The 57671-nt window shown below is 53.6% G+C and carries 49 protein-coding genes, 1 pseudogene and 1 riboswitch (1 of these 51 running past the window's edge); of the genes and pseudogenes, 5 read left to right on the top strand and 45 right to left on the bottom strand.

All coding sequences use genetic code 11. The features are described 5' to 3' along the window. The 35 genes and pseudogenes from Q0K17_RS00570 to miaB all read right to left on the bottom strand — a co-directional run. A pseudogene (locus tag Q0K17_RS00570) lies at positions 1-392 on the bottom strand (UDP-N-acetylenolpyruvoylglucosamine reductase); the annotation flags it as partial. Between the two features lie 38 nt (positions 393-430). After that, on the bottom strand, positions 431-1387 hold the full coding sequence (locus tag Q0K17_RS00575; protein WP_294538537.1) for an ROK family protein: 957 nt from the start codon (positions 1385-1387) through the stop codon (positions 431-433). Further along, the gene (locus tag Q0K17_RS00580) at positions 1384-2133 is read right to left on the bottom strand and encodes a phosphatase (RefSeq protein WP_294538540.1); all 750 of its coding nucleotides are present in this window, start codon (positions 2131-2133) and stop codon (positions 1384-1386) included. Before Q0K17_RS00580 ends, Q0K17_RS00575 begins: the two co-directional genes overlap by 4 nt. Before the next feature lie 32 nt (positions 2134-2165). Then, complete coding sequence (gene hprK, locus Q0K17_RS00585) at positions 2166-3101, bottom strand: HPr(Ser) kinase/phosphatase (RefSeq protein ID WP_204647103.1); 936 nt, start codon at positions 3099-3101, stop codon at positions 2166-2168. A gap of 124 nt (positions 3102-3225) precedes the next feature. After that, positions 3226-4236, bottom strand: a complete 1011-nt coding sequence (locus tag Q0K17_RS00590; protein ID WP_294538546.1) for an acyltransferase family protein — start codon at positions 4234-4236, stop codon at positions 3226-3228. Then, positions 4233-5699 (bottom strand): rhamnan synthesis F family protein, encoded by a 1467-nt coding sequence (locus Q0K17_RS00595; protein WP_294538550.1) that lies wholly within the window; start codon positions 5697-5699, stop codon positions 4233-4235. Before Q0K17_RS00595 ends, Q0K17_RS00590 begins: the two co-directional genes overlap by 4 nt. Before the next feature lie 31 nt (positions 5700-5730). Beyond that, positions 5731-7677 carry a rhamnan synthesis F family protein gene (locus Q0K17_RS00600; protein WP_294538552.1) on the bottom strand — a complete coding sequence of 649 codons (1947 nt, stop codon included), beginning with the start codon at positions 7675-7677 and terminating at the stop codon, positions 5731-5733. 21 nt (positions 7678-7698) lie between these two features. Beyond that, positions 7699-8544: an NAD(P)-dependent oxidoreductase gene (locus Q0K17_RS00605; RefSeq protein ID WP_294538554.1), complete on the bottom strand. Its 846-nt coding sequence runs from the start codon at positions 8542-8544 to the stop codon at positions 7699-7701. Next, the gene (locus tag Q0K17_RS00610) at positions 8541-9575 is read right to left on the bottom strand and encodes a glycosyltransferase (RefSeq protein ID WP_294538557.1); all 1035 of its coding nucleotides are present in this window, start codon (positions 9573-9575) and stop codon (positions 8541-8543) included. Before Q0K17_RS00610 ends, Q0K17_RS00605 begins: the two co-directional genes overlap by 4 nt. Before the next feature lie 5 nt (positions 9576-9580). Further along, a complete protein-coding gene (locus Q0K17_RS00615; protein ID WP_294538559.1) occupies positions 9581-11413 on the bottom strand; it encodes an HAD family hydrolase in 1833 nt (610 codons plus the stop codon). An 18-nt stretch (positions 11414-11431) separates the two neighbouring features. Next, positions 11432-12385 (bottom strand): glycosyltransferase family 2 protein, encoded by a 954-nt coding sequence (locus tag Q0K17_RS00620; RefSeq protein WP_294538561.1) that lies wholly within the window; start codon positions 12383-12385, stop codon positions 11432-11434. Further along, complete coding sequence (locus Q0K17_RS00625; protein WP_294538564.1) at positions 12328-13092, bottom strand: DUF4422 domain-containing protein; 765 nt, start codon at positions 13090-13092, stop codon at positions 12328-12330. Before Q0K17_RS00625 ends, Q0K17_RS00620 begins: the two co-directional genes overlap by 58 nt. Before the next feature lie 162 nt (positions 13093-13254). Further along, entirely contained in the window at positions 13255-15153 is a 1899-nt protein-coding gene (locus Q0K17_RS00630) for an ABC-F family ATP-binding cassette domain-containing protein (protein WP_294538567.1), read from the bottom strand. Between the two features lie 100 nt (positions 15154-15253). Next, positions 15254-16003 carry a YjjG family noncanonical pyrimidine nucleotidase gene (locus Q0K17_RS00635; RefSeq protein ID WP_294538570.1) on the bottom strand — a complete coding sequence of 250 codons (750 nt, stop codon included), beginning with the start codon at positions 16001-16003 and terminating at the stop codon, positions 15254-15256. A 13-nt stretch (positions 16004-16016) separates the two neighbouring features. Beyond that, entirely contained in the window at positions 16017-16166 is a 150-nt protein-coding gene (locus Q0K17_RS00640) for a hypothetical protein (RefSeq protein WP_294538572.1), read from the bottom strand. A gap of 67 nt (positions 16167-16233) precedes the next feature. Next, on the bottom strand, positions 16234-17898 hold the full coding sequence (locus Q0K17_RS00645; protein WP_294538575.1) for an SGNH/GDSL hydrolase family protein: 1665 nt from the start codon (positions 17896-17898) through the stop codon (positions 16234-16236). Positions 17899-17939: 41 nt separating this feature from the next. Next, positions 17940-18587 carry an HAD hydrolase-like protein gene (locus Q0K17_RS00650; protein WP_294538578.1) on the bottom strand — a complete coding sequence of 216 codons (648 nt, stop codon included), beginning with the start codon at positions 18585-18587 and terminating at the stop codon, positions 17940-17942. 183 nt (positions 18588-18770) lie between these two features. Then, a complete protein-coding gene (locus Q0K17_RS00655) occupies positions 18771-19562 on the bottom strand; it encodes an ABC transporter ATP-binding protein (RefSeq protein WP_294538580.1) in 792 nt (263 codons plus the stop codon). After that, on the bottom strand, positions 19555-20457 hold the full coding sequence (locus Q0K17_RS00660) for an ABC transporter permease (protein WP_366776598.1): 903 nt from the start codon (positions 20455-20457) through the stop codon (positions 19555-19557). Before Q0K17_RS00660 ends, Q0K17_RS00655 begins: the two co-directional genes overlap by 8 nt. Before the next feature lie 138 nt (positions 20458-20595). Beyond that, positions 20596-21621 (bottom strand): ABC transporter substrate-binding protein, encoded by a 1026-nt coding sequence (locus Q0K17_RS00665; protein WP_294538584.1) that lies wholly within the window; start codon positions 21619-21621, stop codon positions 20596-20598. Between the two features lie 124 nt (positions 21622-21745). Continuing rightward, complete coding sequence (locus tag Q0K17_RS00670) at positions 21746-23038, bottom strand: cation:proton antiporter (RefSeq protein WP_366776592.1); 1293 nt, start codon at positions 23036-23038, stop codon at positions 21746-21748. Between the two features lie 57 nt (positions 23039-23095). Beyond that, a riboswitch (Fluoride riboswitch) is annotated at positions 23096-23167 on the bottom strand. A 13-nt stretch (positions 23168-23180) separates the two neighbouring features. Beyond that, entirely contained in the window at positions 23181-23651 is a 471-nt protein-coding gene (locus Q0K17_RS00675) for a PTS sugar transporter subunit IIA (RefSeq protein WP_294538586.1), read from the bottom strand. Between the two features lie 26 nt (positions 23652-23677). Beyond that, positions 23678-24508 (bottom strand): HAD family hydrolase, encoded by an 831-nt coding sequence (locus tag Q0K17_RS00680; protein ID WP_294538589.1) that lies wholly within the window; start codon positions 24506-24508, stop codon positions 23678-23680. After that, a complete protein-coding gene (locus Q0K17_RS00685; protein WP_294538679.1) occupies positions 24505-25431 on the bottom strand; it encodes an RluA family pseudouridine synthase in 927 nt (308 codons plus the stop codon). The genes Q0K17_RS00680 and Q0K17_RS00685 overlap by 4 nt, the downstream gene beginning before the upstream one ends. Further along, positions 25418-25972: a signal peptidase II gene (gene lspA, locus Q0K17_RS00690; protein ID WP_294538592.1), complete on the bottom strand. Its 555-nt coding sequence runs from the start codon at positions 25970-25972 to the stop codon at positions 25418-25420. Before lspA ends, Q0K17_RS00685 begins: the two co-directional genes overlap by 14 nt. A gap of 60 nt (positions 25973-26032) precedes the next feature. Beyond that, positions 26033-28810 carry an isoleucine--tRNA ligase gene (gene ileS, locus Q0K17_RS00695; protein ID WP_294538595.1) on the bottom strand — a complete coding sequence of 926 codons (2778 nt, stop codon included), beginning with the start codon at positions 28808-28810 and terminating at the stop codon, positions 26033-26035. Positions 28811-28895: 85 nt separating this feature from the next. Next, positions 28896-29840 (bottom strand): DivIVA domain-containing protein, encoded by a 945-nt coding sequence (locus Q0K17_RS00700; RefSeq protein WP_294538598.1) that lies wholly within the window; start codon positions 29838-29840, stop codon positions 28896-28898. Positions 29841-29888: 48 nt separating this feature from the next. Further along, positions 29889-30695: a YlmH/Sll1252 family protein gene (locus Q0K17_RS00705; RefSeq protein ID WP_294538600.1), complete on the bottom strand. Its 807-nt coding sequence runs from the start codon at positions 30693-30695 to the stop codon at positions 29889-29891. After that, positions 30679-31140, bottom strand: coding sequence for a cell division protein SepF (locus Q0K17_RS00710; protein ID WP_294538603.1), 462 nt, complete (start codon positions 31138-31140; stop codon positions 30679-30681). Before Q0K17_RS00710 ends, Q0K17_RS00705 begins: the two co-directional genes overlap by 17 nt. Positions 31141-31307: 167 nt before the next feature. Further along, on the bottom strand, positions 31308-32540 hold the full coding sequence (locus tag Q0K17_RS00715; RefSeq protein ID WP_294538605.1) for an HlyD family efflux transporter periplasmic adaptor subunit: 1233 nt from the start codon (positions 32538-32540) through the stop codon (positions 31308-31310). Positions 32541-32558: 18 nt separating this feature from the next. Beyond that, positions 32559-33509 (bottom strand): tRNA (adenosine(37)-N6)-dimethylallyltransferase MiaA, encoded by a 951-nt coding sequence (miaA, locus tag Q0K17_RS00720; protein WP_294538608.1) that lies wholly within the window; start codon positions 33507-33509, stop codon positions 32559-32561. Further along, on the bottom strand, positions 33502-35586 hold the full coding sequence (mutL, locus tag Q0K17_RS00725; RefSeq protein ID WP_294538611.1) for a DNA mismatch repair endonuclease MutL: 2085 nt from the start codon (positions 35584-35586) through the stop codon (positions 33502-33504). The genes miaA and mutL overlap by 8 nt, the downstream gene beginning before the upstream one ends. 38 nt (positions 35587-35624) lie before the next feature. Next, entirely contained in the window at positions 35625-38237 is a 2613-nt protein-coding gene (mutS, locus tag Q0K17_RS00730) for a DNA mismatch repair protein MutS (protein WP_294538614.1), read from the bottom strand. Positions 38238-38283: 46 nt separating this feature from the next. Continuing rightward, a complete protein-coding gene (locus Q0K17_RS00735; RefSeq protein ID WP_294538618.1) occupies positions 38284-38691 on the bottom strand; it encodes a YlbF family regulator in 408 nt (135 codons plus the stop codon). Between the two features lie 63 nt (positions 38692-38754). Continuing rightward, positions 38755-40143, bottom strand: a complete 1389-nt coding sequence (gene miaB, locus Q0K17_RS00740; RefSeq protein ID WP_294538620.1) for a tRNA (N6-isopentenyl adenosine(37)-C2)-methylthiotransferase MiaB — start codon at positions 40141-40143, stop codon at positions 38755-38757. 183 nt (positions 40144-40326) lie between these two features. Between miaB and Q0K17_RS00745 the strand changes: the two genes are divergently transcribed. Both Q0K17_RS00745 and Q0K17_RS00750 read left to right on the top strand, forming a co-directional pair. Continuing rightward, complete coding sequence (locus tag Q0K17_RS00745; protein WP_294538622.1) at positions 40327-41091, top strand: 4Fe-4S binding protein; 765 nt, start codon at positions 40327-40329, stop codon at positions 41089-41091. 94 nt (positions 41092-41185) lie between these two features. Continuing rightward, on the top strand, positions 41186-42100 hold the full coding sequence (locus Q0K17_RS00750; protein ID WP_294538624.1) for a MerR family transcriptional regulator: 915 nt from the start codon (positions 41186-41188) through the stop codon (positions 42098-42100). Between the two features lie 42 nt (positions 42101-42142). Here the strand turns inward: Q0K17_RS00750 and Q0K17_RS00755 are convergent, their stop codons facing one another. Together Q0K17_RS00755 and Q0K17_RS00760 are read right to left on the bottom strand one after the other, a co-directional pair. Continuing rightward, positions 42143-43246 (bottom strand): aldo/keto reductase, encoded by a 1104-nt coding sequence (locus Q0K17_RS00755; protein ID WP_294538627.1) that lies wholly within the window; start codon positions 43244-43246, stop codon positions 42143-42145. Between the two features lie 116 nt (positions 43247-43362). Continuing rightward, entirely contained in the window at positions 43363-44652 is a 1290-nt protein-coding gene (locus tag Q0K17_RS00760) for an L-serine ammonia-lyase, iron-sulfur-dependent, subunit alpha (RefSeq protein ID WP_294538629.1), read from the bottom strand. A 139-nt stretch (positions 44653-44791) separates the two neighbouring features. Between Q0K17_RS00760 and Q0K17_RS00765 the strand changes: the two genes are divergently transcribed. Further along, positions 44792-46114, top strand: a complete 1323-nt coding sequence (locus tag Q0K17_RS00765; protein WP_294538632.1) for a replication-associated recombination protein A — start codon at positions 44792-44794, stop codon at positions 46112-46114. A gap of 76 nt (positions 46115-46190) precedes the next feature. Here the strand turns inward: Q0K17_RS00765 and Q0K17_RS00770 are convergent, their stop codons facing one another. From Q0K17_RS00770 to coaBC, 5 genes are all read right to left on the bottom strand, one after another. Continuing rightward, complete coding sequence (locus tag Q0K17_RS00770; protein WP_294538636.1) at positions 46191-47270, bottom strand: DUF4340 domain-containing protein; 1080 nt, start codon at positions 47268-47270, stop codon at positions 46191-46193. 14 nt (positions 47271-47284) lie between these two features. Then, complete coding sequence (locus Q0K17_RS00775) at positions 47285-48781, bottom strand: GldG family protein (protein ID WP_294538639.1); 1497 nt, start codon at positions 48779-48781, stop codon at positions 47285-47287. Positions 48782-48800: 19 nt separating this feature from the next. Beyond that, a complete protein-coding gene (locus Q0K17_RS00780; RefSeq protein WP_294538642.1) occupies positions 48801-49664 on the bottom strand; it encodes an ABC transporter permease in 864 nt (287 codons plus the stop codon). 3 nt (positions 49665-49667) lie between these two features. After that, positions 49668-50765: an ABC transporter ATP-binding protein gene (locus Q0K17_RS00785; protein WP_366776597.1), complete on the bottom strand. Its 1098-nt coding sequence runs from the start codon at positions 50763-50765 to the stop codon at positions 49668-49670. Positions 50766-50963: 198 nt separating this feature from the next. After that, positions 50964-52160 carry a bifunctional phosphopantothenoylcysteine decarboxylase/phosphopantothenate--cysteine ligase CoaBC gene (gene coaBC, locus Q0K17_RS00790; protein WP_294538648.1) on the bottom strand — a complete coding sequence of 399 codons (1197 nt, stop codon included), beginning with the start codon at positions 52158-52160 and terminating at the stop codon, positions 50964-50966. A 125-nt stretch (positions 52161-52285) separates the two neighbouring features. Between coaBC and Q0K17_RS00795 the strand changes: the two genes are divergently transcribed. Beyond that, on the top strand, positions 52286-53053 hold the full coding sequence (locus Q0K17_RS00795; RefSeq protein ID WP_294538651.1) for a type III pantothenate kinase: 768 nt from the start codon (positions 52286-52288) through the stop codon (positions 53051-53053). Between the two features lie 66 nt (positions 53054-53119). Here Q0K17_RS00795 and Q0K17_RS00800 read toward each other — a convergent pair whose 3' ends face one another. The 3 genes from Q0K17_RS00800 to Q0K17_RS00810 are packed head-to-tail and all read right to left on the bottom strand — an operon-like array spanning position 53120 to position 55958. After that, on the bottom strand, positions 53120-53881 hold the full coding sequence (locus Q0K17_RS00800; protein ID WP_294538653.1) for an alpha/beta hydrolase-fold protein: 762 nt from the start codon (positions 53879-53881) through the stop codon (positions 53120-53122). A 57-nt stretch (positions 53882-53938) separates the two neighbouring features. Next, positions 53939-54799, bottom strand: coding sequence for a YdcF family protein (locus tag Q0K17_RS00805; RefSeq protein ID WP_294538656.1), 861 nt, complete (start codon positions 54797-54799; stop codon positions 53939-53941). Continuing rightward, on the bottom strand, positions 54780-55958 hold the full coding sequence (locus Q0K17_RS00810) for a phosphopentomutase (RefSeq protein WP_294538659.1): 1179 nt from the start codon (positions 55956-55958) through the stop codon (positions 54780-54782). Before Q0K17_RS00810 ends, Q0K17_RS00805 begins: the two co-directional genes overlap by 20 nt. Positions 55959-56188: 230 nt before the next feature. Between Q0K17_RS00810 and pyk the strand changes: the two genes are divergently transcribed. Then, positions 56189-57671, top strand: partial view of a pyruvate kinase gene (gene pyk, locus Q0K17_RS00815; protein ID WP_294538663.1) — the 5' portion only. It continues 263 nt past the right edge of the window; 1483 of the gene's 1746 nt are visible here — the first part of the coding sequence; the start codon lies at positions 56189-56191; the stop codon falls past the right edge of the window.

Here is a 57671-nt window from a genome sequence, read left to right on the forward strand (position 1 = left end):
AATTCCAGGCCGGTCAGGTCCAGATCCAGAGCACGGTTGCAGACTGAAACCAGCAGTGAACCGGCACTGGCGGTCAGGCGGGTACTTCCGTCAGACTGTTTTTCCGCAGTGGCCTGCGTTTTCAGATCAGTCAGGCAGATGACCGCACCTGCAAAACCCTCATCCGCAAACAAAGTGTTGGAGCCGTTTCCCAACAGATAGGTGCGCACACCGGTTTGCCGACAAAGCTCCAAGGTGCGGGTCAGTTCCACCACGGTGCGGGGCTTGCAGAAGACCGCAGCCGGACCGCCGATTTTGAAGGTGGTATGACGATTCAGCGGTTCATTGTAAATACAGGGCAGCGCCTGAGCGCCCATCGCATCCAGCAGATCGGCAATCGGCTTTTCAATCATGCTTGCCCTCCCCTTCTCAATTGTTATGCTCGATCCGGTCAGATCGAATCTGCCAATGCCGCAGCACCGATCACACCAGCATCGTTGCGCAGCACGCAAGCGGCAATGACCGGGTTACGGCCGGTGGTAATGTTATGGGTTTCCCGCTCCACATATTCGCGGACAGGCGCCAGCAGCACCTCACCTTGATTGGATACGCCGCCGCCAATACAGATAACTTCCGGCTGGAAGGTGTTGACCACGTTGGCAACACCGCAAGCAACATACTCCATCCAGGTTTCCACTACCTGCTTGCCGCAGGCGTCACCGGCCGCCATGGCGTCAAAAGCTGTTTTTGCATTGACGTGATCCAGGTCGCCGGCAATCTTCCACATGAGAGTATCGGGATTCTGCTTCATAGCTTCTTTGGTATCCTCGCTCAATGCGCGGGCCGAAGCATACCGCTCCCAACACCCACGCCGTCCACAGTTGCAAGGACGGCCGTCTTTGACAATAACAGTATGGCCCATCTCGCCGGCAGCAAAATTAAAACCACGGAGAATCTTGCCACCCAGGATGATGCCGCTTCCGATACCGGTGCCCAAAGTCACGATAACAGCATCCCGGTAACCCTTGGCGCCACCGGCCAGATATTCGCCGAAAGCGGCGGCATTGGCATCATTTTCTACATAGACCTTGCAGCCAAGCAATTGTTCCATGTCGGGACCGAGATTCCAGTCGTAATAGCCAAAGTTGGTGTTATATCCCACAAAGCCGGTGGTAAAATTCACGCTGCCCGGCGTACCGATACCTACGTAGGCTACCTGAGAAAAATCGATTTTGCCCTCTTTGGCCACGGCACGGCACAAATCTGCCAGCGCACGTTCCAGGTCGTCAGCCGGACGAGGCAGGCGGGTCGCCCAGGTAAGCTTGGCTACGATATGATAGGTTTCATCCACAAGTCCGGCGGTCATGGTAGTACCGCCAAGATCGATACCGATGGTGTACTGACTCATAGCAAAATGCCTCCTATTTCTTGCGCGCATCTCCGATGATGACGCTTCAATTCCGCAACCAGGTTTTCCACACTGGCATTTACGATCAGCTCTTCCGGAAAATCAATTTCCTCCACCAGCGCAAACAGGGCCGACATATTTTCCCGCAATTGCCGAACACTGTGCGCGTCGGTGTCCAAAGAAATCCGGCATCCATTTTTTAAGCAGGCTTTCAGCAGGGCGCGCATGTTGGGAATGCCGTCTTTTCTTACCTGAAAGGAGTTTCCGTTCAGTTCCACAACCTTATTGTTTCTGGCAAACGCCTTGGTCACCAGATCATAGTCATAACGGTAATGCTGCTGTTCCGAGTGTCCAATGCAGTCTACATAAGGATTTTCCGCTACCCCCAACCACAGACGATTGGCCTCTTTCTCGGTCAGCAATCCAGGGATACACGGGCTGTGGATCGAGGCAACCACCCAATCCTGAGTGGCCAGAATTCGGTCCGGCAGATCAAGTCCGCCTTTGGTATCCATAACATTGACTTCCACCCCGTATAACATGACCACGTTCCCGATCATGCGGGGCATGGTACTCCAGTTTCCAAAATGCCAGATATGGGGTGAATCAGGCATGGAAGGTGCGTGGTCGGTCAAAGCCATGGCACGATAACCCAGCTTTCCCGCCTCATCGGCCATTTCCAGCGCGGTATGAAAGGCATGGGTTGCACTAAGGGTGTGCGTATGAAGATCGGCAATTACTTGCATGCGGAATGGTTCCTCTTTCGTTTGAAAATGAATTAAAATCCTGTGATATCGTTTTGCAGGCCCAGGCTGTTCAACAGATCCTGTGCAGCATTGTAGCCCATTTCCTTCTGGCGGTTGTTGATGGCGGCCGTTTCCAGAATGACCGCCAGGTTCCGTCCAGGCATGACAGGGATCAGCATGCTGGGGACGTTAACCCCAAGAATATCATAACTGTCATGTTCCAGACCAGTGCGGTCGTAATTCTTGGTGCGCTCCCAGGGTTCCAGTTCCACCACCATTTCTACCTCAACACTGTTTTTGACAGCGCCGGCACCGAAAAGGCGGGCCACATTGATGATGCCAATTCCTCGCAGCTCGATGAAGTGACGAATATTCTCCGGCGCCATTCCCATGATTTTCCGGCTGGAAACCTTGCGCAATTCCACGGCATCGTCGGCAATCAGGCGATGCCCGCGTTTGACAAGCTCGATTGCAGTTTCGCTTTTACCTACCCCGGAATCGCCGAGAATCAAAATTCCCTCGCCGTAAACCTCCACCAGAACACCGTGACGGGTAATGCGCGGGGCCAATTCGGTGTTCAGAGTGGTGATCAGAGTAATCATCAGCACCGATGTCATCTCTTCGGAGAGAAGCAGCGGGACACCGTACTGCTTGGCAAACTCAAACATTTCAGGCGGTGGTGTCATGCCTCTGGATACGATTACGGCCGGAGGAACAAAGGAAAACAGTTTTTCCAGATGCGTGCGGCGGATAGCGGGATCCAGCTCTTCCAGGTACGAAAGCTCGGTCAGACCAATGATCTGGATTCGCGTATTGTCAAAATACTGGTAGTATCCAGCCAGCATAATGCCGGGACGATAGACTTCCGCAGAATAGACCTTGATCTCTTTCAGATCTTTGGGGGTGTAGGCGATTGCCAGATTGGATTCTTCTGCCAGCTTGGCCAGAGTTACAGAAAATTGCGCCACGGATGTTTCTCCCCTTTCAAAAAACGATATGCGGCAATGCCGGCGGCCTTGCCATATTTATTAATTATTATACCGTAAGCCCTAATCTTTGTACAGAGAAGACGTATCCAAATCCCTATAAAATTCAGCCATGCAAAAGCGAAGAAAATCCATGACGGACTTTTCCGTCCAGCCAGTACAGCGTGGCAGAGGCCAAAGCCGTAAACACCAGGTAAGCGCCAAAGAGCAATGCGGTATCCCGGCGGGAAAGGGCTCCCAGATCAAAACCTTCTACCAGACGCAGGATGATCACATGGTGTACCAGAAAGACAGCGTAGGAGTATTTTCCCAGCAATGCGCACAGGCGTTTTACGGGGCCAAAAGCTATTGCATCCGCCGCTATGACAAGCACAACAAATACAACGGCACCAAAAAGGGCACACACGATCTTGGTGTCCCACGCTCCGAGTAACGTCTGCAGTGCCAGCAATACGGCTGCCGCTGCAGCGAGAAGAATTTGCCGCCTGTGGGAAAGTCCCACGACCAGCATTCCAAAGAAAAATTCCGGCAAATGGATGGCCACCAACCGGGCATCCCATCCTGCCAGATGAATTGAGCTCCCGACGGCACAGGTCACAGCAAAAGTCAGCCATGGGTGTTTGCGGTACCCATACAGCAAAATCGGAAAAAGCAGATACAAAAAAAGGATGCTGCCCAGGAACCATTCACCAACACAGGCAAAATCCTGTCCCACCCAGCCTGCGGCGACCGCAAAGTTATCAAGGCCCAGCACCGTCAGGATCAAAGTGATTGTTCTGGCACCAGCGTAGTAACCTGGTCTGGCCACGAAACGGATGGAAAAGCAGATGACCCAAGCAAGCCAGAACATGGGATATACGGCCCGGAATCTCTTTTTATAAAAAGAAACGGTTTCAAAGTGTTCCGGCGCGGTATAACAAAGAGAAGCACCGGAGACGATGAAGAAAAGTGTGGAGCCGAAATCTCCCAGATAGATGCCAAAGGGCAGCGTGCTGGTAAACAGTTGATGGGGCAGAGTAAAATAGCCTGTAACCGAGGCATTGAAATGGATGATCAGAATACTGATCAGGGCCACAGCGCGGATCAGATCAAGGTAAAACAGGCGGGGCTTCTTCATTCGTCGGCCTCCTTGGGGTCCAGTATTGCATGCTTGATTCGGCGCACGAAAATTTTCCCGGCGCCGCCCGATGTCTGTACCTGCCAAAGCAAAGCGTGGTACACATCGGCACGGGCAGCCATTTGACTACTCATTTCGGCATCCGCACTGTAAAAACCATTTTTCTGTGCCAGAAGCGGCAAAAGCCAAAAGTCTTTATGGCTGCGCAGCGGCGGCAATCCTTTTGGAAAAGCAGATCCTCTCACCAACAGGATACCTCCGTTTGGAACAGGCAGCGGTTGATTTTCTTCCATAGGCAGCTGCAAATCCAGGTCGGCCATGGATCTTCTCAGGGCTGACAGATCATTTTTCCAAAGGCGGTATCGAGCACGGGCGTATTCGGGATACAGTGGCATGGCCGGTCCCAAAACTCCCAGCATGGGATGCTCTCCAAACAGATTCACGGCTGCGCAGAGCAGAGACCCGGACCAGCACAATTCTTGTTCATACAAGCGTAGTGTCGGTTGCTGAAACAGGCTCGTCGGCAGACAATAAATGGAATCAGCAGAAAGTTTTACTCCGTTTTGCAGCTCTTCGGGCGTCAGGATAACGGGTGGCTCACTTTTAGTCCCTTCTTGCAGCTGATAGTGCCAATGCAGATTTTGTGCCATTGCCGTCAATGGGTGGGCCGGAAGCAGGCTGGCAATCAGTTCATCCACGGGGAATGAAGTTTCCTGCTTCAGATACCGATACAAAGTGGAGGCAGCCTGACCATCGGTCCGCCGCAGTTCGTCGGCATACGGAGTAAAAAAACTGCGGCGCTTGAAGAAAGGACATCTGTGCGTCACAATTAGATCCTTGGGGCAGGCCATAATGGGATTTACAAAAATCCCACGATACGCCGTTTTGTCCAAAAAGGTATCCCACTTATACCCCAGATCAGAAAAATGAGCTGTAAAACGGGTTTCGTGGCGGCGGACAGAATCCTCGTAACTTTTGGGAAGCTGCATGTCCTGCCAGTACGTCAAAAAGTCATCGTACATGCGGCGACGCACCGCAATGAAGTGGGACTGTATATGCTCCGGAACCAGTCCGTGTGCACCGAAACGACGGCTGCGCATGGCATAGTGTCGGCTCAGTCCCCAGAAATCCAGGTCGGACCTGGTATCCATCCTGGAAAACATTTCCTGCAATGGTGTGACCGGTCCGGCCAACGTATAATTCATCAGGATCACTTCGTCAAACGTGTCCAGGGCTGAGCGGCCGATATGCAGCAGCGCAGCACGATAGGCGCCTACATCCAATCCTTCGTTTTCCCGCTCCAGAAAAGAAATTTTATTTTCTGTAAGCCAGCAACGCGCGGACGAAGACAAAGTTCCATTATGTACAAACAATAGAACCCGGGCCTGCTCCCGCATGGCTTGCACCGCAAAACGGCAGGCCGTATCGGCCTGCCCGTGGGGGTCATAATGGAAGTAGATCACAAGTCTGTTGTTTGTGACAGATGTCAGTGTATCACTCTTCATACGGTGCACCATGCGGCCCGAACACTGCACGTTTGGCGTGCATCATACTCCAATACACGCCTTCCGGCAGCCGGTCACGCAGCCAGTTCCGGGTACGACGCCGCCGGCTGTTGGAGTAAGGTCCGTAGGTATGAAACAGACCAAAATATTTCTTGCTGGAAAAAGCAACGGCAGCCTGAGCCGCATTGCCGAAGGTGGTGCAGTTGAATACACGCGCCAAGGGACGGATCAGGCCGGATGCATATGCCTGCATGGCATCGCAGCGGCTGACGGCAAACTCGGTGCTCATTACCTGGGCGGGATAATACCCGGCCCCCTGCGCCACAAAGGGGTAGATACGTTCAATGGCGTGACTGATGGTCCCGTCCTGAGGCAGTGGTTCCGGCGGGAAATCTTCATGCTTCCACCCATGGTCAAACAGAGGCGCCAGCGCGGTCGGACGGAACCAGAAAACACTGCCGAACGGTGCAAGGGGCGCTTTTTCGCCCGACATAGGAACATGCAGGCCTAGGGTTTTGGCCAATTGTTTGGTATTGTCAAAATTCGGCCCCCACCCGTTAGAACACATGTTCATAAAATACAGTCCATGTGTGGGGAACGGCGGGCACAAAATCCCCAGCCGGGGATCTTTCTCGAACTCACAGAGGATATTCAGCACATGGTCCGCGTTTTTGCAGATGTTCTCATTGCAAACATATCCGAAACTGGCACCCACACTGCCGGGTTTTGTCTGAATGGCTTTCTTGTCGTGCATGAAGCAGGCATAGTCATATCCTTTCAGATAAGGCGCCAGATCACACAGGAAAGCGCCCACATCCCGACCACGGTTCTCCACCGTCAGGACTGTGACACTGTGAAGGGGCAATTTGGAAAATGCTTCTTCGATCTGCTGCTTCTTTTCCTCGGTATTCGTAGAAATGAAAACATCCGTTTCTGGAGGCATATTGCGGGCGAAGTCCATGCTTTGCGGCAGCATATCCATAAAATACAGATGCATGGCCAGTGCAATGCGCCGTGTCTTGCGAATATCCTGTGCACAGTTCGGATCTTGCAGAGTGGGCATAATCAGGCGAGTCAGCCCCAGGTCACGGGTAAAGTCGTACGGATGCATGGTCCGTATCATGTTGGACCACAGGAGTTCCAGCGGATAGGAAGTGTGATCCCGCAGATAGGCATACAATTCCCGCGCAGGTTCTCCGGCCGTATCGTTGAGATACGCTTCGTATTCATGCATAAAGCTGCGGCGCTTGAACAAGGGGCATTTTTTATCCCGCAGCAACCGGGTCGGGCAGACAAGAAGCGGGTAATCGGTAAAATCCTTCAGATCATCTGTCTTTACATAGACATCCCACTTGTACCCTTTGTCCGCAAACATCTTGGTGAACACAGCTTCATACCGCTGGACAGAGTCGGTATAGCCGTTGATCATGGGCATTTCATCCCAATACTTCTGCAGATCCGGCGACTGGACAAACCGTTTCCGGTAAACCATAAAATGAGACTGAATGTGTACAGGCAGGAAATCATAAATGTGTTTTCCCTTGAAAGGATTGCCCTCTGCCCCATGATGAATGCTCAAGCCCCAAAAATCCAGATCCTGATTTTCGGCCATCGCGTCAAACATTTCCTTCAATGGCCGGACGGGCCCCATCAGAGTGGAGTTGGTCATGACGATTTCGTCAAATTCACTCAGCTTTGCCCAGCCGTATTGATCCAGCGCGGTTTTATATGCCCATACATCCAGACCTTTGTTTTCCCGGACAATAATATTGTCGGTAAAGCGGCTGAATGCCTTGCGCCCCTGCTCGCTGAGTTTGCCATTGCAGACCACAACCAGTTCACTGAGGTTTTTGGCAAGGTCGTTCAGATAGTAAACAAGAAAATCGTCTACATAGCCTTGCTTTTCGAAGAAGAAGAAGATTCCCAGTCGTTTCATGGAGCATCCTTTCCGTTTGCATTATCCGTTCAGGCCGGCATCCTGCATGATCTGTTCAATTTCAGTTGGGTCGCCCCAGACACCGGGGCTGTCATACGGGCGATCGGGAAATGCACCGTAATCCAATTTGATTTTATAGTTTTTGTCTTTCAGAAACTGTTCCACACGCTGTGCCAACGAAATTGGCTTACCGGTGCAGACATTGATGATTCCGTCAATTTTCTCCTGGACGCTGGCGGCCACAATCATGCGGGCCAACTCATCCACGTCGATGAAATCATAAAGATTTTTCCCGCTGGTGAACGGGAAGGTCTTTTTCCCATCCAACTCCGCCTGTGTGATTTTGGCGAAAATGGAACTGCCGTGGGCCTCATCGCCGGTGATGTAGTACGCGCGCAGCCAATGCAGACGACAGTTGGTCTCTGCCAAGGACAGCATCAGACTTTGACGAAGGGCGTTTTTGGCAATGCCGTATTGGCTCTGCGGATTGCAGGGCGTATCGGCCTTGATCGGACCTTCCCAGTACCCCACTTCATGCATGGTGCCCATGACGGACAAGGAAGGCAGACCGCCCGCAGCCATATTGTTCAGAAATACTACATGGTTGGAAAGGTCTTTCATATGGCTGGAAGCATTGTGGCGGAAACCATCACGCCATGCCATATGAATGCACACATCAGGGCTGCCCAGTGCACGGTAGATTCCCTTGTCGCCACTGAAAATAGGCACATCGCAGAATTCAGCGCGTTCATCCACGCCCTTGAAGGCAAAATCAGCTGCGATAACCTGATACCCCATATCCAGAGCGGTTTTCACAACATGACGTCCAATATATCCGGCAGCACCGGTGACGAGAATTTTTTTCATTTTAAAAGTTTCTCCTCCTTGTTCGGAAGATAGGGGTATAAACCCTCTGCGTGGGTAGCAAACAGAAAAAGTGCTACCGCTTGCTTTTTATTGTGCCCTGCCACACGTAAAAAGTCAAGTGTGTCGTTTCCGCCGGTATCGCGCAACGCCTTTCTCAACGCCCGCCACGATCGGCGGCAAACCGCACCCGATGCCTGACTATCCCGCAGCTGATGCATCAGGAATGTAACAAATTCCGCCCTGCGGGCAGCCCAAACTCGGTTGTATCCTTCCGGCTCGCAGCGTTTCCTGGCTGCACGGTTTTCCGCTTCCACCCAAGCCGGCAGAGTCTGACTACGGCCGACCACAGCGCGAATGGTGGCGGCAGAGGTACTGTCAGAGCGTTCGTAGTGGCGATAAAAGGGAGTTGGCTCAAACACAGCACTGGCATTTCGGGCATACACTTCTGCATTAAAGAGAAAATCTTCCAGACCGAAACGGCAGCGCTCATCAAATCGAATTTCTTTCACCGTCTCCAGACGATAAAAAGCGTTCCAAACGAATTGCGGCCCGCTGTTTGCCAAAAAGTCCAGATAAGAGTCAGCATTCTGTCCCGGAGCCAGACGGCAGAATGTCCCGACTGCATGTGGCAGCGTAACCATATAGCCAGCCTGAGTCTGTCGCTGCAGCTCATAACCACCGCGCACAACATCAGCGTTGGTCTGTGAGATCAATTCTTTTGCTTTCTGCAGTGTGTCCGGCAGATAGCGGTCATCATCGTCACAAAAGCCGATATACTTTCCGCGCGCCTGTGTCAAGCCACTGTTTCGTGCCGCACAGATGCCGCTGTTCTTTTGTGAAAAGACACGTACGCGGGAATCCTGTTCTGCCAAACGCTGGCACAGATCACTGCTGCCGTCGCGAGAACCATCATCCACAAGAAGCAATTCCAAATCCTGTACCGATTGACTGAGAATACTGTTGGCGGCCGCAGATAAGGTTTCTGCTGCATTATATACGGGGATGATGATACTGAACAGCGGTTGCTGCATCCTTGTCACCTTCCATGTTTGCTTTTTAACATTTCATAGAGCCGCGCATACGGAAGCGGCAGCCGTATGGCCTCTTTCAAAAAGGCATTTTTCCATCTTGCCTGACGTAAATCCTGCACAAAGGTTTTTGGTCGTTTCAAATACAGGCGCATATTTTTAGGTGCCGCCAACGTCCAGGTATCGCCGTCTTCCACCCTGATTGTGCCCAGCTCACAAATATCATTGTGTGTCGGATTCCGAACAAGGTCCAGATACGCCTGTGTCAGCATATCGACGGGCATTTCTGACTTCCACCAGAAGCTGGCACGCCAGACGCGGGCAAATTCCAGTGCAGAACGCTGAACACGAAGGATACGTTCATCAAACTGTGTCTGTTCCAAGCGGGGAATGATCTTTCCCTGGCGCTCTTTATAGCCGGCAGTGGCGCCGCAAGGTTCTGAAATGAGGCGCTCCAGCATTGGCTGCCCGACCCAATACCAAAGGGGAGCCGGATTGCCGTGAAACAAAAAGGCCTGCGCCCGCTCTTCCGGCAGAACCTGATGCAAGCGGGAATCGCACGCCAAACAAACCCCTTGCATTTCAACATTGCAAAGATTTTCCAGAATATGCTGGGTGGTGCCGCCGCTTCCGATGTCCACCAAAACAGGGGGCTCTTCCTGCAGTTTATTCTGGCGCAGGTAAGCCCGGATCAGTTCCGCCTGCTCCCGAACCGTGGCCCCGGCTGTAGTTTTGCTTAAAGCCGCAAGGCTTAACAGCTGCTCTTTGACCGCGGCAGACAGGGGCCTGGTGCGCAGATCCACACTCTGCCGTACGTTGGCGCCATGCAGATCAGCAGAGGTATCAAATCCGCAATAATCCAGGACCTGACCGATTGTCATTACCTGCCGTGGCAGTGCATCTGCCAGAAGTTGCAATCCCTCGTCATTCATGGGACGCTGCAGCAGTGCAGGGCACAGACTGCGCCGGGAAACCTTGAGATAATCGGTTGGCTCTCCGTACAAAGTATGATAAATCTGCCGCACGAGATACATATCCCGCGCTAAAAACACCAGGCGTTTTTTTCCGGATTCACCAAATTCTTTGTGCAGCCATATGGCAAACGCCGTAAGCAACGGGCCAATTACGGAGAAGCCCAATATATCCAGTTCGGTTTCTTCGGGAAGACGATTCCGTACAAATGCCTGAAACGCGCCCTGACGCACATCCGTCGCCCGTGGATAATGGGAAGACAAATGAGGCGGTGAAACCAGAACCCCACGAATTCCCGCCAGTGCAGCCCCTGCAATATCCACCCGGGGATCATTGCCTACAAACAGGACCTGCGAAGCGGTCAAATTGTTTTCCTCGAGAAACAGGCGGAATAATTTTCCGGAACGTTTCTGTACCCCATATTCCGAAGAAACGTAAATACCGTTGAGAAAATCGAAGCCGCATTGTTCCAGCAAGGCCGAAACCTGTTGGGAGGAAAGGTACATATCAGAAATGGCATACAGCACTTTCCCCTGCTCGTGAAGAGCTTTTGCGGTACGCAAAAGAAGACGGTTTGGAACTGCCACACGGAGTTCAGCCTCGAATTCGGCAATCGGATCAATTCCCTGCAGCGGCGGCTGGTCATAAATCTCTGCCAGGGTCACCTCTTGCCCCGCCGTGCGGGCCATTGCCTCCGCTTCCCTGCGTTTGCGGGCAAATCCCTGCGGCGCCAGACCGATTTGTTCCATCAGTACAAATAAATCGGACGGAGAACCTGTATCGCGGAACAAAAGTGTGTCAAACACGTCAAATGCCACAACATCATAAGATTCAGCGGCCTTGATCAATTTTTGTTCCAGCTGTTGCATTGTTCTCCGTCCTGCAGTTTATTCTTCAATTTTATGTATGGGAGGATTAAATCTGACTCCCGCGGCAAATCCCTTCCAAATAATCGCCAGCCGTTCTTTTCGCCTGCCGCTCTTGCTGATCAGCACCTGGGCACTGTGCCAGCTGAATTTGGCAAGAATCCATAACCAGCCAATCAAGCCTTCGCGACGGTAAAGATAAACATCATTTCGATAAAAATAGCGATACCGGTCCCATCTGGCAGGAACATCGGCTGCTATATTGACCACGGTAGAATTTTGCATGGCATGCACTACCCGACTATCCGAAACGGTAAAACATGGCAAGAGGCGGGAAATGCGTCTGGTATATTCCCAATCATCTGACCATATAAAGAATTCCGCAATGGGCAGTCCGACGCGTTGCACCGTCCGGCTGCGGACGAACAGTGACACAAAACTGGCCATCACACTGGGAACGCGGGGCTGTTCATATCCATCGATATCCAGATACGGTGTCTTACGCTGGCGGTTCATGGGCTGGTCGGCTCCTTCTGGGGTCAATGCCCGGGAAGACAACCACCCGTATTCCCCTTTCAGACTGGCATCTGCCCGCAAAAGCGCCTCCAAAGCTCCCGGTTCCGGCAAGGTATCATCATCCATGATCCAAAGATATTCATATCCTGCCCGTACGGCGGTCTGAATTCCATAAGAGAAGCCTCCGGCGCCCCCCAGATTACGGCCGGTATTGTGATAGAAAATTTGCGGTAAGGCCAGCTGGCGGACAGCCGCCTCGGTACCGTCCGTGCTGGCATTGTCAAACACCAGAACATCCAGCTCGGGCTGATTCTGGGCATGCAAGGCCTGGAGGCAACGGCATAAAAGTTCCTTACGGTTGTAGGTAACAACAACCGCGGCGATTTTTCCGGTTTGCATCATCAATCCTTTTTGGGAAAGAGCTTGCGCATCAGGAACGCCGTTCCTTTGCGTAGCCACCGCTGACTTTCCATATGAAGAACTTCCAATTCTTCATAAGAGATATTATTTGTGATCAGCCACGCATCCAAAAGGCGCTCACTGACAAAACCAAACACCCGCTTGTCGTTGGCGGTGTAATTGGAGATATCCAGCTCTTTTTCCAGCTCAAACAGAATATCAAACAACCAGGAGCAATAATGGCCAAGCAGCTCCCGCTTCATGATAAACATATTAAAGTGATGCCCGTGCGTTTTGGACATGTAAAGATCATATGCGGGCAAATACTCAGGACACTTGCGTTCAATGATGGCGCGCGTTACCTCCAGGTCCTGTTTGTGATGCGCATGAATGTACTGGGTGTAGTTTGTTTCAATGTAGTAATGCCGTTCACGGGGCAGAATGACATTGGTCGTTGCCAGAATAGTGTTCAGTTCTTCGTGTCCGATGACACGGCGCTTCTTGGAAGCAAAACGATTTTGGCGACTGGAAAAATAGCGCCGATAGTGCACAATTCCGATATAATCGGCATCCAAATTTTTCCAGGCCCAGTACAAACCGGTCAGCTCACAGAAATTCCAGTTTTTTTCGGAAATATTTTCTCCTGTATCATCACCGGTATATCCAATATCAGGATGGATGGCATGCCCCATCTGTACCGGCAGATACATAGGATCATCCGGTATCCAGTACGGCTTATGCGTCGCAATAATAATCTTCGTTTCCAAAGTGTTCCCCGCTTACGGTATACGTCCGCGGGTACACCGCGGCGTTATTTGTTCCGCCTATATGCCCTGCAGGCACATAACGGCCATTTTTAATAAGTATACCGCGTTTTTGCCAGAAAGCAAGTTACAGATATGTAAACAGTTGGCTATCCTGTGCAAGTATCAGGAATCCGAAGCCTCTTCAGCCTCCAGCTGTTCTTGTTCTTCCGCGAGTTTTTCCCATCTGTCAAAGAGTTCCTGCTGATGAAAACGGGCATCATCCAGTTCATCGCATTTATCCCGCAGCAAAAGATGATCTTTCAATACCTCGGGATCATTGATTTCATTCTCCAGTTCAACAATATGTGCGCCCAATTCTTCGATTTTGTTTTCCAAATCCCGGATGCTGTTTCGCAATTCGGCGCGGCGACGGCGCTGCTCTTTTCCATAGCCGGGTCGCGCGGAACGTTCTTCTTTGTTGGGCTGTTTTGGAGTTTCTGCTCCGGAAGACGCCGCATGCAAAGCGGCAAAATCCCGGTACATGACAGCGTTTCCATCTTCCAGATGCAGAATGGGGCAGCCAAGAGTCTGCATCAGATAACGGTCATGCGTTACCAACACCAAAGTACCAGTGTATGCGGCCAGAGCGTTTGTCAGACTTTCCCGCATATAGATGTCCAGGTGGTTGGTTGGCTCGTCCAAAAACATAAGATTCGGACGTTCCAGCACCAGTTCCGAAAAGCGAAGGCGGGCAAGCTCGCCGCCGGACAAAGTTGCGCAATCTTTGAACACTTCTTCCCCGCGATATCCGAAGCGGGCCAAATGGCTTCGGACTTCCAGCTCCGTAAAACGGGGATACTGATTCCAGATGGCATCAATTACCCGCCCTGCGCGTCGGGCCTGCTGCTGGGTAAAGATACCGATCTTTGCACCAGACCCCAGACGCACCATGCCGCCGGACGGACGGCGTTTACCATCCAGGACCTGCAGCAAGGTGGACTTGCCGGCGCCGTTCGGTCCGGCAATCACCAACTTGTCGCCCCGATGAACGGTATAATCAAAGGGATGCAGAAGTGTCCGTTCTCCGATGCGGATGGTCAGTCCTTTCATAATAACAAGTTCATCATAGGGCTCAATGTCATATTCAAACCGGAAGTTAAGATCCCGCCCCTGGCGCTGCGGCGCATCCACAATTTCCAGCTTTTCCAGCTGTTTACGGCGGCTTTGTGCCATTTTTGTTGTGGAGGCACGCACCAGATTGCGATCGATGTATTCCTGCAGCTTGGCTGCTTTTTCGACGGCTGCATCGTGCATCTTCTGCTGCCGTTCATCGGCCGCTTCCCTCTGCGGTAAATAAGCGGAGTAATTTCCTTTGTAGGTCAGAATAGTCTTGCCGGCCAACTCCCAGATCCTTGTACAGACCGCATCGAGAAAATAGCGGTCATGGCTCACGACCAGAACGGCACCACGATAGGTTTTGAGATAGTTTTCCAGCCACTCCATCGTCTCGAGATCCAGATGGTTGGTGGGCTCATCCAGAATCAAGATATCCGGTCTTTCCAGCAGGAGACGGGCCAGACGCAGGCGCGTCTGTTCTCCGCCGGACAGGACCCCTGCCTTTTTTGCCCAGGTGTCTGCGGGGAATCCCATTCCGTTGAGTACCTTCTTGATCTGGGTATCCATATTATAGGCGTCCAGAGCATCAATCACAGCAGTACAATGCGCAATGCGCTCTTCCACTTCCGGATCGTGGGGCAGGGCCAGCTGCTTCTGCAGCCCTTCCATTTCTTCCATCGCTTGCAGAGCGGGCGCGAAAGCAAGCTTCATGGTTTCGTAAATATCCTTTTCCGGGTCCAGGTGTCCGGACTGTTCCAGGTATCCGCAGGTAACACCGGACGCAAACACTGCATCCCCTGTATCCGGCTGACTTTCCTGGCAAAGGATACGAAGAAGCGTTGTTTTTCCAGTCCCGTTTGCACCAATGATCCCGATTCGATCGCCGCGTTCCACCCCTGCCGTTATGCCGGCCAGAACCTCGTGCTCTCCAAAACTTTTCCCAAGGTTCTGAAGTTCAATCAACATGATGATTTCAACCTTTCGTCCTTCATTCCTCTATCTCATACAGGGATACCGTACACCGAAAGATGCCGCTGCCCGACAGAGCAGCGGCATGTTCTTTCTCTTACTGGTCATTCATGTGACGGCGGTTACGCACACCCACATTTTCCAGTTCTTCCGGCTCCATTACGATCTGATACAATGCCTCATACGAGCCAATCGTATATTTGGGCTCGATCCCCGTTTGATTTTCCGCACCGGTGAAATTTACCCAACAGGTGTCCAAGCCGGCATTTTTTCCGCCCCGGATGTCGGCCAGCAAATCATCCCCCACAACAAGGACCCTGGACCTGTTGGTGATACCCAGATCACGCAAAGCCGCTTCGTAGATTTTGGGGTTCGGCTTTGTGGCACCCACTTTTTCAGAGATATAGATGCCATCCATAAACTGCTCGAGTCCAGAAGCATCAATACGGGATTTCTGAACTTTGTATGCACCGTTGGAGACAATGGCCAGAGTAGCCACCTCAGCCAATTCATTCAGAGCCGACAACGCGCCGGGAATCAGATCAGCATGATTGGCCAGCTGATCCTCATAAAAGTCATTCATTTCCCGACCTTTGCCATTATCAGGCAAATCCATGGCTTTCAGGTACTGGCCAAACCGAATGGCAAACAGCTTGTTTTTTGTCAGCTCCCCTTTTGCCAGCCGGTCCCACAGCTGACGATTAACCTGGTGGTAAACATCCAGCGCAGCTTCATCATGGGGCAGCTCATAGTGCGTCAAGGTATCGGTCAAAGCCTGCCGCTCGGCAGCATCAAAATCCAGCAGTGTATTATCTGCATCCAATAACAAACAAGTATAATAGGCCATATAGTTGCTCCTGTTATTTGCCCGTTTCCGGCATATCGGAAATACAATCCGTCTCTTGTACCGCTTCTGCCAGCGGCCAATCCAGATCGTAGTTTTCGACTGAACCGTCCGTCACATCTTCGAACCCAAGCTGCGGCACAAACAACTCTTCACATGCATTCATAAGACAGCACCTCCGCTTTCATTGTATGCAGAAAGCGGCAGAGCGGTCAAAGTGCCGGCCGTCCGACTTATTGGCTTTCCGAGCCGGAAGCGGCGGGAGAGGGTGTCGGCGCTTCAGTAACGGTTAATTTGAACTCCGCGGTTTTTCCGTTATTGGTTGCGCGGATCGTATATTCACCCACGCCATTGGCCGTGAACTGTGCTGTATTACCGGTGGCGGACCAGTCCGGCTTCTGGGGACAAGACCATGTGATATCACCGGATTGGTTTTCTACGGTAGCGGTGAAGGTGGTTGAACTTCCTGCCGGCATGCTGGACACACCCGTAATGGACACTTTGGTCGGTGCATCGGCGACGGTGACCGTCACCTCGTTGGAGGCATATACGCCATCGATCTCCACCCCGGCCTTCACTGTATAGGTACCGGTGGCAGTGGGTTTGAATTCAAAACTGTAACCGTTGCGCATCAGGTCGCCGTTCACTGCCCACTGGACATTGTCGGCACTGGCTGCCGCATCATTGACTACCAGCGAGGCATGGAAGGTGACGCTGTCCCCCAGATTCATATTGCGGTTGCCTTCATCGATGGTCAACGTAACCGTGGTTTTCTGATTGAACATGGCCGTGACAGAAATATCCTGTGTGACCTTTTTGACCCACTTGGTGTTTTTGATTCCGTCACTCCATCCGAAGAAGGTATATCCGTCAGACGGTACAGCTTCAACAGAAACGGTCTCGCCATCCGGTACCTCAAATTCCAGTTTGGTCACACCTGTCTGCCCGTTTCCGTTCAGCGTGCCCTTGCCTTCTTCGATTTCAAACGTTACTTTGTGCACAGAAGGAGTTGCGGTGGGCGTTGCCGTCGGTGCGCTGCTGGAAGACTGGGATGCAGATTCCGCACGGGTTGGAATATCATTGGTATCGGGACGGCGGTCATCCGAATCATAGGCATGGGAGGTAATATAATTCACCAATTCCTTTGCCCCGTTGGTGGTAAAGGATTTGCCGCTGATAAAGTTGCTGTCAGCAAATCCGTTTTCCGCTTTCAGTGCTTCGGAGCTGTTGAGGAATTTATAGCCGGCGTCGTTGCACATGGAAGCAAGCGCCTGGTTGTACTGGTCGATCAGAAGCTGATTGGCCGCTGCGTTCTCCGAGTCTTCGGTCACAGGCGGAATCGCATTGACAATAATGTCACAATATGAGTAGGCAGTGGAAAAGCCTTCCAGCATATGCTTATAATCCTGCACAAAAGCCTCCGCTGTCAGTCCGGAGGACAAATCATTAGAACCGAGGGTGACCACAATCCGGCGAGGCTTCATCTTTGCAAGTGCCTGGGGGATGGTATAGGAGTTGGAATCGCCCTCAAAATAGACGCAATATTCCTGCAGAGCCTTACTGACAGAAAGTCCTTCCTTGCCCAGATACTGATTTAGTGTGATCTGTCCGGAACTCTTGAGAGATGCCGTATAGTCATCCCCCACATAAATCACAGTGGAGGCATAGGAAGAATCGGAAGAAGTTCCCTCCTTCAGGACAGCATCCAAAGAAGTATCCACGGGATACAGGCTGCTGTCATAATCAGTTTTGCTACCCTTGCCGGCTCCAAGCATGCCGGGAACGATCCAGGCACAAACAAAAGTGATGATAACAGCCAGTACACACAGCACCAGCACAAGGCAGGCTCGGCGCTGGATGGGGCTGAAAGAAGCCCCGCGGAAACCGTTGCGGCTCATATGGAAAGATACCTCCGTTCCTAGTGTTGCGGTGAAATCTTTTAATTGTTCAGGATATACTGTGTCAGCTGCTCACTGTCAGTCGCCAAAAAGACCGGCTCCCATGCAGTCAGCTCTTCCAGGCTGCCATACCCGTACAGAACCCCCGCAGCGGGAATCCCGCAGTCAGCGGCGCCCTGCATATCATCCTGACGATCACCCACCATCAGAATTCTTTTTCCTGTGAGGCGAGGGTCCGCCAGAACCGTGCGAATCACGGCGGTCTTGGTATCAACGCTTTTGTCCAGACTGGCGCCGCCTATGCGGTCAAAATAGCCGGCAAGCCCCTGTTCTTCCAGGATAGGCGTCACAACGGCCGTTGGTTTGGAAGTGGCTGTCGCCAGGAACAGCCCCGCTTCCCGAAGTGTGCGAAGCATATCCACCACTCCGGGAAAAGGTGCACACATATGCATGCCGTGCTGCGCATATCGGGACCGATAGAACTGAACGGCACGCTCCACATCCGCATCATCCGAAAAATGCTCCGCAAAACTTTGCCGTAAAGGCGGTCCCAAATAGCGTCCCAGATCCATAGAGGACGGGTCAAGCCCCATCATGCGAAACGCATAGGCAAACGTATCCAATATTCCAGGACGGGAGTGCAGCAACGTGCCGTCCACATCAAACAGAACAGCATCATAAAACAGCATCTGCGTTCCTCCCTTGGTTTGGGTTCCGGTAAGCGTACCACCGCACTATAACAGTGAAACATATTATAGCACAAAATGACAGATTTGAAAATCACTTCCTGTCAATTTGATATCCTTTTGTGAAAAATCCCTTTCACCACAAAAAAGAACGCCGGCAATGCTGCCGACGTTCCCGGGAATTGCTCAGGAAAGAAGCATTCTGTCATTGGCACCATCGCCGCTGAGCTGCTCAAAGCGTGCCAGAAGATCGGATACCTGGAGCGACTGTTTCTCCGCTCCGCGCACATCATAAATGATGCGTCCTTCATGCATCATAATCAGGCGGTTGCCGTACTTTATGGCATCCCGCATATTGTGAGTGATCATCAAGGTGGTCAGCTGATTCTGCTGGACGATTTTCTCGGACAGTTCCAGCACTTTGGCGGCGGTTTTGGGGTCCAGCGCGGCCGTATGCTCATCCAGCAACAGCAGACGCGGATTCTTCAGCGTTGCCATCAGCAAGGTGATGGCCTGCCGCTGGCCGCCAGACAAAAGGCCAACCTTGCTGGTCATACGATCTTCCAGACCAAGGCCCAATATCTTCAGTCGTTCACGGTACATTTCCCGTTCCTGACGGGTGATGCCCACTTTCAACGTGCGGGCGTTGCCGCGGCGGGCAGCCAGGGCCAGATTTTCTTCAATCTCCATCGTTCCGGCCGTTCCCATCATGGGATCCTGGAACACACGGCCGATATAGCGGGCACGTTTGTGTTCCGGCAAGCGGGTGATGTCTTTGCCATCAATGAGAATCTTGCCCATATCAATCGGCCATACGCCAGCAATGGCGTTGAGCATGGTGGATTTGCCGGCACCGTTGCCGCCGATGACCGTCACAAAATCGCCGTCTTCCAGTTTCAGTTCCAGACCGTTCAAGGCCACCTTTTCGTTGACTGTGCCAACATTGAAGGTTTTATGGACGTTTTTCAGTTCAAGCATTGTCGGCGCCTCCCTTGCGGACATTCACCTTGGTGAAGTATTTGGCCTTCCAATACGGAATGGCCAGGAAAACAGCCACCACGATGGCGCTGAGCATCTTCAGCAGGTCGGTGTCGATGCGGAACCAGATACAGATCTGCATGACCAGATAATATACAATGCTGCCGATGGCCACACTGAGCAGTTTCAGTGCAAAGTTACGGAATACTTTGCCGAACAGTGTTTCCCCGATGACCACAGCTGCCAGACCGATGACAATAGCGCCGCGTCCCATGGACACATCTGCGAATCCCTGGTACTGGCACAGCAGTGCGCCGGAGAATGCCACCAGACCGTTGGAAAGCATGAGCCCCAGTACGATATTGAAGTTGGTATTGATCCCCTGCGCGCGGGCCATATTGCCATTGCAGCCTGTAGCGCGAATGGAACAGCCCAGTTCAGTTCCGAAGAACCAGTACAGAACAGCAATCAGCAGCACAACGATCAGGGCGACAACTACGATGGTATTCTGCCAGAAAGGTACCCCCTTGACAAAGCGCAGAGAAATCAGCAGATCATATTTATCCACGTTGATGGCCTGGTTGGCTTTGCCCATGACTTTCAGATTGACTGTATACAGGGAAAGCTGGGTCAGAATACCGGCAAGAATGGCAGGAATTCCCATCAGGGTATGGAACAGGCCCGTCACCAATCCGGCCAGAATTCCGGCAATAAAGGCCAGCAACATGGCAGTCCAGACGTTCATTCCGGCCAGCATGCACATGATGCAGACAGCGCCGCCCAGACCCAGAGTACCGTCGACAGTCAGGTCGGCTACGTCCAGGATCCGGAAAGTAATGTAAACGCCGATGGCCATGATCGCCCAGATCAATCCCTGCGAGAAGGCACCGGGCATGGCATTGAACAAAGTTGTGATATCCACGGGAACAATCCTCTCTTTGAAAGCAGTTTTATTCACAGCAAAAAGCCACGAAAAACGGTTTTCCCATTTCCGTGGCTTTCTGCCGCTGTTCAGTGCAGAACGCTTGGTTTATTATTCTTCGATGGCGACATAATCGTCAGGAATCGTAATTCCCAGCGCTTCGGCATTTGCCGGATTATACTTCTTGGTGAACTGCGGAGCGTATTCGATGGGCATCTCCTCGACCTTGCTCTCGCCGGTCAGGATCTTAACTGCCATCTTACCGGTGGCTACGCCCAGATCATAATAGCTGATAGACAAGGTAGCAACGCCGCAGCCGGAGCAGATTCCCTCTTCACCCGCAACCACGGGGACCTTGCCGTAGCAGATGTTGTTGATCAGTTCGGTGTTGTTGGCGGCTGTATTGTCGGTGGGAACGTAGATTACATCGCTGGCATCGGCTGCACTCTGGCAAACCGTAGACAGATCGTTGGAGTCGCTGAAAGCGTAATATTCACAGATATACCCCATCGCTTCCAGATCGGCCTTGACAGTGTCTACCTGATACTGGCTGTTGGCTTCTGCGCTGCAATACAGAAGGCCTACGGTCTTGGCATCCGGGAAGAGTTCCTGAATCATAGCTGCCTGCTCATCCAGAGGCGCCAGATCGCTGGTACCGGAAATGTTGGTGCCAACCAGACCGTCAAAGTCGTCAATGCCCAGTGCCACACCATATTCCGTAACAGAAGTTCCCAGCACCGGAATCGTATCTGTGCCAGCCTGTGCCGCCTGCAGCGCGGGCGTAGCGTTTGCCAGAATCAAATCCACATCAGATGCTACAAAACCGGTAATGATGGTGGCACAGGTGTTGGTGTCATTCTGTGCATTCTGCTCGTCAAAGGTGACGGCGTCTTCGCCAAGCGCTTCCACGATAGCATCCTTAAAGCCCTGGGTTGCGGCATCCAGCGCATCATGCTGCACCAGCTGGCAGATACCAATAGTATACTTGGCACCTTCTGCAGCGGTCTCAGCACTTTGTGTTGCAGATGTTTCAGACGTTGTAGATGCGTCAGCCTGACTGCTGCCGCCGGAAGTGCAGCCAGCCATGGAAAGAACCATGCAGCCGGCCGTAATGAGGGAAATCATACGCTTTTTCATCTTGCTTCCTCCTGCTTTCCTCACGTCGCAAAGAGTGAACTCGCACATCTCTTTTGCGATTTAATGCTTTAAAGTATATCACAGCTTTCAGCAACTGGCAATATACAATTTATCAAACAACCATTCAGATTTCTGCTGCTGAATTTGTGCATTCTGCACATTTTTGGAAAGAAAAAGCAAAACATGTCCTTTGAAAATCCCTTATTTTGACTCCGTAGCGTCCTGTTTTTCCAGCAATTTTTGATAGGAAACGTCCATTCCCATGGCTCCCAAAGGAGCCGTGATCAAGATCGCCACAACCGCCACAGACAAGACAATCTGCCCGCAGGGCAATCCCAGTGCAAGCGGAACGGAACCGATGGCAGCCTGCACTGTCGCCTTCGGCATGTATGCAATCATACAGAACAGCCGTTCCTTTCGATTCAGACGCGTGCCCAAACAAGCACAGAAACACGCCAAAAGCACGAAAGACGAGGGCAACTGCAATCATTGCTACGGAGGCAATACCTGCCGCTACGGTATAACGAACATCCACCGCCGCTCCCACCATAACGAACAGGATAACTTCCGCCGCCAGCCAGAGCTTACCAAATTTTCCCGACAATCGTTTCGAGACAAAGGCCGTGCTTTTCAATTTCAGCGCACAAGCCATGGATACAACGGCCAGCAATCCGGACACAGGAATATACGGCTTCAGCCAGGTTTCCAAAGCGACTAACAGGAAGCAAACGCCCAGTACCACAATAACCTTCATACTGTTGCGTACATAATGACGGCGGGCATAGGCGGTTTCAAAGAAAAACGACAGACCAATACCCACAACCGCACCTATAAGAACGCCCAACGCAATGGAAACAGGGATCTTGGCAAAGTCCTGCCAATGGGCGCTCCCTCCCTGTGCCATCCCCACAAAGGTGGAAAAAAGCACAATCACATAGATATCATCGCAGGAAGCACCTGCCATAATCATTTGAGGAATCCCCTTTTCAGTTCCCCAGTGCCGATCCATCAGCTGCACCATCCGTGGGACAACCACCGCGGGAGAAACTGCCGCCAGTACCGCGCCCATGACAGCCCCTTCAATGCGAGTAACGCCCAGGATGGCCGGAGCCAGCAGGACAAAAGCCAGGAGTTCACATGTGGCGGGAACGCAGGACATCATGACGGCAGGGCGCCCCACTTTTTTCAGATCGGAAAGATTCAGAGACAATCCTGCTTTGAGCAGGATAATGACCAATGCCATCTGGCGCAGGTCCGCAGACGCCTGGAGAGTCAGGGGATCCAACAAATTCAGTGCATACGGACCCAGTACAATGCCAGTCAGCAGCATACCGATGATGCGGGGCAGATGTATAGTCCGGCACAAGGCTGCTGCAGAGAGCCCGACAAGAAAAATCAAAGCCAGAGATGTAAGCATAGAGAAATCCTCCTTGAAAATGGACGCAAAAAAAGGCTGACACCTTCTGCGTCGGAATTGAACACAGAAGTCATCAGCCTTTTCAGCGGTTCGGGTAACCCCGGGGAGAACTTCATTCCCCTTGCTTCTTCATGGACAGGTGTCAGGCAAATCGAGATGCCTCCGCCCGGGCCATGCGCATGATAAAATCCTCGCGGGATACGCTGGCACGCAGCTCCTTCACCAGATTGGTGTCTGACAGCAGATTGACCAGGCGTGCCAGAATCAACAGGTGCTCTGCCTGTGCCTGGGTCGGTACAGCGATCATAAAAATCAGGTCAACCGGACGGTTGTCCGGAGCCCCCCAATCCACCCCACGGCGCAATGTCAGGGCAGCTACTCCTGGAGCCGCCACACCGGCGTTGCAGGCATGAGGGAGGGCTATGCCATCCCCAATGCCGGTACTTCCGCCGGCAGCTTCCCGCTCACACACCGCATTGTAATAGGCCGTTCCGTTGGTAATGACACCATTGGATTCCTGGAGCTCTACCAACACACCCAAGGCGTCCGCTGCATCCTGTATGTCTGCATGCAGCAGAACACTGTCCCGATTCAATAGGTCACTTACACGCATGGCGGACACACACCTTTCCGGATCGATCAATAGGTCGTTGCCTGCTCAATCAATTTGTACAGAAACTCGCCTACCGCGCCTTCTGTACAGGTGCAGGTAGTCACTTCATTGGCGGCAGCTTTCACTTCTGCCGGCGCGTTGGCAACCGCCACAGAATAGCCCGCCTGCTGCATCATTTCCAGATCATTGTAATAATCTCCGATGACCAATGTGTTCTGGATTTGCTCGCCCAGCAAGGTACACATATCCCGCAGGCCGGATGCCTTTCCTATGCCGGAAGGCATGATTTCCAGGTAGATACTGTTGGTGGCCAGGAAATAATTTTCACGTCCATAGTAACGTGTTTTGGCATACTGCCCTACTTTGCGGATGGTTTCCGGATCTGCGGCAAACACCACTTTGACCCAACCATCCGGCACACTGTCTACCGGACATGCCACTCCGGACAATTTTTCATCTACCTGATGAGCATGGGTATATGTATTGGCCCGGATGACATACATCTCCCCTGCACCGGCCATCACTTCCACACCAATCTGAGGGAACTTTTGCATGATATCCAGGATAGCAGCTGTTGCTTGGGACCGTTCCAGCGTAGCATGGCGCAATACACGGTTGGAAGAAAAATCATAGAGCAGAGCCCCATTGCAGGAAATAGCCGGCAATGACAACCGGATATCTCCCAATGCGGCCCGAATGGATTCCGGCGGACGGCCGGAGGCCACCGTAAAACGACCACCCATCTGGATGAACAAACGGATAACGGTGCGATTGCATTCAGGAATTCCTTCCTTCGCCGTCAGCAGTGTGTTGTCCATATCGCAAAAAACCAGATAGTCATGCAGGTTCCGTTTCATCTACGATGTTCCTTTCTCAGACGCATCAGATAGTCTTGGAAATACGTCGGCAATTCGCTGTTAAAGCAAAGTTTTTCTCCGGTAATGGGATGTACAAAGCCCAGTTCTTTGGCGTGCAGACACTGCCCGTTCAGGAAGCGCAATACCGTCCGGGGACCATAGACCGCATCCCCGGCCAAAGGGTGCCCGATGGATGCCATATGTACCCGTATCTGATGGGTACGTCCCGTTTCCAGCTTGCAGGCGATATAGGTAAAATTTCCGAAACGCTCCAACACCGTCCAATGGGTGCGGGCAGGTTTGGAATTCAGCTGTGTTACCGCCATTTTTTTCCGATCTTTTGGGTCTCGACCGATAGGTGCATCCACCGTGCCGGCGTCTTCTTTCAGGTTGCCATACACAACAGCGTGATACACCCGGTGGATATCGTGGACAGCCATCTGAGCACTCAATCCCTGATGGGTGGCATCATCCTTTGCCACGACCAGCAGCCCGCTGGTATCTTTGTCAATACGGTGGACAATGCCGGGACGAATTGCACCGCCAATGCCGGAAAGACCACCCGCACAATGGTAAAGCAGAGCGTTCACCAATGTGCCGTCCGGATTTCCGGGTGCCGGGTGGACCACCATCCCTTTGGGCTTGTTAACGACCAAAAGATGTTCATCTTCATACACAATGTCCAGAGGAATCGGCTGGGGGACGGCTTCAATGGGCTGGGGGTCTGGCAGCGTCAACTGTACCGTGTCGCCGGCTGCTACCTTATCTTTTTTGTTGACCGCAACGCCGTTACGCAGCACCATCCCCTGTTCCATCAGTGCCTGTAGGGCGCTGCGTGAAACATCAGCACAACATCCGGACAGCCAACGGTCCATTCTTTGTCCGGCATCCTGCGGTCCGGCTACAAACTCAAGCGTCTGCATCGGTATGATTTTCATGAACGGACGTGGCGGAACCGGAGCGGTGTTCCCGGCGCATGTCCAGCAACAAGGACAGAATCAGCAGCCCCACACCGGTGCATACGCAGATATCGGCAAAATTGAACACAGGAAATTCCATAAATTGGAAATTCAAATAGTCAACCACCACACCGGTACGCACACGATCGATCAGGTTACCCAGGCCGCCTCCCAAAATCAGCATCCAGGTGATGCGATCCAGACGGGGCATAGGACGCGCAATCAAAACCACAATCACCGCAAGCAGAACAAGGCTGGTCACGCCGATCAGCAGCCAACGGCGTCCACTGAGCATGGAAAAGGCCATCCCATCATTCAGTACATACTGCAGCTCAATAAGCCCCGGAATCAGCGGAGCCTGTCCCACAGGGAGAAGATACGTCGTGGCGCAAATTTTCAGCAGCTGATCCAGTGCTGCCAAGGCCAGACCGCCAATTACAAAGAAAATGCCATACAGCATAGGAAAATTACCTTTCGTCATGCCGCAAAAGGCGGTGCTTTCCATCAGATGCAAAGCACCGCCCACGAGGCATTGTTTCTTGCCCGGGTGCCGAAAATCGGAAACTCAGGCGCGGTTCAGGACGGAAGCGCAGCGCGGGCACAAGCCATCCTCGTTTACAGCATCGTCAAATTTCCAGCAGCGCAGGCACTTGTTGCCAGCGGCATGAGCGGCACTGACACCCAGGCCGTCCACAGCACCCTTGGCGCCGCCTTCGCCCTTTTCCAGCTTAACCTGGGAAACGATCATCAGGTCAGCCAGTTCATCCATGGGGATAACGTTGAGGAAGTCATACATCTCATCACTGCAGTACAGCGTCACAGAGGCTTCCAGAGAAGAGCCGATCACCTTATCAGCGCGAGCCTGTTCCAGAACCTTCTTGACATCGTCACGCACAGCCATGATGCGTTCCCACTTGGAGGTAAATGCTTCATCAGCAGCCGGCTGCGGCTCGGGCATCCGCTCGAACACCACATACTCTTTCATGTCCGGCATCTTGGGGATGTAGCTCCAGATCTCCTGGCTGGTGAAGCAAAGGATGGGAGCCAGCAACTTGGTGAAGTCCACCAGGATGCGGTACAGTGCCGTCTGGGCGCAGCGGCGGGCATGGTCGTCAGAACAGTACAGACGATCCTTGATCACGTCCATATAGAAGTTGGACATGTCAATGACACAGAAGTTATAGATGGCATGGTAGGCGCGGGAGAAGTCGTACTCGTCATACGCGGCACGCATGGTGCGGGTCAGCTCGGCCACCGCTTCCAGAGCCCAGCGATCAATCTCGAACAGCTGGTCCTCGGCCACCATATCCTTGACGGGTTCAAAGTCGCCCAGGTTGCCCAGCATGAAACGGGCTGTGTTGCGCATCTTGCGGTAGGCTTCGGACAGCTGCTTGAAGATCTCCTTGCCGGCACGAACGTCCACAGTGTAATCGCTGGAAGCGACCCACAGACGAATGATATCGGCACCATAGTCCCGGATGATCTCGGAGGGTTCCATGCCGTTGCCGGCAGACTTGTGCATCTGCTTGCCCTGGGCATCCACGACCCAGCCGTGGCACAGGACGCCCTTGTACGGAGCAATCCCCTCCGTGGCAACACTGGTCAGCAGGCTGGACTGGAACCAGCCACGGAACTGGTCAGCGCCTTCCATATACAGATCCACGGGCCAACGCAGTTCCTTGCGCTCACGGCAGACAGCACTCCAGGTGGAGCCGGAATCGAACCAGACATCCATGATGTCGGAGTCCTTCTCCCAATCAGAAGCACCGCATTCACAGGTCTCGCCCTTGGGCATGATATCGTTGGCGTCGTACTTGTACCAAGCGTCACTGCCTTCCTTGCGGAACAGGTCGGAAACCGCCTTGATGGAGGTCTCGGTGATGTGATACTTGCCGCACTTCTTGCAGTAGAAAGCCGGGATGGGCACGCCCCACACGCGTTGACGAGAGATACACCAGTCACTGCGGTCACGGACCATACCGGTCATGCGGTCATGCCCCCAGGCGGGCTGCCACTTGACATTGTCGATAGCCTTATAGACGTCATCCTTGAAAGCATCAATGGAGCAGAACCACTGCTCGGTAGCGCGGTAGATGATGGGATGATGGCAGCGCCAGCAATGGGGATACTGGTGCACAATGTGCTCCACACCCATGAGGTGGCCGCTTTCCCGAATATGTTCCAGAATGACCTTGTTGGCGGTCCAGACCTTCAGACCAGCAAACTCCTTGCCCGCCTCTTCGGTCAGACAGCCGGCTGCGTCCACCGGCATGACGATGGGCAGCTGGGGATAATGTCCCACGCAGGCATCAAAGTCCTCGGCGCCGTGGCCGGGAGCGGTATGGACACAGCCAGTGCCGCTGTCCAGCGTAACATGGTTGCCCAGGATGACCAGTCCGGTGCGATCCAGGAAGGGATGCTTGTACTCCATCATTTCCAGATCGCGGCCAGGGATGCGGACATCCAGAACGGTGTAATCCTCGATGCTGCAGGCCTTCATGGTGGATTCCACGCGCTCGGCGGCCATGATATGATAATCCTCGCCAATCTTGACGAAGGTATAGTCAAAATCAGGATGCAGACAGGTGGCCACGTTGGCGGGCAGAGTCCAGGTAGTGGTCGTCCAGATTACGATCCAGGCCTTGTCCAGCGGCACACCGGCCTTGGCCAAAACGCCGTTGGGGTCGCCGGTCAGCTTGAAACGGACGTACAGAGAATCGCACTCATCCTCGCCGTACTCGATCTCGGCTTCGGCCAGGGCAGTCTGGTCCTCAGGGCACCAGTAGACAACCCGCTTTCCCTTGTAGATGTACCCTTTCTGAGCCATCTTGCCGAAAATTTCCACCTGGCGGGCTTCAAATTCCGGACGCAGAGTCAGATAGGGATTTTCGAAGTCGCCCTGCACGCCCAGACGTTTGAACTGACTGTTCATCACGTCGATGTGCTCGGTGGCGAACTCGCGGCAGATATGGCGCAGTTCCAGCTTGGAGATGCCGGCTTTCTTGTCGCCCAGAGAACCCAGAGCCTTCAGCTCGATGGGCAGGCCATGGGTATCATAGCCAGGAATGTACGGCGCCCGGAATCCGGCCATATTCTTGTAGCGGATGATGATATCCTTGATGATCTTGTTCAGAGCCGTACCCATATGAATACTGCCGTTGGCATACGGAGGGCCATCGTGCAGGATGAAATCCGGACAGCCCTCATTATTCTTGATCATCTGCTCATAGACATGGTTTTTCTCCCAGTCTTCCAGCATTTTGGGTTCTTTTTTCGGCAGGCCGGCCCGCATCTCAAACGGGGTAGCCATCTTGTGGATGGTATCGTTGTAATTTTGCGCCAAGGTCTCCAACTCCCTCTATGTTTGTTTATTAAATTGACCGCAAAACCGCGGCAGCCTTAGCGGCCGCCGCGAATTTTATGCGGGGTCAGTCGTTATAGTCCACGCCCTGGAAAGAGTCAAATGCAGCAGGCAGGGTATCCCCCTTGGGCTGCTTGGTTGCTTTGGGTTTCCGGGTGGTGGTTTTCTTGCCGGCACTACGGCCACGGGATGCTTTTTTAGGCTGTTCAGGCGGAATATCCGCATACAAACCGGAAGCATCCGGCAAATCATCCGCCGGCTGTGCCTCCTGGGAAGGATCATAATAGTTCTGTTCCGGTTCATCCGGCTTGGGGGCGATGGCAAATTCAACGGTGCTGATTTTGCCGCCCGATGCGGGATCAGCCGGTTCCGGATCATAGTATTCCGGTTCAGGCTGCTGATACACCGGTTCAGGTTGAGGTACGGGCTCCGGCTGAACGACGACGGGTTCCTCAACAGGCTCCTCCTGTACGGGCTGCGGCTGCGGTTCAGGTTCAGGTGCGGAGTAAGCAGCAGCTGCAGCCTGCGCTTTCTGTTCCGCTGCAGCTTCCTGTGCCAACTCTCCCGGGTATTCGGGAATCTTACTGAGCACCTCAATGTGTTCCCGATACATCCCCATCAAGGTTTTTTTGAAGCTGTCGGCCTCCTTTTTCAAGGTGATCAGCTCCTGCTTGGCCAGTTCCACCTCGTCACGAGCGTGCTGCTCACGATCTTCCGACTTGATATTGGCCGCACGGATGATCTCGGCCGCTTTCTGTTTGGCTTCCCGGATCACATTTTCGCCCAAACGCTGGGCGTTGATCATGGTTGTGCGAAGAGTATCTTCTTCGGCACGGTACTGGTCAATTCTCTGGGCCAGTACGACCAGCTTTTTCTGCAAATCCTCGTTCTCGGCGCTCAGCGCGTCGATACTGTCTGCCACTTGCTTGAGATAATCGTCCACATCCTCGCAGCGGTACCCACGCATTGCACGCTCAAAAGTCACGCGGCGGACATCCTCCGAAGCAATCATCCGTTACTCCTCCTGTTCGGGCAAAAGCCGTATCGTTTTCGATCCTGCTCAATATTGAAAATAGGTAATGAAAAGGCGTCCTTTGCGGCTTGTTCCGCCCACTTCCTGCACACGCCAGCGTCCTGCCCCGCGAACGGTAAACAAGTCCTTGGCGTAAACGGGTTCGGAGACGCTTTTCAGCGGCAGATGATTGATCTCTACCTTACCGCCGGAAATCGCCTGGGCAGCAATGCTGCGAGATGTATGCATCATGGCCGCCAGCACGGCATCCGCCCGCAAACTGGATACCGTAGTATCGTGCAGTTCCCTCTCCGGTTCTTCCATCACGTGGGAGGGCAGCTGTTCACAGGCCTGTGCCCGAACGCTCCAGCTGCCGGCCTGATGCAGTTCCTGTACCAGAAATTCCAGCTTATCCTCCAGAACAAATGCATACATAACACATGGGTCCTGCGGATCCGGGAGGATATCCCCCAGGCAAGCCCGATCAAGCCCCAATCCAAGTATGGCACCCAAGTAGTCTCTGTGGCCGGGGGCATCGGACGGCTGTGCATTCTGCGCAGTCAAACGGAGCGCCGCAACAGGTTCCAGAGGCCAGGTGTCCGGCGGTTCCAGACACAGCACCTTCCGTTCGGCGTGGGGCCAGCCGCCCCAGAAGCGGGCATACGTACAGTCTTCACGATGGATGGCTGCCGTCGCAAGTGCCTGTTCTCTGTCAGACAGAAACCCTGTACAGCGTGGTATGCCGCGCCGCTGTGCCAGGGCACACAGCTCCTGCACGCGATGCATCAGAAATCGTTCAGCCTCGTTTTGGGGCGGAACGAATCCTCGAACCGCCGCATCAGAAGAAGACGCCATTGTTCTCCAGCTCGTCAATGAGATCGCCCATAATATCCACATTGTAGGGCGTGATGATAAAAGTACTGGTGGCTACGCGCTTGATCTGGCCATTGTTGGCGTAAGCCACACCGGACAGGAAGTCAATCAGGCGACGAGACACTTCCTTGTTGGTGGATTCCAGGTTCAGCACAACCGTGCGTTTTGCATTGAGCTGATCTGCAATAGTCGATGCATCATCAAAGCGTTCCGGCTTGACCAGAACCACCTGCAGCTGGGTGGTGGCGTTGATATTGACTACCTTGTTGCGCTGCTGTACAGGTTCCCGCTGCGCATAGGTATCCGGCGCAGCCGAGCCACTCTGTCCCCCTGCGAAGATTTCGTCCTCGGTATCGTCTACATAGGCATCCCCGTCAGGGTCCTGGTTGATACCCAGAACATTTTTCAGGCCGTCAAACATTGACATGATGAATTCTCCTTCGCTTCTCTAAATCACAATATAAGAATTTCTGTACCATATCAGGTGGTCGTATAGCGCCGGACGGACAATAATTCCAGCGATATACATAAACTATTATCGTCTTTTTTTGTCCAAATGTCAATATGATGGCGACAATTCCACCCCATCAGGCACTAAATCAAGCCGCCATCCTGCAGGTTGTTTCCCTCTACAATGATTTCGTCATACAGACGTACTTCGTTGTCGGAATCAAGCTCTCCATCGGCGGGCACCAGCATATATTTGTCATCCTCATACAGAATGGTGATCTTTCGGAAACGCTGCAAATCGCCGTATTTCACGTAAACACCCTTTTGTCCATCGACTATATGCAGAGCCGCTTTATCAATACGGATTCCTTCATATATTTTAAGGTCGATCTGTGCCATTTCCTGACCCAGTCGGAGAACGTCCGCGTTAATGGTGTGACACTCGATCACAATTTTGGCCACCCCGGCTTGCTCATCCGCTTCTACAGACAAGACGGTAGCCCCCAGCGGGGTATCTTCTTTTCCCGGTATACTGATCCGCACATTGGTGATGCCATCAAAGCGCTGTGCCGTATCCAGGTCACACACAGTATAGAAACGCCAGGAAAATCCTTCCACAATACGTCCGGCCAAGGCCTGCGTGCTGTCTGCCACTCCCTGCTGCAGCAATTCCTGTATCTGCGTGGGCGTGGCATCTTTCAGAGTCTGTTCATCCAAATCCAGCGGCATAGCAGATGCGGCTGAAATGAAATACCCGTTTTTTTCGGCGGTGATGGTTTCCAGCCCCTCCAGCTGCGCGGCCACCTGATCACGTTCGGCCTGCAGCGCTGCAATGGTTGACTGAAAACCGCTGGACTGCCCGGTAGAAATCTGCATCCGGTTCTGGGCCAGCAAAAATTCCGATTCCGCATCCACCATGCCGCTGTAGGAAGCCGTATCCAGCTGGTCCAGCAGATTGTACAGCGCCGTTTGTGTCTGGGTGGTCAGCAGTGTCAGATCATTGCCGGCTGAGTTCTGGGATTTTGTCAGCAAATCAATGCTGTTATCCAATCGAATCAGTTGTTCCCTCGCGCTGCTCTGTGAATCATCCGTATACTTTTCTGCAATGACGGCCCCCTCTGCCACACGTTCTCCATCTTCTGCCAGATATCCGAGATTTCCCTCTCCGGACACATTGACAGCATCAAACATAACAAAACCGGGGAGCTCCACACTGTCCGCCATGGTAGCAGCTATAGCGGTCTCTGTCTTGTATTCCCGCCCCAGGATTGCATACAGCTGTATAACGATGTACACCGCCGCCAGCAAAAAAAGCAGCGTTCCCATAGCTACGGCTGCCTTTAAGGCTGCTCGGCGGCGCTTTTCCCGTTCCAGCATCTGCAATCCCCTCCTTTATCAGTGCTGTAAAAATGCGGAAATTTGTGTGGCCGCTCTCTGTTCCAGCGACGGGCCATCAAGTTCGTCAACATACAGCCAAACCGCGTCCTGCTGGTGACGGAACCATGTCAACTGTCTCTTGGCGTAGTTGCGGGAAGCCTGTTTCAGCTTGGCCAGACAGTCTTCCAGGGACATGACTCCCTCAAAATACGGAAAGAATTCCTTATAACCGATCGCTTGGGCTGCCGTTCGGTACTGGTCTCTGTTCTCATAGACCCTGTATGCTTCCTCCAGAATTCCCATCTGCAGCATCCGGTCCACGCGCTCGTCGATACGGCGGTACAGAAGCGTTCTGTCATGATAGCCAAGGCACAGACAAAGCGACCGATACGGCGGTTCTGCCTTGCGCGCTTCTTTACGCTGTTCACTCATCCGGCGTCCGGTAGTCTGATAAAGTTCCAGCGCACGGATAACACGCGGCAGATTATTGGGATGTACCATGGCAGCATACTCGGGATCAATCTGCTGCAGTTCCTGATACAGACTTTCTCGGCCCTGTGTCTGTGCCCGACGTTCCAGCTCTGCGCGGACATCCTGACTTCCCTTTTCAGGTGCAAAGTCCAGTCCGTTCAGCAGGCTTGTGATATACAGCCCTGTTCCGCCAACAACCAACGGCAAACGGTCTGCAGCGGTGATGTTCCGAATGCAGCGATCCGCAGCCGCCACAAAATCCGCTACACTGAATGGCGACGCTGGATCCAGAATATCGACCAGATGGTGCGGAATCCCGCAACATTCTTCCGCCGTCACTTTTGCGGTTCCGATGTCCAGCCCCCGGTAAATCTGCATGGAATCGGCACTGATCACCTCCGCATGGAAGCGATGGGCCAGCGCCACTGAAAGAGCGGTTTTTCCTGTGGCCGTCGGACCACCGATAGCCACAACGCAGGGCTTGACATTTTCAGACAAGGCGACCAAACTGCTTTTCCAGCTCCTTCCGGGTAATTTTCAGCACGCAGGGGCGCCCATGAGGGCAAAACGGCGGCACAGTGCCGTCCATAATCTTTTGTGCCAAGGCCATCATCTCTTCAGCGTTGGTCTTGTCCCCTGCCTTAATAGCTGCACGGCAGGCAATGGAATGCAGAACCCATTCCGTTTTTTCGCGCAGAGCATCATGAGCACCGTTCTGCAGGTGATTGGCCAGTTCCAGAATCATATCGGATACATCGTCCACCGGCACGTCTGCGGGGACTGCCCGTACGACCACTGTAGGGCCGCCGTAATCCTCCGCTTCGATGCCGGCGTTCTGCAAAAGTTCCTGATTCTGCAGAATTGCCAGCTTTTCCTGGGCGCTCATATTCACCTGAACCGGCATCAAGAGCATCTGTGCCGGTACATTTCCATAGTCCCGGGACAGACTCTCAAACAGAATACGCTCATGTGCCGCATGTTTATCGATCAGGCACATTTCTCCATCGCGCTCGGTAATGATGTAAGTCTTGAAAACCTCTCCCACCAGACGCAGCGGCTTGCTGGCCGGTTCGGGATCAAAGGTGGTCTGCTCAGGGGCTTCTGCCGGCAAGGCACTGAGGGCATGCTGTGGTGCTTTCTCTGCCTGATGTTCGATCTCCGTTCCGGCGCTGGTGCTTTCTGACACCTTTTCCTCTGCGGCAGGCGCAGAGGAAAAGACATCAGCCGGCGGGCAAGAAACTTCTTCCGGATTCTTCTGCGGCACAGGCGGGACCGGTTCCGACAAATCCGGCAGTATATCCAGAACCGCTTCGGAAGCTGCCGGCACAGATTCCAAAACCACCTCATCCGGCTGCGGTGCCGGTGTCTGCAGCCCGGGAACAGGGCGCGGGGTTACCCCGGCAGTCATCTGATGAAGGGCCCGAAATTCCGCCGCCGACAAGGTCGAAAAGTGCTTCTGCGGCTGCGGTGATGCAGAATGCGGAGCAGACACACCTGCAGCGGCTGCGGGCGTCCGGACAGGCTGCGGCGCACTTTCGGCCTCTTCAGGAGCCTTGTGTCCCAGTTCAAAACGACATTCCCCACTTCCAGGGGTGGTCAGTGCCGAGCGGACGGCCCGATAGACGGTATCAAACACGTCACTTTCCCGGGCAAAACGAATTTCGGTTTTGGCCGGATGAACATTGACATCCACCAACTCAGCCGGCATGTCCAGCATGAGGATCGCCCCGGGAAAACGTCCCTGCATGAGGGTGCCCTTGTATGCGTTTTCCAATCCGGCCATCATGGTGCGGTTCTTGACATAGCGGCCGTTTACGTAAAAGTGCTGGGCGCTTCGGGAAGCACGGCAGGCACGGGGGGGCGTGATGAGCCCTTTTATTTTATAGACCCCATTTTCCCCTTCCAGTTCCAGCAAATCCCGGGAAAATTCCCGTCCCAGAACCGCATAAGCCGCACTGCGCAGCGAACCGTCCCCGGGCGTAACGAACTGCTGTTTGCCATCCCGCACAAACCGGAAAGAAATTTCCGGATGGGAAAGCGCCACATGCATCACAGCATCCGCCACAAAGGTTCCTTCACTTACATCCTTTTTCAGGAACTTCATGCGGGCGGGAGTGTTATAGAACAGGTCATTCACCGTGATGGTCGTTCCGCGTCCACGGGCTCCCGGTTCCAGGCCCAGGGCTTCTCCGCCTTCGATACGATAGCAATAGGCGAATTCGTCGGCATCGGTCTTTGTCAGAAGTTCCACCCTGGCCACACTGGCGATGGAAGCCAACGCCTCCCCTCGGAACCCCAACGTGTGAATATGCGTCAGATCATCCGCGGTGGTTATCTTGCTGGTAGCATGACGGACGAATGCGTTTTCAATGGATTCCGCCTCAATGCCGCTGCCGTTATCCGAAATCTGCAGCTGTTGAATACCGCCGCGGACGATGGAGAGGCTGATCTGCGTAGCGCCTGCGTCGATTGCATTTTCCAACAATTCCTTTGCCACCGAGGCAGGGCGTTCTACTACCTCACCCGCTGCAATCAATTCAGCGGTATGTTTATCCAGCACATGAATCTGTGCCATGTCAATTCACCTGCCTTTTCTCTAAATCAGGGGGCACCTCACTTCAGCGCCTGCTTGAGTTCATACAGGAAGTTCAAGGCCTCCAACGGCGTCAGCGTCTCCACATCGATCTGGTGGAGTTTATCCACCACCTCACTGGGAACGGTGGGATTGTTGTAGGCTTCCACCGTTTCAAAGTCCAGCTGCATGGATGCGTTGGCTCCGGGCGCGGTGGCTTCCAGCTGGCGCAGTACCTTGTGTGCACGCTTGATGACAGCATCCGGCAGTCCGGCAAGTTTGGCGACCTCTATGCCATAACTGTCATCCGCAGGGCCGGACACGATACGGCGCAGGAAGGTGATATCTTCCCCGCGTTTCTTGACGGCAATGTTATAGTTTTTCACCCCGAAAACATCCTTGTCCATGCTGGTCAGTTCATGGTAATGGGTGGCGAACAACGTTTTGCATCCGATGTTGTCGCAGATGTATTCTACCACGGCGCGGGCAATGCTCATGCCGTCAAAGGTCGAAGTTCCACGGCCGATCTCATCCAGAATAACCAGACTGGATTTGGTTGCATTGCGCAGAATTTCGGCCACTTCAGTCATCTCCACCATAAAGGTGGATTGACCGGCGGCCAGATCGTCGGAAGCCCCTACGCGGGTAAAGATGGCATCCACTACACCTACCCGGCACTTGGCCGCCGGCACGAAAGAGCCGATCTGGGCCATCAGTGCAATCAGGGCATTCTGGCGCATGTAGGTAGATTTGCCTGCCATATTGGGACCGGTGATAATCAGCATACGGTTTTCGCCCTCATCCAGGGTGGTGTCATTGGGTACAAACAGGCTGGATTTGAGCATCTGTTCAATTACTGGGTGACGGCCTTCCGCAATATCCAGCACGTCGCTGTCGTCCACCGTGGGCTTGACGTAATTGTTCTGTACAGCCGCTTCCGCAAAGGAGGCAAGCACATCCAGCTGGGCTACAGCCGTGGCGGTGCGCTGGATACGCAGCAGCTGCGCAGAAATATCATTGAGAAGTTCGGAGAAAAGCTGATGTTCCAGTGCCAGCAGTCGTTCGTTGGCGCCCAGAATCTTGTTTTCCAGTTCCTTCAGTTCGGGGGTGATATAGCGTTCGCCCGTGGTCAGGGTCTGCTTGCGGGTAAAGGTTTCCGGCACACTGCCCACATAGCTGCGGCTCACTTCAATGTAATAGCCGAAGACCTTGTTGAAGCCGATCTTCAGCTTGGGGATGCCGGTTTGCTGGCGCAGGTCGGCTTCCAGCTGGGAAAGAACGCCTTTGCCGCCATGCATGATATCCCGCAGCTCATCCACTTCGGCATTATAGCCTTCCCGGATGGCGCCCCCATCCTTGAGGTTGGCCGGCGGATCGTCCACCAAAGCACGGCTGACCTTATCCAGAATGTCAGACAGCGGATCAACGGCTTCAGCCAAATCATTCAGCAGTTTGGCACCGGCTGCGGCAGCCTGTTCCTTGACCTGGGGCAGACGCTGGCAGGTGTCGCCCAAAGCTTTGACCTCCCGGGGCGTGGCCGAACCGTACAGAATGCGGGTGGTCAGGCGTTCGATGTCGAACACATGGGAGAGAGCTTCTTTCAGTTCGGCCCGTCCCACATTGGCATTGTACAGTGCTTCCACCGCGTCCAGACGCTCGTTAATAACCTTGTTGTCCACCAGCGGCTGCTCGATCCAGGAGCGCAGCATTCGCTTACCCATGGAAGTTTCAGTCTTGTCCAGCACCCAGAGCAGGGTGCCCTTCTTTTCCCGGCCCCGCATGGTCTCGGTCAGTTCCAGGTTGGCACGAGTCACCGCGGAAAGCCGCATGTACTGGGCATCGGCGTAGTTCTGCACCGCCTTGATGCGCTCGGTACCATGTTTCTGGGTCTCGTAAAGATACCCGAGCAAGGCTCCGAAAGCCTGTGGCACGAATCCATCGGGGGCGAAACCGCAGCTCTTGTTCCAGTCCTCACCGAACTGACGACTGAGCATGCTCTCCACCACAGCCTGCTTGTAGCAGGAGTCCTCCCGCAGTTCCACCAGAGCATTGGTATGCTGCTTGATATAGTTGGTCAGATCTTTCAGGTCCAGCACCGCCGGATTGATGAGGATCTCACTGGGCATATACCGGCACAGCTCGGTAATGAGCGCGCCGCCCATTTTTTCATTATGCAATTCAGTGGCGTAAGCTTCACCGGTGGAAATATCCGCAAAACAAATACCGGCTTTCCAGCCTCCGCGGACTTTTTTGGCATAGATGGAACACAGGTAGTTGTTCTTGTCTTCGGCCAGCATGCTGCTCTCGATCACGGTGCCGGGAGTCACCACGCGAATGATATCCCGCTTCACCAGTCCTTTGGCAGTGGCCGGGTCTTCCATCTGTTCACAGATAGCGACCTTGTATCCCTTGGCGATCAGGCGTGCCACATAAATTTCATAGGAGTGGAAGGGCACCCCACACATGGGAGCACGCTCTTCCTGGCCGCAGGCCTTCCCCGTCAGGGTCAGCTCCAGTTCGCGGGAAGCCGTCAGGGCATCGTCATAAAACATCTCATAGAAATCCCCCACGCGATAAAAGAGGATCTCATTGGGATGCTGCTTCTTGATTTCAAAATATTGCTGCATCATGGGCGATACACTTTGTCCGGCCATGCTTCACACTCCTGCTTCTTTCTGGGCCCTTGTCCTTGTGTCTGTCTCAGTGGCAACCGCCGCAAGTGGCGCAGCTGCCGGTGCAGCCGCTCTGGGGCGGGTTCACGGTCATGGGATCGCCGCCATTCATGGCGGTATTGATAATGGCGTCGATGTGATTGATCAGCGCTTCACACTCGGACTTGGCGGCATTGTAGCGCACCATGCCTTCGCTGGCCATGATTTGGCTGTACAGATCATTGACCTTTTTGTTCAGTTCGGCCACGCGCTCATGATCGGTGGTGCTCTTGGAGGTCTCGTTGTTCAGATCCAGACGCGCCAGGTTGAACTCCCCGATCAGGTTCTGCAGTTCCTGGTCCATATCGTTTTCCCGGCGCGCGGCATCCAGTTCCAGATAGCGGGGGTCAGTCTGCAATGCCATAGCGGCCTTCTTGAAAAGATCGATGCAATCCATAATAATATCTCCTTTGGTTGTGTTTATTTTCTTAAAACAGCAGTATAGCCGGAACCGGTCCGCTTATTCAGTGACAAGCTCACCCAACAGCAACGCGGCCCGGGAGCCGGTAAGACGAACCTGCGCGTATTGCCCCACCAGCTCTTCATGGCTGGCAAATTCTACTACGAGATTGTTGTCCAGACGGCCATTGAGAGTGCCTTCCAGGCGTCCGGCGCCTTCCACAAGGACCCGAACGGTTTGGCCCACCAGCTGTGCAATCGCTGCAAAAGCAATGCGGTCCTGGGTGCGGAGCAGACGATCCATACGAGCAGCCTTCTCGGCGTGGGTGACAGGATCCTCCATCCTGGCCGCAGGGGTGCCTTCCCGCTTGGAATATATAAAGGTAAACAGCTGCATGTATCCCACAGCTTCCACCAGTTCCAGTGTCTTTTCGAAATCCTCTTCTGTTTCCCCGGGGAATCCCACAATGATGTCGCTGGAGAAAGTCACACCGGGAATTTTGTTCCGGGCGTAGTTGACAAGATCCAGGTATTGTTCCACCGTATAGTGCCGGTTCATCTCCTTGAGAATCCGGTTGCTGCCGGACTGTACAGGGAGATGGATGTGTTTGCACAGATGGGGCTGTGCCGCAATGGTGTCGATAAGTTTGCGGCTGGCATCTTTGGGATGGCTTGTCATAAAGCGGATCTGGTAATCTCCGGGTACTTCACACAGCAGATTGAGCAAGTCGGCGAAATCGATCGGATTGGCCAAACCTTTGCCATAACTGTTGACGTTCTGCCCCAGCAAAGTGATCTCTTTGTATCCCTGCTCGATCAGCTGTTTGAATTCCGCCAGAATATCTTCGGGTTCCCGGCTGCGTTCCCGCCCGCGCACATAAGGCACGATGCAGTACGTGCAGAAATTGTCGCACCCATACATGATAGGCAGCCAGGCACGGAAGCCGGAGTCACGCCGGATAGGCAAATCCTCCACCACGGCGTTTCTGGATTTGGGATCTTCCAGATACCGCTTTCCGCGGCGGAAACGTTCCGCAAGCATGGCGGGCAAACGGTCGATGCCATCCACGCCAAATACCAGGTCCACGTAGGGATAGCTTTTGCGCAGCTTGTCCACGATGTGCTGCTGCTGCGCCATACAGCCGCAGACGCCGATGACCAGTCTGGGATTTTTTTCTTTCAGCTTCTTCAAGGCGCCCACATTGCCGAATACCCGCTGCTCGGCATGTTCACGCACAGCACATGTATTGAACAGAATCAGGTCAGCCTGCTCCACATTTTCGCACATGCCAAAGCCAACGTCCATAAGAACACCGCGGATTTTTTCCCCGTCGTTCACATTCTGCTGGCAGCCGTAGCTGTGCACATACGCCAAAGGCGGCGCATCCTGATAAACAGACGCGATCACGGCAGCAGCCTGCGCGTCATGGGTGTAGGTCAGTTTTTCCAAGATTGATCTCCTGCCATTGTATGTAAGTTCAAAAGGGCATACGCCCAGATATACCATAATAGTATATCGCACAGCCCCAAAAAGTACAAGATGTATCCAAAAGGATTTTTGCCCCGCCCTTCTGCTTTGCAGGAAAGCCTGCCGGTGCTATAATGGTAAAATCAAGTAAGGAGGGCATTTGCCATGAACCTGTATTCCCTTGTTTTCAGCCCGACCGGCGGCACCCAAAAAGCCTCTGACGCTCTTTGTGCCGGACTGGATCTGCCTGTACATAAGGTGGATCTGTGCGATTCCCGGTCCGACTATTCTTCTTTGGCATTCTCAAAAGAGGATATCTGCGTGTTTTCTGTGCCCAGTTTCGGCGGCCGTGTCCCTGTTCCGGCTGCCCAGCGCATAGCTTGCATGCATGGCAACGGCGCGTTGGCTGTTTTGTTGGTTGTGTATGGCAATCGTGCTTTCGACGACACCTTTGCGGAAATGATGGACCTGGCCGAAGCTGCCGGCTTTCGCTGCGTAGCAGGGGCCGCTGCTATTGCAGAGCACTCCATTGCACATTGCTACGCCACCGGCCGACCGGATGAAAAAGACATTGCGGAACTGAAAACGTTCGGGCGTCAGATCATGCAGAAGCTCCAGACTGGATCCTTAGCCGCCGTGCCAAAGTTCCCCGGCCATCGGCCATATCGTGCTTTCGGCGGTGTGGGGATGATTCCCATGCCGGATGCCAGCTGCATGGCCTGCGGTACCTGTGCCTCGCTGTGCCCCACAGGTGCCATCTCCACGCAAAATCCCGCAGAGGTGGACAACAACCTGTGCATCAGCTGTATGCAGTGCGTCGCCGTATGCCCGACACACAGCCGGCGTGCCGAACCGGAAAAGGTAGCTGCTACTGAACAAAAACTGTCAAAGCTGTGCTCGGATCGAAAAGCAAACGAGCTTTTCCTGTGATTTTCTGAAAATCCGAAAAAGTGCGCTCCGGTATCTTGACCTTCTACCAACTTCAAGGTTTATACTGCCATTGAAAGGACGGTGGACAGCTTTGATGAACATCAAACAGGCCTCCCAGCACAGTGGCGTATCCCCGCAGAACATCCGTTACTATGAAAAAGAAGGATTATTGTCTCCGCAGCGCAACCCGGACAACGACTACCGGATATACTCCGAAAAAGATGTACATATTCTCAAGCTCATCCGCATACTTCGGATGCTGGATATGCCTTTGGAAGATATTCGCGGGGTGCTGGATGGGTCTGTGACGCTGCCCTTGGGTTTACAGCAGCAGGAACTGCGCCTGAAAGCAAAATCAGAAGAACTGCAAGCTGCCCTTCGCTTTTGTCGGGAGCTGAAAAGCAAAGCCCCGGATGTCAGCCGGCTCGATGTGGATGCATGCCTGACAAAAATGGAAAGCGGCACCTCAAATGGCGGGTTCTTCGCCGGATGGGTCAACGACTATAAGCGCGTGGTCCAAGCCCAGCACAAAGAAGATTTTACTTTTGTGCCAGACGGACCGGTCAACAATCCCCGCGAATTCACAGACGCGTTGCTTGCCTGGGCACGGGCAAGCAACAAGGATCTCGTAATTACCCGGGAAGGTATGTACCCTCATTTTGTCATGAACGGTGTGGAATACGAGGCACAGCGAATCTATCGCCGCATGGGATATCGATATTTCAGCACACCGTTGGCCATTGTCCGGTGCCATTGCTGCACAGATATGGAAGCTGACGCATCCGTTTTGCCCGTCCGTCGCCGGCTGCTTCGGATTCTGCGCTGTTCCCTGCCCTCTTTGTTTTTGTTTGCCATGATTATGATTTCCTGCTCCGGATGGCTTTTTGCCCCCGGACAATCGGCCGAAGATATTTTTATCGGTGTTTTTACCGTTACAGCCCTTGCCGTCATGTGCGGCCTGACTGCCTGGTTTAACTATTATTATCATTTCAATGACCAGACAAAATAAGAAGTAAAGACTCCCCCGTGCTTTTGGGCATAGGGGAGTCTTTTATCCGAAATATCCGGCGATCTCAGACATGCGGTCGCTTTGCACCACATGGAACGGACAGCGTCGGTCGCACCGCCCGCATCCGATACAAGCATCCGCCTTGACAGACAGTTTCCGGTAATGTTCTCTTGCCATCCGGTCCCCGGCACGGGCCAGATCATAATACTTGTTGACCAACCCAATGTCGATTCCTGCCGGACAGGGCTGGCAATGATTGCAGTAGACACAGCTGCCATATACCTCTTTTGGGGAGAAGTGGGCGATCATGGAATAATCCCGCTGCTCCCCATCCGCCTGCAGAAAGTTCAGCAGCTTTTTCAGATCCTGCATTCCTCGCACCCCGGGCAGTACCGTAAGTACTCCCGGGCGGTCCATGGCGTATTGAAGGCATTGATCATGAGTCATGGCAGTGCCGAAGGGAGAAGTTGCCCCGTCCAGCAGCTTGCCGCCATGGAATGGCTTCATTACCGAAACACCGACACCCATGACCTGACAACGGCGCAGAAGGGCCGCCCGCTCATTCACGGTTCCAATGCCCAGTTCGTCGCCCTGTTCCAGATCATAAGCCGGGTTCAAGGAAAACATCATCATATCCATTAGTCCGGTATCCAGCGCTTTTTGCGCCACCGCCGGTGTATGGGACGAAAATCCGATATGACGCACAATCCCTTTCTGTTTGAGCTCCTTTATGTAATCAAGGACTCCGGATGCAAGGAGTTCTTCCAGATCCTTTTCCTCATCCACGCAATGCAGAAATCCAAAGTCCGCATAACTTGTGCCAAGGATTTTCATCTCCCATTCAAAGGTGCGTTGAATCTCCTCCAGGTCACGCGACCAGCCATATTCTCCCGCATCATTATAGACAGCACCGAAATGAAGCTGGAAAAATACACGCTCCCTCTGACCGGCAATCGCCTTTCCGAAAGGAGCATATACGTTCGCGCCGCCCGCACACAAATCAAAAAAGTTGATCCCGTTTTGAAGCGCAAGCCGCACGACCGCTTCGATTTCCTCTGCGGGGCTTTTTTGGATTCCTCCCATCCCCAGTCCCAGCACACTGAATACTTCCCTGTTACTGCCATGGGGCAATCTGCGATATTCCATCGATAAAGCCTCCTTTGACCTTTCGGTCACTGCTATGCTGTCCCTATTGTACCGGAGGCAACGGAAGAGTGGAAGAATCAATTGGATTGCACCGTATAATCTTATAGTTTACAGTCTCAGCAGCATCCATCGGTCATCATACGGATGATGGTTTTGTCTGTTTCCCGCATTCCTTCCCGGGCCAAGGCCCCGACATTTCGGATATTGTTCTCAACACCCTTTGTCACAATGCCGTCACCGCTGTAAAACTGGGTTCCATGGGCCTGCATCTCCATGCCAAGCAAACCGGCTTCCACCGCGGAGGCTATTTTTGCTGCACAGCTGGCCTTGGCTCCGTCGCAGATCATGCCAGAATCCACCGCAATGGCATTTACAATGGTGTGAGAGATTTCATTATAGCGGCCACCATGCAGATAACATACGCCGGCCCCCGCGCCCACGCCGGCTGCCACAGCCCCGCAGAAGGCGCTTAGTTTTCCGATACCGGTCTTGATATGGATGGTCACAAGATTGGAGACAGCCAGAGCACGGTACAGCTGTGTCTGGGTTGCCCCCATCTGCTTGGCATAGACAACCACAGGCAGGGAGGCCGTCAACCCCTGGTTGCCGCTTCCGGAGTTGATCACGACTGGCAGTTCGCAGCCATTCATACGGGCATCCGATCCGGCCGCAGCCATTGCTTTGGCACGGTTATGGACCTCATCTCCATATGCCTGCAGAAGAATACTGCCGATGTTCGCTCCATAATCTCCACGCAGGCCCTCTTGCGCAATAGCCATGTTATAGTCGATCTGCCTCTGCAAAGTCTGGCGCACATCATCCGGATCCAGCTGGTCTGCAAATGTAATGATATGTTCCACGCTCAGCAGACTCCGGTCGGTAAGTTTGGCGGACTGCTCTTCACTGCAGGGCAGATCCAGACTGACATGACCGTCTTTTTCCACATGGACCACATTGGTATGGTCGCCTACCAGTCTGACCCGTGCTGTGTGGCCATCTCCTGCCACCGTGACATCAATATCCAGCAAAAAGCCGCTGCCAGATGTGGTAATCGTTATGGGCGTCCTGTCACGCCATGCCGAAATTGCCGGGATGTCCGCTTCGGTGATTTCGGCCAGCACTTCCAGCTCTTTGTCGGCGTTTCCGGCCACCATTCCGGCCGCCACCGCTGCCTGTATCCCACGCAATCCACCTGTATGGGGAACCACCACACTTTTGACGTTCTTGATGATATTAGGGCTGACAGCCACCGTTACCATCTTCGGTATGCACCCCAGCTCACGTCTTGCCAATGCCGCGGCATAAGCAAGGGCGATGGGTTCCGTGCATCCCATTGCAGGAACCAGTTCCTCCTGCAAAATGTTTACATACGCCTGATACAGATCACGGCTGAGAACTTCATTCATTTTCCTTCCTCCCGGCTATCCTGTTTGGGCGACATTATACTACACCCATCCCAAAAAATCAAAATACATCTTTGCCGCAACAGCAAAAGGTTGTATAATATCAGTGAGATAGTACTGTGTTCGTTGGGAGGAAAGCGCCGTGGAACAGACCACACTCTTTGAACAAACCACACCCCAGCCATTGGCGGCACGTCTTCGGCCACGAACTTTGGAAGAGTATGTGGGACAGACACACCTTTTGGGCTCTGGCAAGGTATTGCGGCGCCTGATTGAAAGCGATCAGATCTCCTCCATGATTTTTTGGGGACCGCCGGGCGTGGGGAAAACCACATTGGCCCGTATCATTGCCAATCGGACCAAGGCAGCCTTTATCGATTTTTCGGCAGTGACCAGCGGGATTAAAGAGATCCGGACCGTTATGCAGCAGGCAGAGGACAACCGTCGTTTTGGAGAAAAGACAATCCTCTTCGTAGATGAGATTCATCGCTTCAACAAAGCACAGCAGGACGCGTTCCTCCCCTTCGTGGAAAAAGGCAGCATTATTTTGATTGGTGCCACCACGGAGAATCCTTCCTTTGAAATCAATGGCGCTTTGCTTTCCCGCTGCAAAGTGTTTGTTCTGCAGGCACTGAAAACCGAGGATCTGGTTCTTCTTTTGCAGCGTGCACTGAAAGATGAGCGCGGATTCGGGAAGCAAACGATTCACATTGAGCCGGATATGCTGGAAGCTCTGGCCGTTTTTGCCAACGGGGATGCCCGCACGGCCCTTTCCACCCTGGAAATGGTGGTTCTGAATGGCGAGGTCAACTCTGACGGCAGTGTTACGGTCAGCAAAGAAACGCTGGAACAGTGCACGGAGAAGAAATCTCTTCTGTATGACAAGCACGGTGAAGAGCACTATAATCTGATTTCGGCACTGCATAAATCCATGCGTAATTCCGACCCGGACGCAGCCGTCTATTGGCTGGCCCGCATGCTGGAAGCCGGTGAAGATCCCTTGTATGTGGCACGCCGTGTGATCCGTTTTGCCAGCGAGGATGTGGGGCTGGCCGATCCGCGTGCCCTGGAGCAGGCTGTGGCAGCGTATCAGGCCTGTCATTTTCTTGGCATGCCGGAATGTACGGTTCATCTCACCCAAGCTGTTGTTTACATGGCCATGGCACCCAAATCCAACGCGCTTTACAAGGCTTATGAACACGCCAAAACAGATGCTGTCCGGCAATTGGCCGAACCCGTGCCTTTGATTATTCGCAATGCGCCCACCCGGCTGATGAAAAATCTGGACTACGGCAAGGGATATCGATATGCCCATAATGAACCGGATAAGCTTACAAGCATGCAGTGCTTACCGGACAGTTTGCTTGGCCGGGAATACTATGAGCCCACCGAAGAAGGTCTGGAAAGCCGGTATAAGGCCCGTCTTGCCCAAATCAAAGAATGGAAAAAGGAACACAGTAAATAAACGTTGGCCATAACAATAACACAGCCCCCGTGCAGGTATTGCTGCATGGGGGCTGTGTTAGTATGGATGCAATCAATCAGGAGGCAGAGCTGGCGTAATCATCTTCACCGCCAACAGGATTTTCAGCAATGATATCATCACTGTCTGAATCTGCCGTTTCTTCGGTAGCGGCCTTCAGGGTGTCTTTGGTGTAGGCAAAGGCAGAGAGATGGTCTGCGTTCACTTCATAAACCACCCCAGCCGTATGACTGGAGCGCATATAGCACACACTGCTGTCCGCATCCGAAACGTTGCCGAAGCTGCAGGTGATGGTGGTACCATCGCTACCGGTTACGGTCACCACCGCCTGAGGCTCATCAAGACCATACACACTGTCGCTGTCCGGGTGCGTGATAGTCATTTCAGACTCCATATCGCAGATGGTTGCGGCCATCTTCTCCACGACATCCTGATCCACCGCATAGTTCGGATCATCTGTCAGCGTCCAGGTATCATCCGTTTTGGTGAAATTCAAGATCTCGCCAGAAGTTTCCAATGTGAGCCCGGTCACATCATCCGATTCCAGGGTGGTGATGTCCTGCGCTTCGTACAGGTCTTGCGGTGTTTTGATCAGATCGGACAAATCAGATTTGTCGATGGTATAGATGTGGTCGTTCCAGCTGACCTTGGCGTAGTACGCTTCCGTAATGGAATTCTCAGCTCCGATGGTCACTGTATATACCCCGGAAGCCGTCTCGCCGGTAGCAGTTTCGGACGAAGCCGTCTCTGCCGAAGCAATGTCTGCTCCGGCCGTTCCCAGGGTAAAGACCATAGTCGGTTCATCCAGCCCCATGTCCTCGGTCTCGGTGCCTGCGCCAAGATCCCGGGCGGCTTTCAGACCAGCATAATCTTCAACCAGGGAGGCAGCCGTATCCTGATCCAGCGGCAGAGTGGGATCCTGTTCCAGATACCAGTTTTCATCCTCGTCCTGCAGCAGCGTTTCTTCCGTTTCCGCATTGCGGTAGGCCAGAGCCGTTACAGAGGCAGAGTCAAAATCGAATAAAGCTACACTGTCGTCTGTATCTTCGTCCAGGTTGTTTAAAAGGACCAGTGCCACTCCCAGAACAATCACGACAGCGACCAGAATCAGCAACGGCAGATATTTTTTTGTTTTCATGGACAGATACCTCATTAACGACGGCGACGCATTACACTGATGAAAATGCCAGCCAGCAGGAAAGCCAGCGGAATGATGAAGACGAACAGAACGCCCAAAGGCGCGACCAGTCCGCTGGGCACGGTCAGGGTCTCCGCATTCATGCTCTTGGCGTCAATGACTACGTTGTTCTTTTCCCCATTCATCCAGTTCACAATGCTGCCAAGCAGCTGCGCATTACCGCCGGATACAGCCGAATTGATTTCATCCAGGAAAATATTGCCGCAGTTGATCCAGACAAGTTTGGCTCCGGTGGATTCGTCTTCAGCTGCCACAGCCAGATCAAAGCTGCCCGTGGGGTCGTTGTCACCTTTTTGAAGTACAGTGGCCGTTGCGTAGTCCAGCATGGAATAGGCTTCATCCGAGGTGGAAAGCAAAGAGGTGTGGCTCAGTGTGGATTCAGTTTCTGCTGTCTCCTCCGTCTGCGTGCTGTCGTCCTCTTCGACCGTAACAATTCCCTGGGCGGTGGGCGCAAAGACAAACATGCCGTCCGTCAGGCCAGAGGTAATGGTGTTGGTTTTGACATTGGGCAGCAGGTAGGTACCCGCATACCGGTAGGCATAGTAGTTGGGATCTGTTTCTACCAGAAGTCCAGCCTGACGTTCCATTCCGTATTCCGCCAGCACCGCATCCAAATTGGGCGTCTCATACAACAGGCTGGTGGCCACAATGACCTTGCCGCCGTTAGCCAGATAGCCTCGCAGTGCATCGGCGTCCAACTCGCTGAAATCCGCCTGCGGCACATTAATGATCAGTGCATCCGCATCTTCAGGAATTTCTCCCGTGTTCAGATTCAAGTCGGTTACCGTCACACCCGCGTTGGAAAGTGTATCGGTGAAATCGCTGCCGAGAGAGCTTTCACCATGGCCGGTCAGGGCGTACATGGTGTAAGAATTTTCTCGGGTGACCTGTGCAATGGCCGTGGTCAGTGCATTTTCAGCCGCAAAGTCCACTGTATAAGAGTAGCTGTCCGAGTAATTGTACTCGTACATATCACTGTGATCCACAAGCACATGGTTGTCGCCGCATACAAGGATCACACTGTTGGTGCTGGCATCACCGGCATCGTACTGATCGGCAAAGGTGGGATACAGGGCCGGATCGCGCTGCTGCCAGCTGAAATGGGAACTTTCACCCGCATAACGGTCCAGAATACGGCTGACGTTTGTGTCCTCGTTACCGGTTTCCGCCAGATAGTAAGCGGTCACATCCTTATCCAGCGATTTCATCATGCTGACGGTCGTCTCGCTCAGCGTGAACATCTGTCCGGTGGATATATCAAATTCCGTATATTTGGTCGGGATGGCATTGACCACAAGGTTCAGAAGGATTACGACCACCAGAACAATGGCCGCCAAAGCGCTGGCGTAGGCACCGGAATGCAGCATCCGGCGCCGGCTCACGCGCTGCGCCTCTGTGGGCTGCGCGGCCGGCGTGTGACCGGAGGGCTTTTTGCCGAATTTGAATTTCATATTCAGGAACCCTCCTTTCTCAGTTCCAGCGGCGCCGTTCCAGCGCCTGACCGGTCAGGAACAGAAACAGCCCGATGACCGACAGATAATAAACCACAGTAGACAAGCTGAACATTCCGCCTACAAAAGTCTCAAAAGGATTGAAAAGTGCCAATGCATCCAGCGCACGATTGAATGCGCTCAGAAGCCATGCAGGACGCAGTTGGAACAAAAGAATCAGGATCACAGCACCGCCACAGAAAACACCGCTGCCGATGGTGACACTTTTACACACCAACCCGATCAGTACCGCCGCCACAGCCAGTACGATGCAAAACACAATAAAAGCAAGTGTATTGCCGGAGGTGAAAAGAGACTGAACACTCTCCATCAGGTAGGCCACCAGAAGTACGCCGAAAGTGGCCAGGTAGGCGATGATCTGGTTTTCGGTCAGGACAGAAATAAAGGTACCAACCGCAATGCAGGAAGCTCCCAGCAGAAAATAAGCAAACAAAGTGGCGTATGCGCTCGTCAGAGAGACCGTTCCAAAGAAGGTCAGGATCAGCGGCATCACGCAGGCCACCGCCATAGGAACGGCAAAGACCACCAGCTGGGCCAGATATTTGCCCCATACGATTTCCGGAATTGTCACAGGACTGGTCAGAAGCAGCTGATCCGTCTTATTGCGCCGTTCATCCGCAAAACTGCGCATGGACAGTGCCGGCAATACAAACAGCATCACCAATGTAGTGGAGTACAGGATAATGGAAAAATCAGATGTGCCGTAGATGAGACAGTTGGCGCTGTAATACAGACCGATGAAAGCCAGAATAACCGCAATGACCACATATCCGATCATACTGGTAAAATAGCTCTTGGTTTCACGTTTGAAGATAGCCAGCATCGCTCAGTCCCCCTCCTTTTCGTCCGGCGCGGTTTCTTCCCCCGGGGCTTCCGGCTCCGAGGAGGGCTCGGATGCATCGGTGTTCAATGCCGTTGCTGTCTGCGGTTCCGACATCTGTCCATCGACCGGTTGTTCCTCTGCTTCGGCGTCCGCTGTGTGGTCGCTTTCGGTCAGCTGCAGGAATACATCCTCCAGACTCAGATTCTGACTGCTCAGGCTCAGCACCGGACAGCCGGCTGCAGCCAGTGCTGCAGAGAGCGCTGCGCGAAGGTCGGTCCCTTCTGTGCTGGAAGCCGTAAAACTGACTTCGTCGCCCTTTTCGGCGGTCACACGGATATCGGTCAGGCCGGGAACACCGCCGGCCGCCTTCAGGACAGCATCCTTGTTTCCCTGTGCCGTGGCGGAAATCACGCCCTTGGCAGCCAGCCGTGCCGCCAGCTCTTCGGGTGTGCCCTGTGCCGCCAGTTTGCCGCCAGAGATGATCAGAACACGGTCACAAACGGTTTGTACTTCACTCAGAATATGACTGGACAGAATCACCGTATGGTTTTTTCCCAGATCATGGATCAGGGAACGGATCTCAATCATCTGCGCCGGGTCCAGACCAACGGTTGGTTCGTCCAGAATAATGATGTCCGGATTTCCCAGCAGCGCGGCCGCTACGCCCACGCGCTGGCGATACCCTTTGGACAGGTTGCGGATCAGACGCGTCTGCATTTCCTGCAGTCCGGCCCGCTCGGAAGCTTTTGCCACATCGGCTGCACGAGCAGCTTTCTTCTTCACGCCTTTGAGTTCTGCCACAAAGTTCAGGTATTCCCGCACCGTCATATCGGTGTACAGCGGCGGCAGTTCCGGCAGATACCCAATGCAGGCTTTTGCCGCCTGCGGTTCCTCCTGGATGTCGTGGCCGTTAATAGTAACGGTACCGCTGGTGGGCGAAAGATACCCGGTGATGACGTTCATGGTGGTGGATTTGCCTGCGCCGTTAGGTCCCAGAAGGCCGTAAATGCAGCCGTCATCCACTGTGAAGCTGATGTCATCGACCGCCACATGCGAACCATATCGCTTTGTCAGATGGCTGACTTCGATCAAGATGCACACTCCCCTTTTTATTTTTTCAGGCGTTGCCGCCCGTCCGGATGTCCGTTTGTGATTATAGGCCTATTTTGTGAAAATTGTGGGATAGAGTTTTGAATATCTGTGAAAATCCGGTTCCTGCACCTTTCCAAAATAAAACCCGGGAGAGAACCAGCCATTTCGGCGGTTTTCTCCCGGATTGTGTTGTGATGATCGGGCGGCTCAGTGTGCAGCAATGGCATCTGCGATCCGCATGGCAACCGCATCCTTGCTTTGCAGCGGCAATGGTTCAGCCCCTTCTTTTGTAATAAGCGTAACCACGTTGGTATCCACGCCAAAGCCAGCTCCCGGCGTCTTGAGGTTGTTGGCCACGATCATGTCCATATTCTTTTTGTGCAGCTTGACAGAGGAATTTTCCAGGAGATGCTCCGTCTCCATGGAAAATCCGCACACAAATAAACCTTCCGGTTTGTGGGCTCCAACCCAGGCCAGAATATCCTGTGTGCGTTCCAGCTTGAGGGAAAGTTCCCCATCGGACTTCTTGATCTTCTCGTCCGCCACTTCCGCAGGCCGGTAATCCGCCACCGCAGCGGCCATGACCAGTGCATCTGCTCCCATGGCATATTTTTTGACGCCCTCAAACAGGTCCTGCGCCGTGGTAAAAGGAACAGTCTTCACAAAAGGTACCGGCCGCAGGGCGGTCTGTGCCGTCAGCAGTGTGACATCCGCTCCGCGCAGCATACAGGCACGGGCAATGGCATAGCCCATCTTTCCGGTGGAGTGGTTGGTGATGTAGCGTACCGGATCCATGGGCTCACTGGTGGCCCCGGCCGTCACCACTACCTTTTTCCCGGCCAGATCCTTCCGGCAGACCAGTTCCCGGTCGATATAGTCGATCAGGACCTGCTCCTCCGGTAGGCGCCCGCTGCCGACATCTCCGCATGCCAGCATGCCGGAACCCGAGGGGATGACAGTGAAACCGTACCGCTGCAAAGTTGCAATATTATCCTGGGTAATGGGATTTTCCAGCATATGGGTATTCATGGCAGGGGCCACCAGTTTGGAGCAGGTTGCCGCCAGCGTCACGGTCGTGAGCATATCATCTGCCAGACCGTGCGCCAGTTTTGCGATGACGTTGGCCGTGGCCGGTGCAATCAGCATCAGATCTGCTGCATTGGCCAAAGAAACATGAGCCACATCGTATTGGAAGTTGCGGTCAAAAGTATCCACGATGCACCGGCGGTTGGTCAGCGTTTCAAAGACCAGTGGCGCAATGAATTCAGTGGCGTGTTTCGTCATCAGTACATGCACAGCAGCCCCCCGTTTGGCGAGTGCATGTGCCACATTGGGCATTTTATAAGCAGCAATGCCGCCCGCGATCCCCAGCACGATTGTTTTGCCCTGCAGGTCTTTTTCCATGATGCGGTCCTCCCGTTTGAATCACTTCGATAGAGTTTGAATGCCGGAATTTATTATAGGTTGGTTTGACTTCATTGTAAAGGCTGGTATAATCAGATTATATCACACGGAAACGGGGTTCGCACATGATTTTGGCAGTGGACATCGGCAACACCAACATTTGTATCGGAGGGCTGGACGGGCAGAAGCTGCTGTTTGCCTTCCGCATGGTCACCCGCCCCCGGTGTACACCGGACGAATATACCGCCGAACTCCGGTTTCTTTTGCGGCGCGTGGGCTTTCATACCAATGAATGCTCCGGCGCTATTTTATGCAGCGTGGTTCCGGGGTTGAGTGAGGCTCTCGCACAGGCGGTTTTTCGCCTGACAGGCTGCGAGCCGCTGCGAGTAAGCCACACCTTGGACACCGGGCTGGTCTTTGACGTGGAATCTCCCGAGAGAGTCGGTCAGGATCGCATTGCCGACGCGGCAGCTGCAGCCGCCCTCTATCCCCTGCCGTGCATGACAGTGGATCTTGGTACGGCCACCACCTATAATGTCATTGATGAGAATGCCCATTTTCTGGGCGGGTTTATTGTTCCCGGCGTTCAGACCAGTCTGCGGGCAATCAGTGCCGGAACGGCACAGCTGCCGCCGATCGCTCCGGAAAATGCCGACCACCTGATTGGGCGCAATACGGTGGAGTGTCTGAACAGCGGCGCAGTGTTCGGCACCGCTGCCATGATGGAAGGTCTTGCCGACCGGGTGGAAGCGGAATTGGGCCGCCCCTTGACCGTAGTGGCTACAGGAGGTCTTGCCAGAGGGATCATTCCCTGCTGCCGCCGCAAGGTCTTGTATGATGCCGATCTTTTGTTCAAAGGACTGGAAGTCCTGTACCGACGCGCCAATTCGTAAATTATTCACGTACGCAAAACCGGTGTACGGTCAATTGACCGCCCACCGGTTTTTGTTTTCCTTGATTCACGGACGGCCCAGCGTCATATCCAGGAAGTACGGCCACTGCTTTTGCCACCAGGGCCAGTCATGAGAAACATCAGTACCCCAGATGTCCACGATGGGATGGATGCCCTTGCTTTCCAGGATATCCCGCAGTTCCCGGGTGGACGCCAGAAGTTCATCTTCCCAGGCTCCCTGCCCGCAGCACATGATAAATTTATCTGCTTTGGCAAAGAGCTCATAATACGGATGCTGTGCCGGGAAGTTGCGCATATAATCGCAGGGACTGTTTGCGTACACCAGGTCGTCCATATAGTTGCCGAAGAACATCCGGGACGAGTAAATGCCGCTGAGGGCGATGGTCCCATTGAACAAGTCCGGCCTGCGCAGATAGAAATTGACCGCGTGAGCTGCCCCCATACTGGCACCGCCGGTCAGGATGCGCCCGGTGTGGTCCGGACCGCACTCCCGGTTGATTTCCAGAATACGGGGAACCAGTTCGTCACAAATGTAATGATACCACCGTTCATGCTGTTCGATACGCGGGCGGCAGGGGCCGGGATTGTCCCAGCTTTCTCCATCAATGCTGTCGGCACAGATGATTTGCAGTTTTCCGGCATCGATCCAGGGAGCGGCGATGTCGCACATACCCCGGTCCTCCCAGTCATAAAAGCGTCCGCACTGGCACGGGAAAATCAAAATCGGCCGGCCGGTATGGCCGTAGACCTTGAATTCCATCTCGCGTCCCAGACAATGGCTGTACTCCTTGTAATAACGTACCTGCATGTTTCTTCCTTCCTTGGCAGGATGCCGGTCGGAAAATTCCGACCGGCATCCTGTTGTTCACTTATAAAAAAACTTTTTATTCAGGCTCAAAATTCCGACCATGTTCTGCATCAGACCACTTTCGGAAGAGCGGAACACCCAATAATATAATACCGCAAAGACTTCCCGCAGATAGCAGGTTGGAATGCTGCGCAGCGGAATGCCCGCAGGCAAGGCAGACACATCGGTAAAACCGGCCATCTGCGCATATTTGCCGCCACGGTAGCAGTGAAAAGCATTGGTCACATAAACAATCGGCTGCGCCGCATCAATGCCACGCTGTTCCAGGATCTGACGCGCAAATGCAAAGTTTTCTTCGGTGGAAGTGGACTTTGTCTCCGCTACCACACGATCCGGAGAAAGGCCTTTTTCGATCAGATACTTCCGCATAGCCTGCCCTTCCGGAACCCATTCATCTCTGCCTTGTCCGCCGGTAGTGATCACCAGGGTATCCGGGTGCGCCAATGCGAACTCATAAGCCTTGTCCAGCCGGTAGCGCAGCAGAAGGCTGGGTTTGTCCCGGCGAAGACCGGCACCCAGCACGATCACGACCTTTTCATTCCCCGCAGGAGGATTGGCATATCCGCTGCAAGCCACAAAAACCAGCATGCCGGCATAAAACACCGCACCGCAGATCAGAATTCCCAGCACAATGCGTCCAGTCAACGACCCGGTGAACCAGGCATTCAACCGACGATGCCAGACAGCATATCCGCAGCAGGCGGCCGTCAGGATCCAGACGATCAGATTGCCCATGTTAAAATTGCTGGTAAATACCAGCATGACCGAATAAAACAGCATGAATCCGGCCAAAAGATATAAGAAAATCTGCAAAAGAACTCCTTTACGGAACATACATTCAGTGCTGGGCGATTTCATTCCAGACTCCGCATCCCGCCACATCTGCCTTTATGCCCAGCGACTGGCAAACGGTGTCGGCAATGGTTCCAAAGCTGTACCGTGTGCCCAAATCAACGCCTTTGCGCACACCGGGGCCATATACCAGGTAAGGCACATACTCTCTGGTATGGTCGGTGGTCTTGGTGTAGGAAGGGTCACAGCCATGATCGGCGGTAATCATTAGAACATCATCCGGCCGCATCCGCTGCATGAATCGAGGAAGCCATGCGTCAAACTCTGCGGTAGCTGCAGCGTAACCCGCCACATCCCGACGGTGACCATACAGCATATCAAAATCGACCAGATTCACGAATGCCAGACCGGTAAAATCCCGGTCTGCCAGATCCAGCGTCACCTGCAGTCCTTCGGTGTTTCCGCTGGTGCGGATGGTTTCCCCTACGCCCTGGCCTGCAAAAATATCGTGAATCTTGCCGACGCCAATTGTCTGCATTCCTGCAGCCAGAATCTTGTCCAGCATCGTCTCTGCCGGCGGCTTGAGAGAATAATCATGCCGGCGCGGCGTGCGGGTAAAGTCATCTGCGCAGGTACCCACAAAAGGACGGGCGATGACACGGCCCACACCATAAGGGCCTTTCAGCATATCCCGGGCAACTTCACAGATCCGGTACAGCTTGTCGATGGGGACAAGATCCTCGTGCGCAGCAATCTGGAACACGCTGTCCGCCGAGGTGTATACAATCAGTGCACCTGTCTTCAGATGCTCCTCCCCATAATCGTGAATGACCTGCGTGCCGGAGTATGGCTTATTGCACAGCACCTTATATCCGGTGCGGGCCGTAAACTCCTCCAGCACTTCCTTTGGAAAGCCGTTCGGGAATGTGGGCAGAGGTGTTGAAGAGAGCAATCCGGCAATTTCCCAATGTCCGATGGTGGTATCTTTTCCGGCACTGGCTTCCCGCAGACGGGCATAACACCCCACAGGAGCCTCCACGGAGGACCGGCAGGTCACACCTTCAATATTGAACAGACCAAGAGCGGAGAGCGTATCTGCTTTGCAGTTGGGATGACCGGAAATTGCAGCCAGCGTGTTGGTACCGGTGTCCCCAAAAGCAGCGGCATCCGGCTCAGCCCCGATGCCGAAACTGTCAAGGACGATCAAGAACACACGTTTTGCCATGGTTTTTCTCCTTTTCAATGCAATGGCGGGAAAATCTTTCCCAAACTATACAGGCTATTATACATGAATTTCCTTAAAAAGTAAAACCATGGGCGGCTTTGGCTGCTAAGTGCAAAAAATGGGCAAAATTTTGTGCAAGTTTTCATGTTTGGCTTGTCGAGGCGAAAGATTTGTATTATAATAAGCCCGTATGTATACAATACTCTTATTTGAAACGGAGAAATTGAGATATGCGTAAGACTAAGATCGTTTGCACGCTTGGCCCTTCCACCGATAAGGGCGATGTGCTGCGTCAGCTGATTGAAAACGGCATGAACGTGGCACGCTTTAACTTTTCCCACGGTGACTATGATGAACACCGCGGCCGCTTTGAAAAGCTGAAGGCGCTCCGCACCGAACTGGGGTTGCCGGTGGCTGCCATGCTGGACACCAAGGGCCCCGAGATCCGTCTGGGCACCTTCAAAAACGGTTCCGAAAAGCTGGTGACCGGCCAGAAGTTCACGCTGACCAGCCGTGAGGTAGAGGGCACCAATGAAATCTGCTCCATCACCTACAAGGAACTGCCGCACGACGTGCAGCCCGGCGGTCACATTATGCTGGATGACGGTCTGATCAGCCTGCGCATTGAGAATGTTACCGATACCGACATCAGCTGCGTTGTTGAAAACGATGGCATCATCAAGACCAAGAAAGGCGTCAACGTTCCCGGTGTCCATCTTTCTATGCCCTATATGAGTCAGCGTGACAAGCAGGACATCACTTTCGGTGCCGAACAAGGCTTCGATCTGGTTTCCGCCAGCTTTACCCGCTGCGCTGCCGACATCATGGAGATCCGTCACCTGCTGGACGACTGCCACTCCAACATGAAGATCATCGCCAAGATTGAGAACCAGGAAGGCGTGGACAATATCGATGAGATCCTGGCTGTTGCCGACGGCATCATGGTCGCTCGCGGCGACATGGGCGTTGAGATTGATTTTGCCGAGATTCCCTCTATCCAGAAGCACCTGATCGACCGGACCATGGCTTGCGGCAAGGTAGTTATCACTGCCACGCAGATGCTGGACTCCATGATCTCCAACCCCCGCCCCACCCGTGCCGAGATTACTGACGTTGCCAACGCCATTTACGACGGTTCTTCCGCTGTCATGCTCAGTGGCGAGACCGCTGCCGGCAAATATCCCGTGGCTGCCCTGAAGGCTATGGTCGCCATTGCCGAGACCACCGAGGCCGATGCCAGCTACAACAGCCTGGTGCACCACGCCCAGGCCGATGAAAGCCGCTTGAGTGTAAGCGCTGCTGTTTGCCACGCTGCCTGCACCACTGCTTCCGACATTCACGCCAGCGCCATCATCACCGTTTCCAAGAGCGGCGAAACCGCTCGCCTGCTGAGCCGGTATCGCCCTGCCACTCCCATCGTGGCCTGCGTGCTGGATGAACAGGTACAGCGTCAGCTGAACATCCACTGGGGCATTACCCCGCTGGTTATGCCGTACGCCAACTCCACCGACGAACTGATCAGCAAGTCTGTGGAATGCGCCGTTGACGCTGGTCTTGTCCAGCCCGGCAGTATGGCTGTGGTGACCGCCGGTGTTCCCGTGGGTGTTTCCGGCACCACCAATATGATCAAGGTCCACCTGGTAGGCGACAGCCTCCTGACCGGCGTGGGCATCGGCGGCAAGAATGCCAAAGGCACTGTCTGTGTCTGCCGCA

The sequence above is a fragment of the uncultured Gemmiger sp. genome (assembly GCA_944388105.1).
GTDB lineage: Bacteria > Bacillota > Clostridia > Oscillospirales > Ruminococcaceae > Gemmiger.

What these genes read in the sequence shown, in the direction of transcription:
- Q0K17_RS00575 (WP_294538537.1), bottom strand. Translation starts at nt 1,387, where the DNA reads ATGAGTCAGTACACCATCGGTATCGATCTTGGCGGTACTACCATGACC.
- Q0K17_RS00580 (WP_294538540.1), bottom strand. Translation starts at nt 2,133, where the DNA reads ATGCAAGTAATTGCCGATCTTCATACGCACACCCTTAGTGCAACCCAT.
- Q0K17_RS00590 (WP_294538546.1), bottom strand. Translation starts at nt 4,236, where the DNA reads ATGAAGAAGCCCCGCCTGTTTTACCTTGATCTGATCCGCGCTGTGGCC.
- Q0K17_RS00600 (WP_294538552.1), bottom strand. Translation starts at nt 7,677, where the DNA reads ATGAAACGACTGGGAATCTTCTTCTTCTTCGAAAAGCAAGGCTATGTA.
- Q0K17_RS00605 (WP_294538554.1), bottom strand. Translation starts at nt 8,544, where the DNA reads ATGAAAAAAATTCTCGTCACCGGTGCTGCCGGATATATTGGACGTCAT.
- Q0K17_RS00610 (WP_294538557.1), bottom strand. Translation starts at nt 9,575, where the DNA reads ATGCAGCAACCGCTGTTCAGTATCATCATCCCCGTATATAATGCAGCA.
- Q0K17_RS00615 (WP_294538559.1), bottom strand. Translation starts at nt 11,413, where the DNA reads ATGCAACAGCTGGAACAAAAATTGATCAAGGCCGCTGAATCTTATGAT.
- Q0K17_RS00630 (WP_294538567.1), bottom strand. Translation starts at nt 15,153, where the DNA reads ATGTTGATTGAACTTCAGAACCTTGGGAAAAGTTTTGGAGAGCACGAG.
- Q0K17_RS00635 (WP_294538570.1), bottom strand. Translation starts at nt 16,003, where the DNA reads ATGGCCTATTATACTTGTTTGTTATTGGATGCAGATAATACACTGCTG.
- Q0K17_RS00640 (WP_294538572.1), bottom strand. Translation starts at nt 16,166, where the DNA reads ATGAATGCATGTGAAGAGTTGTTTGTGCCGCAGCTTGGGTTCGAAGAT.
- Q0K17_RS00645 (WP_294538575.1), bottom strand. Translation starts at nt 17,898, where the DNA reads ATGAGCCGCAACGGTTTCCGCGGGGCTTCTTTCAGCCCCATCCAGCGC.
- Q0K17_RS00650 (WP_294538578.1), bottom strand. Translation starts at nt 18,587, where the DNA reads ATGCTGTTTTATGATGCTGTTCTGTTTGATGTGGACGGCACGTTGCTG.
- Q0K17_RS00655 (WP_294538580.1), bottom strand. Translation starts at nt 19,562, where the DNA reads ATGCTTGAACTGAAAAACGTCCATAAAACCTTCAATGTTGGCACAGTC.
- Q0K17_RS00660 (WP_366776598.1), bottom strand. Translation starts at nt 20,457, where the DNA reads ATGCCCGGTGCCTTCTCGCAGGGATTGATCTGGGCGATCATGGCCATC.
- Q0K17_RS00665 (WP_294538584.1), bottom strand. Translation starts at nt 21,621, where the DNA reads ATGAAAAAGCGTATGATTTCCCTCATTACGGCCGGCTGCATGGTTCTT.
- Q0K17_RS00670 (WP_366776592.1), bottom strand. Translation starts at nt 23,038, where the DNA reads ATGCTTACATCTCTGGCTTTGATTTTTCTTGTCGGGCTCTCTGCAGCA.
- Q0K17_RS00675 (WP_294538586.1), bottom strand. Translation starts at nt 23,651, where the DNA reads ATGCGTGTAAGTGACCTATTGAATCGGGACAGTGTTCTGCTGCATGCA.
- Q0K17_RS00680 (WP_294538589.1), bottom strand. Translation starts at nt 24,508, where the DNA reads ATGAAACGGAACCTGCATGACTATCTGGTTTTTTGCGATATGGACAAC.
- Q0K17_RS00685 (WP_294538679.1), bottom strand. Translation starts at nt 25,431, where the DNA reads ATGCAGACGCTTGAGTTTGTAGCCGGACCGCAGGATGCCGGACAAAGA.
- lspA (WP_294538592.1), bottom strand. Translation starts at nt 25,972, where the DNA reads ATGGAAAGCACCGCCTTTTGCGGCATGACGAAAGGTAATTTTCCTATG.
- Q0K17_RS00700 (WP_294538598.1), bottom strand. Translation starts at nt 29,840, where the DNA reads ATGATTGCTTCGGAGGATGTCCGCCGCGTGACTTTTGAGCGTGCAATG.
- Q0K17_RS00705 (WP_294538600.1), bottom strand. Translation starts at nt 30,695, where the DNA reads ATGGCGTCTTCTTCTGATGCGGCGGTTCGAGGATTCGTTCCGCCCCAA.
- Q0K17_RS00710 (WP_294538603.1), bottom strand. Translation starts at nt 31,140, where the DNA reads ATGTCAATGTTTGACGGCCTGAAAAATGTTCTGGGTATCAACCAGGAC.
- Q0K17_RS00715 (WP_294538605.1), bottom strand. Translation starts at nt 32,540, where the DNA reads ATGCTGGAACGGGAAAAGCGCCGCCGAGCAGCCTTAAAGGCAGCCGTA.
- mutL (WP_294538611.1), bottom strand. Translation starts at nt 35,586, where the DNA reads ATGGCACAGATTCATGTGCTGGATAAACATACCGCTGAATTGATTGCA.
- mutS (WP_294538614.1), bottom strand. Translation starts at nt 38,237, where the DNA reads ATGGCCGGACAAAGTGTATCGCCCATGATGCAGCAATATTTTGAAATC.
- Q0K17_RS00735 (WP_294538618.1), bottom strand. Translation starts at nt 38,691, where the DNA reads ATGGATTGCATCGATCTTTTCAAGAAGGCCGCTATGGCATTGCAGACT.
- Q0K17_RS00745 (WP_294538622.1), top strand. Translation starts at nt 40,327, where the DNA reads ATGAACCTGTATTCCCTTGTTTTCAGCCCGACCGGCGGCACCCAAAAA.
- Q0K17_RS00750 (WP_294538624.1), top strand. Translation starts at nt 41,186, where the DNA reads ATGAACATCAAACAGGCCTCCCAGCACAGTGGCGTATCCCCGCAGAAC.
- Q0K17_RS00755 (WP_294538627.1), bottom strand. Translation starts at nt 43,246, where the DNA reads ATGGAATATCGCAGATTGCCCCATGGCAGTAACAGGGAAGTATTCAGT.
- Q0K17_RS00760 (WP_294538629.1), bottom strand. Translation starts at nt 44,652, where the DNA reads ATGAATGAAGTTCTCAGCCGTGATCTGTATCAGGCGTATGTAAACATT.
- Q0K17_RS00770 (WP_294538636.1), bottom strand. Translation starts at nt 47,270, where the DNA reads ATGAAAACAAAAAAATATCTGCCGTTGCTGATTCTGGTCGCTGTCGTG.
- Q0K17_RS00775 (WP_294538639.1), bottom strand. Translation starts at nt 48,781, where the DNA reads ATGAAATTCAAATTCGGCAAAAAGCCCTCCGGTCACACGCCGGCCGCG.
- Q0K17_RS00780 (WP_294538642.1), bottom strand. Translation starts at nt 49,664, where the DNA reads ATGCTGGCTATCTTCAAACGTGAAACCAAGAGCTATTTTACCAGTATG.
- coaBC (WP_294538648.1), bottom strand. Translation starts at nt 52,160, where the DNA reads ATGGAAAAAGACCTGCAGGGCAAAACAATCGTGCTGGGGATCGCGGGC.
- Q0K17_RS00795 (WP_294538651.1), top strand. Translation starts at nt 52,286, where the DNA reads ATGATTTTGGCAGTGGACATCGGCAACACCAACATTTGTATCGGAGGG.
- Q0K17_RS00800 (WP_294538653.1), bottom strand. Translation starts at nt 53,881, where the DNA reads ATGCAGGTACGTTATTACAAGGAGTACAGCCATTGTCTGGGACGCGAG.
- Q0K17_RS00805 (WP_294538656.1), bottom strand. Translation starts at nt 54,799, where the DNA reads ATGAAATCGCCCAGCACTGAATGTATGTTCCGTAAAGGAGTTCTTTTG.
- Q0K17_RS00810 (WP_294538659.1), bottom strand. Translation starts at nt 55,958, where the DNA reads ATGGCAAAACGTGTGTTCTTGATCGTCCTTGACAGTTTCGGCATCGGG.